The organism is Agrobacterium sp. LR_9, from assembly GCF_041954855.1.
Taxonomy (GTDB): Bacteria; Pseudomonadota; Alphaproteobacteria; order Rhizobiales; family Rhizobiaceae; genus Agrobacterium; species Agrobacterium leguminum.
The window spans coordinates 277,020-322,475 of the sequence record NZ_JAVAYA010000004.1; the positions used below are offsets into that span (position 1 = coordinate 277,020).

The 45,456-nt window shown below is 60.7% G+C and carries 39 protein-coding genes (1 of these 39 cut by a window edge); 17 read left to right on the forward strand and 22 right to left on the reverse strand.

Annotated elements, in window-relative coordinates; all coding sequences use genetic code 11:
* The 3 genes from glcF to RAC79_RS07745 form a co-directional block, all read right to left on the reverse strand.
* On the reverse strand, window positions 1-1,231 hold the 5' portion of the coding sequence (glcF, locus tag RAC79_RS07735) for a glycolate oxidase subunit GlcF (protein WP_174038828.1). It extends 71 nt beyond the left edge of the window; 1,231 of the gene's 1,302 nt are visible here — the first part of the coding sequence; it begins with the start codon at window positions 1,229-1,231; its stop codon lies beyond the left edge, outside the window.
* A gap of 3 nt (window positions 1,232-1,234) precedes the next feature.
* On the reverse strand, window positions 1,235-2,449 hold the full coding sequence (locus RAC79_RS07740; RefSeq protein WP_374996960.1) for an FAD-binding protein: 1,215 nt from the start codon (window positions 2,447-2,449) through the stop codon (window positions 1,235-1,237).
* A 241-nt stretch (window positions 2,450-2,690) separates the two neighbouring features.
* Window positions 2,691-4,124, reverse strand: coding sequence for an FAD-linked oxidase C-terminal domain-containing protein (locus RAC79_RS07745; protein WP_174038825.1), 1,434 nt, complete (start codon window positions 4,122-4,124; stop codon window positions 2,691-2,693).
* A 110-nt stretch (window positions 4,125-4,234) separates the two neighbouring features.
* On the opposite strand from RAC79_RS07745, the gene RAC79_RS07750 reads away from it, so the two are divergent.
* On the forward strand, window positions 4,235-5,134 hold the full coding sequence (locus RAC79_RS07750; protein WP_020812657.1) for a LysR family transcriptional regulator: 900 nt from the start codon (window positions 4,235-4,237) through the stop codon (window positions 5,132-5,134).
* A gap of 13 nt (window positions 5,135-5,147) precedes the next feature.
* Here the strand turns inward: RAC79_RS07750 and RAC79_RS07755 are convergent, their stop codons facing one another.
* Window positions 5,148-6,422 (reverse strand): DUF3422 family protein, encoded by a 1,275-nt coding sequence (locus tag RAC79_RS07755; protein WP_174038823.1) that lies wholly within the window; start codon window positions 6,420-6,422, stop codon window positions 5,148-5,150.
* 296 nt (window positions 6,423-6,718) lie between these two features.
* Here RAC79_RS07755 and RAC79_RS07760 point away from each other — a divergent pair, with 296 nt between their 5' ends.
* From RAC79_RS07760 to RAC79_RS07790, 7 genes are all read left to right on the forward strand, one after another.
* Window positions 6,719-7,492, forward strand: coding sequence for a FadR/GntR family transcriptional regulator (locus RAC79_RS07760; RefSeq protein ID WP_174038822.1), 774 nt, complete (start codon window positions 6,719-6,721; stop codon window positions 7,490-7,492).
* Between the two features lie 103 nt (window positions 7,493-7,595).
* Window positions 7,596-8,942 (forward strand): glycosyltransferase family 1 protein, encoded by a 1,347-nt coding sequence (locus RAC79_RS07765; RefSeq protein ID WP_161987672.1) that lies wholly within the window; start codon window positions 7,596-7,598, stop codon window positions 8,940-8,942.
* Window positions 8,939-9,685 (forward strand): HAD family hydrolase, encoded by a 747-nt coding sequence (locus tag RAC79_RS07770; RefSeq protein ID WP_174038821.1) that lies wholly within the window; start codon window positions 8,939-8,941, stop codon window positions 9,683-9,685. The genes RAC79_RS07765 and RAC79_RS07770 overlap by 4 nt, the downstream gene beginning before the upstream one ends.
* A 299-nt stretch (window positions 9,686-9,984) precedes the next feature.
* Entirely contained in the window at window positions 9,985-10,425 is a 441-nt protein-coding gene (locus tag RAC79_RS07775) for an NUDIX hydrolase (protein ID WP_065654391.1), read from the forward strand.
* Between the two features lie 162 nt (window positions 10,426-10,587).
* Complete coding sequence (locus tag RAC79_RS07780; protein ID WP_065654392.1) at window positions 10,588-12,093, forward strand: inorganic phosphate transporter; 1,506 nt, start codon at window positions 10,588-10,590, stop codon at window positions 12,091-12,093.
* A gap of 17 nt (window positions 12,094-12,110) precedes the next feature.
* Entirely contained in the window at window positions 12,111-12,848 is a 738-nt protein-coding gene (locus RAC79_RS07785; RefSeq protein WP_065654393.1) for a 16S rRNA (uracil(1498)-N(3))-methyltransferase, read from the forward strand.
* A gap of 118 nt (window positions 12,849-12,966) precedes the next feature.
* Window positions 12,967-14,340: a glutamate--cysteine ligase gene (locus RAC79_RS07790; RefSeq protein ID WP_004432797.1), complete on the forward strand. Its 1,374-nt coding sequence runs from the start codon at window positions 12,967-12,969 to the stop codon at window positions 14,338-14,340.
* Between the two features lie 223 nt (window positions 14,341-14,563).
* On the opposite strand, the gene RAC79_RS07795 is transcribed toward RAC79_RS07790, so the two are convergent.
* Complete coding sequence (locus tag RAC79_RS07795; RefSeq protein WP_125144775.1) at window positions 14,564-14,857, reverse strand: DUF1127 domain-containing protein; 294 nt, start codon at window positions 14,855-14,857, stop codon at window positions 14,564-14,566.
* Between the two features lie 203 nt (window positions 14,858-15,060).
* On the opposite strand from RAC79_RS07795, the gene RAC79_RS07800 reads away from it, so the two are divergent.
* The gene (locus tag RAC79_RS07800; RefSeq protein WP_004432791.1) at window positions 15,061-16,011 is read left to right on the forward strand and encodes a LysR substrate-binding domain-containing protein; all 951 of its coding nucleotides are present in this window, start codon (window positions 15,061-15,063) and stop codon (window positions 16,009-16,011) included.
* A 108-nt stretch (window positions 16,012-16,119) separates the two neighbouring features.
* On the opposite strand, the gene RAC79_RS07805 is transcribed toward RAC79_RS07800, so the two are convergent.
* Window positions 16,120-18,558 carry a DUF1217 domain-containing protein gene (locus tag RAC79_RS07805; protein WP_065654395.1) on the reverse strand — a complete coding sequence of 813 codons (2,439 nt, stop codon included), beginning with the start codon at window positions 18,556-18,558 and terminating at the stop codon, window positions 16,120-16,122.
* 366 nt (window positions 18,559-18,924) lie between these two features.
* Here RAC79_RS07805 and RAC79_RS07810 point away from each other — a divergent pair, with 366 nt between their 5' ends.
* On the forward strand, window positions 18,925-19,491 hold the full coding sequence (locus tag RAC79_RS07810) for a DUF6101 family protein (protein ID WP_080855983.1): 567 nt from the start codon (window positions 18,925-18,927) through the stop codon (window positions 19,489-19,491).
* Between the two features lie 77 nt (window positions 19,492-19,568).
* Here the strand turns inward: RAC79_RS07810 and ubiA are convergent, their stop codons facing one another.
* The 4 genes from ubiA to RAC79_RS07830 form a co-directional block, all read right to left on the reverse strand.
* On the reverse strand, window positions 19,569-20,522 hold the full coding sequence (gene ubiA / locus RAC79_RS07815) for a 4-hydroxybenzoate octaprenyltransferase (RefSeq protein ID WP_059760697.1): 954 nt from the start codon (window positions 20,520-20,522) through the stop codon (window positions 19,569-19,571).
* Window positions 20,523-20,643: 121 nt separating this feature from the next.
* Complete coding sequence (locus RAC79_RS07820; protein WP_174038820.1) at window positions 20,644-21,444, reverse strand: MipA/OmpV family protein; 801 nt, start codon at window positions 21,442-21,444, stop codon at window positions 20,644-20,646.
* Between the two features lie 284 nt (window positions 21,445-21,728).
* Window positions 21,729-22,985 carry a cyclopropane-fatty-acyl-phospholipid synthase family protein gene (locus RAC79_RS07825; protein WP_174038819.1) on the reverse strand — a complete coding sequence of 419 codons (1,257 nt, stop codon included), beginning with the start codon at window positions 22,983-22,985 and terminating at the stop codon, window positions 21,729-21,731.
* A gap of 168 nt (window positions 22,986-23,153) precedes the next feature.
* Window positions 23,154-25,472, reverse strand: a complete 2,319-nt coding sequence (locus RAC79_RS07830; protein ID WP_174038818.1) for a Tex family protein — start codon at window positions 25,470-25,472, stop codon at window positions 23,154-23,156.
* 213 nt (window positions 25,473-25,685) lie between these two features.
* On the opposite strand from RAC79_RS07830, the gene purD reads away from it, so the two are divergent.
* From purD to RAC79_RS07845, 3 genes are all read left to right on the forward strand, one after another.
* A complete protein-coding gene (purD, locus tag RAC79_RS07835; protein ID WP_374996961.1) occupies window positions 25,686-26,957 on the forward strand; it encodes a phosphoribosylamine--glycine ligase in 1,272 nt (423 codons plus the stop codon).
* A gap of 156 nt (window positions 26,958-27,113) precedes the next feature.
* Complete coding sequence (locus RAC79_RS07840; RefSeq protein WP_174038816.1) at window positions 27,114-27,623, forward strand: plant virulence effector HPE1-like domain-containing protein; 510 nt, start codon at window positions 27,114-27,116, stop codon at window positions 27,621-27,623.
* Window positions 27,624-27,949: 326 nt separating this feature from the next.
* A complete protein-coding gene (locus tag RAC79_RS07845; RefSeq protein ID WP_174038815.1) occupies window positions 27,950-29,773 on the forward strand; it encodes a methyl-accepting chemotaxis protein in 1,824 nt (607 codons plus the stop codon).
* 115 nt (window positions 29,774-29,888) lie between these two features.
* On the opposite strand, the gene RAC79_RS07850 is transcribed toward RAC79_RS07845, so the two are convergent.
* The 12 genes from RAC79_RS07850 to RAC79_RS07905 form a co-directional block, all read right to left on the reverse strand.
* Window positions 29,889-30,380 (reverse strand): DUF523 domain-containing protein, encoded by a 492-nt coding sequence (locus RAC79_RS07850; protein WP_174038814.1) that lies wholly within the window; start codon window positions 30,378-30,380, stop codon window positions 29,889-29,891.
* A 228-nt stretch (window positions 30,381-30,608) separates the two neighbouring features.
* Entirely contained in the window at window positions 30,609-32,762 is a 2,154-nt protein-coding gene (gene glyS, locus RAC79_RS07855) for a glycine--tRNA ligase subunit beta (protein WP_174038813.1), read from the reverse strand.
* 100 nt (window positions 32,763-32,862) lie between these two features.
* Entirely contained in the window at window positions 32,863-34,800 is a 1,938-nt protein-coding gene (locus RAC79_RS07860; RefSeq protein WP_174043951.1) for a DUF2207 domain-containing protein, read from the reverse strand.
* Window positions 34,801-34,821: 21 nt separating this feature from the next.
* Window positions 34,822-36,099, reverse strand: a complete 1,278-nt coding sequence (gene aroA / locus RAC79_RS07865; protein ID WP_374996962.1) for a 3-phosphoshikimate 1-carboxyvinyltransferase — start codon at window positions 36,097-36,099, stop codon at window positions 34,822-34,824.
* An 87-nt stretch (window positions 36,100-36,186) separates the two neighbouring features.
* The gene (locus RAC79_RS07870) at window positions 36,187-36,738 is read right to left on the reverse strand and encodes a LemA family protein (protein WP_065654406.1); all 552 of its coding nucleotides are present in this window, start codon (window positions 36,736-36,738) and stop codon (window positions 36,187-36,189) included.
* Between the two features lie 78 nt (window positions 36,739-36,816).
* Complete coding sequence (locus RAC79_RS07875) at window positions 36,817-37,749, reverse strand: glycine--tRNA ligase subunit alpha (RefSeq protein WP_006699475.1); 933 nt, start codon at window positions 37,747-37,749, stop codon at window positions 36,817-36,819.
* Window positions 37,750-37,859: 110 nt separating this feature from the next.
* Window positions 37,860-38,276, reverse strand: a complete 417-nt coding sequence (locus tag RAC79_RS07880) for a PIN domain-containing protein (RefSeq protein ID WP_065654407.1) — start codon at window positions 38,274-38,276, stop codon at window positions 37,860-37,862.
* Complete coding sequence (locus RAC79_RS07885; RefSeq protein WP_065654408.1) at window positions 38,273-38,503, reverse strand: AbrB/MazE/SpoVT family DNA-binding domain-containing protein; 231 nt, start codon at window positions 38,501-38,503, stop codon at window positions 38,273-38,275. The genes RAC79_RS07880 and RAC79_RS07885 overlap by 4 nt, the downstream gene beginning before the upstream one ends.
* Window positions 38,504-38,555: 52 nt before the next feature.
* Entirely contained in the window at window positions 38,556-38,750 is a 195-nt protein-coding gene (locus RAC79_RS07890; RefSeq protein WP_142844010.1) for an NfeD family protein, read from the reverse strand.
* Window positions 38,751-38,770: 20 nt separating this feature from the next.
* The gene (locus RAC79_RS07895) at window positions 38,771-39,637 is read right to left on the reverse strand and encodes a S49 family peptidase (protein ID WP_161987679.1); all 867 of its coding nucleotides are present in this window, start codon (window positions 39,635-39,637) and stop codon (window positions 38,771-38,773) included.
* 91 nt (window positions 39,638-39,728) lie between these two features.
* Entirely contained in the window at window positions 39,729-40,529 is an 801-nt protein-coding gene (locus tag RAC79_RS07900; RefSeq protein WP_065654410.1) for a tRNA1(Val) (adenine(37)-N6)-methyltransferase, read from the reverse strand.
* Window positions 40,530-40,535: 6 nt separating this feature from the next.
* A complete protein-coding gene (locus RAC79_RS07905) occupies window positions 40,536-40,766 on the reverse strand; it encodes a DUF2007 domain-containing protein (RefSeq protein ID WP_003503261.1) in 231 nt (76 codons plus the stop codon).
* Window positions 40,767-40,877: 111 nt separating this feature from the next.
* Between RAC79_RS07905 and RAC79_RS07910 the strand changes: the two genes are divergently transcribed.
* The 4 genes from RAC79_RS07910 to moaB form a co-directional block, all read left to right on the forward strand.
* Window positions 40,878-41,894, forward strand: a complete 1,017-nt coding sequence (locus tag RAC79_RS07910) for a polyprenyl synthetase family protein (protein WP_080856960.1) — start codon at window positions 40,878-40,880, stop codon at window positions 41,892-41,894.
* Window positions 41,895-42,035: 141 nt separating this feature from the next.
* Window positions 42,036-43,931, forward strand: coding sequence for a tetratricopeptide repeat protein (locus RAC79_RS07915; RefSeq protein ID WP_374996963.1), 1,896 nt, complete (start codon window positions 42,036-42,038; stop codon window positions 43,929-43,931).
* A 6-nt stretch (window positions 43,932-43,937) separates the two neighbouring features.
* Window positions 43,938-44,822: a 4-(cytidine 5'-diphospho)-2-C-methyl-D-erythritol kinase gene (locus RAC79_RS07920; RefSeq protein WP_374996964.1), complete on the forward strand. Its 885-nt coding sequence runs from the start codon at window positions 43,938-43,940 to the stop codon at window positions 44,820-44,822.
* Between the two features lie 108 nt (window positions 44,823-44,930).
* Window positions 44,931-45,456, forward strand: a 526-nt coding sequence (gene moaB / locus RAC79_RS07925; protein ID WP_374996965.1) for a molybdenum cofactor biosynthesis protein B, incomplete at its 3' end; no start/stop codon positions are given.

A 45,456-nucleotide genomic window follows, 5' to 3' on the forward strand; every position in this document is an offset into this window, starting at 1 on the left:
GCATATCCGTGCCGGTTCCGATCTGCGTGATGCAGCCTATATTGCCAGTGGCGATGACATCCGCCCGGGTGGCCTCGATATTCTTCACCTTGCGCGCCTTGAGCCTGGCGGAAATCTCCGGCTGCAGGATGTTGTAGGTTCCCGCCGAGCCGCAGCAGAGATGCCCTTCCGCCGGATCGCGCACGGTAAAACCCGCCGCCTTCAGGAGTTGTTTCGGCGCAAGCGTGATCTTCTGGCCATGCTGCATGGAGCAAGCGGAATGATAGGCGACCGTCAGACCCTGGCTTTGCCCTTGCGGCAGATCGAGGGTGGCGAGATACTCGGTGATGTCCTTCGCCAAAGCCGAGACCCGCGCGGCTTTTTCGGCGTAAGCCGGATCGAGCCGCAGCATATGGCCGTAATCCTTGATGGTGGTGCCGCAGCCGGAAGCGGTGATGATGATGGCGTCGAGACCGCCGCTCTCCATCTCACGCGTCCAGACATCGATATTGCGCCTTGCCGAGGCGAGCGCCTCTTCCTCGCGGCCCATATGATGCACCAGCGAACCGCAGCAGCCCTCCCCCTTCGGCACCACGACCTCGATGCCGAGCCGCGCCAGAAGGCGCAGCGTCGCCTCGTTGATACCGGGATCGAGCACCGGCTGGGCGCAACCGGTGAGGATGGCGACGCGTCCACGCTTCTCGCCTTCGGCCGGCCGCTCTCCCGGACGGGTTGACGCGGAGGCCGCAGGCACGGCGGCGGGGGCGAGAGCGAGCATGGATTGCAGCGGCTTCAGCGCCGGAACTTTGGCAAGCAGACCGGAGAAAGGCCGCGCCAGCCGGGCCAGATGCAGGGCCAGCCGGAAACGGGCGGGATGGGGCAGGACGGCAACCAGAAGATTGCGGATCAGCCGATCCATAAAGGGCCGCTTGTATGTCTGTTCGATATGGGCGCGGGCATGATCGACCAGATGCATGTAATCCACGCCGGAAGGACAGGTGGTGGTGCAGGCAAGGCAGGAGAGGCAGCGGTCGATATGGGTGACGACCTCGCGGTCTGCCGGGCGGCTGTTTTCCAGCATGTCCTTGATGAGGTAGATGCGGCCCCGCGGGCTGTCCAGCTCGTTGCCGAGCGTGACATAGGTGGGACAGGTGGCGGTGCAGAAGCCGCAATGCACACATTTGCGCAGGATTTTTTCGGATTCCGCCACATGCGGATCGGCCAGTTGTTCGGGCGTGAAGGATGTTTGCATGGTTCAGACGGCCCTTTCCATCGTTACGGCCATCTTGCCGGGATTGAAGATGCCCGCCGGATCGAGCTTCTCCCTGATACGCGCAGAAAGCAGCGCTTCCGCCGCCGGTCGCGGTTCGAAGGCAGCGACCGTGGCGCGCACCGCATCGCTCGCCCTCACCAACGTCGCGTGGCCGCCGCCGAGCGCCCGGATCGCGCCGCGCAGCAAATCCGCCTCGGGGTCCGCCTCCATCTGCATCCAGACAAGGCCGCCCTGCCAGTCGTAAAAGGCGTCGATGCCCGCTTCCATGCGCAGCGCCGCGACAAGCTGATGACCAACCGAAGGCGCGACCGATACTTTCCACAAGGGCTTTCCCGCCTGTCCGACATAGGGCGCGACATCGCGCACCTGACGCCACAAAAGCCTGCTCTCCTCGCCCTCCAGCAGCGCCCACGGCCCGACCCGGTCCATGACGGAAAGGAGTTTGGCCGTGCGCGCCTCCACCGAGGCGGAGAGCCCTTCCAGCCGCAGGATAGTCGCCGGGCCGTCCGGCAATCCGCCATCGATGAAACGGGAACGAACGCTTTCCGGCAGATGCGCCGCGCCGGAAACCTCGACGCTCATCGCCATCGCCGCCGCCATGATGCGCGTCGCCGCTTCATCGTCGAGCCCGGAAACGACCACGGTTTTTTCCGCAGGCGGTTTCGGCAGCACGCGGAAGGTGACTTCGGTGAGGAAACCGAGTGTACCGAACGATCCGGCCAGGAACTTCGACAGATCGAGCCCGGTGACATTCTTCATCACCCGGCCCCCGGCCTTGATGACCTCACCGCTGCCGTTGACGAAACGGATGCCGAGCAGGCTGTCGCGGGCCGCACCGGCCACATAACGGCGGGGGCCGGAAACATTGGCGGCGAAGACGCCGCCGATGGTCGGTTCACCTTCGGTGCCCATGATCGGGCGGTGATCCATCGGCTCGAAGGCCATCATCTGGCGGTTTTCTGCAAGGGCGGCTTTGACGGTTGCGAGCGGGGTTCCGGCCTTGACGGTCATGACCATTTCGGCGGGCAGGTAGGAGACGATGCCGTTCATCGCGCGGGAAGAGAGTGCTTCATCTGCTACGACAGCATTGCCGAAACCGGAGCGGGTGTTGCCGCCGATGATTTTCAGCGCGGCTTTTCGGGTTGCGTGGTCGCGGATGATGTCGGCGACCTGGATTTCTGCGTAGGGGGTCAGCATGGGGTGGCGGGCTCCGGGCATGGGGTGGCGAGGTTTGCGCGAGGGATACCCCCCTCTGCCCTGCCGGGCATCTCCCCCTCAAGGGGGGAGATCGGCAAGAGGCTGGCACATCGTTTCAATTGCACCGTTCGAGAATTGAGCGGGAGGTCGCCGCTTGTCGATCTCCCCCCTTGAGGGGGAGATGCCCGGCAGGGCAGAGGGGGGTAAGCCACACCCACCATCGTCACAAAACTCACACCCATCATCCCCTCCCCTCCAGCGGAAACACCTTGGAAGGGTTCATCAGCCAGCCCTCATCGAAAGCCGCACGCACCGCCATCTGCTGGGCAAGATCGGCCTCATCATACTGGTGGCGCATCAAATCCCGTTTTTCGATGCCCACACCATGTTCGCCGGTCAGACAGCCGCCGGCATCGACGCAGAGTTTCAATATTTCATTGCCTGCCTCTTCCGCGCGGGCCGCATCTTCCGGATCGTTGGCGTTGAACAGGATGAGCGGGTGCATATTGCCATCGCCGGCATGGAAGACATTGGCGACGCGCAGGCCGAGGCGGTCGGTGATTTCGCTCGTCTTTTTCAGCACGTAGGAAAGCTGGGAGAGCGGCACGGTGCCATCCATGCAGATATAATCCGCGATGCGGCCGGTTGCGCCGAAGGCGGATTTGCGGCCTTTCCAGATCGCCGCCGCTTCCATGGCCGACTGACATTCCTTCACCGTCTTCACGCCATGTTTTCGGGCAATCGCCACGATGTCGGCCAGCATTGCGTCCATTTCCGCCTCGGAGCCTTCGACCTCGACAATCAGAAGCGCGCCGACATCCAGCGGATAGCCCGCTTTGGCGAAAGCCTCGCAAATTTCGATGGCCGGCTTGTCCATGAATTCGATGGCGACCGGGATGATGCCCGCGCCGATAATATCGGCCACGCAGGAGCCGGCTTCCTCCGACGTCTCGAAGCCGAACAGCACCGGTCGCGCGCCTTCCGGCCTGGCGATCAACCGCACCGTCGCTTCCGTCACGATACCGAGCTGGCCTTCCGAGCCGCAGACGAGGGCGAGCAGATCGTAGCCGGCGGCATCGAGGTGCTTGCCGCCCAGTTCCAGCACTGTGCCATCCACCAGCACCATTTTCACGCCGAGCAGATTATTGGTGGTAACGCCGTATTTCAGGCAATGTGCGCCGCCGGAATTCATGCCGATATTGCCGCCGATGGTGCAGGCAAGCTGCGAGCTGGGGTCCGGCGCATAAAAGAAACCTTCAGCACCTGCCGCATCGGAAATGGAAAGATTGGTGACGCCCGCCTGCACCCGCGCCGTACGGTTATAAAAATCCAGTTCGAGGATCGAGGCCATCTTCGAAAGGCCGATCACCACCGCATCCTCCTGCGGAATCGCGCCGCCGGAGAGCGAGGTGCCGGCCCCGCGTGGCACGACCGGAATGCCGTAACGGTGGCAATATTTCATCACCGCCGCCACATCTTCCGTCGTTTTCGGCAACGCCACGGCCAGCGGCAGGCGGCGATAGGAGACGAAGGCGTCGGTTTCGAAAGGCACAAGTTCGCGCGGCTCGTGCACAAGACAGTCCGCCGGCAAAATATCCTTGAGGTCCGCTATGATGCGGTCGCGGCCTGCGACGACTTTCGCGCGCGGCTCCAGAAACTTGATCGGCTGCGTCACCGCCCCTCCTCCATGCCATTTCGCCAACTGGTATTCTTTCTTTACCACTTTGAAACGACGCAATCAAATGTTATGGATTTTTTCCATTCTGGAAACAATCGAGGGCGACTATGACGAATCTGGGCGACCTGGAAGTCTTCGCAAGCGTTGCCGCCTCGGGCAGCATGTCGCTGGCCGCAAGGGAGCTTGGTTATTCGCCAGCCGTCATTTCCAAACGCATCAAGCGGCTGGAAGAAAAGCTCGGCGCGCGGCTTTTCCAGCGCACCACACGGCAAATCTCGCTGACCGAAGCGGGACAGGGCTTTTACGAGCGGGTGCTTGCCGTGCTGGAAGGGCTGGAGGAGGCCGAGGATTTCGTCTCCGGCCGCGCCAATACGGTCAACGGCACGCTGAAGGTCTCCGCGCCGACTTCCTTCGGGCGCATGCATATCGCGCCGCATCTGAAAGGTTTCATGGAGCGGCATCCTGATCTTTCGGTCAATCTGGTGCTGAGCGACGAATTCATCGACATCATCGAGGGTGGTTACGATCTGGCCATCCGTATCGCCGATCTCAATTCCTCCAGCCTCGTGGCCCGCAGGCTGGCGCCAGTGCGCCGCGTGCTTTGCGCTTCGGCGGAATACGTTGCTGCCCATGGTATGCCCGCGACAATCGAGGATCTGAAAAAGCACCGCTGCCTGCCGGCCCATAATAACGATGTCTGGCGGCTGGAAGGACCGGGCGGCGCGATGAGCATTCGCCCGGAGGGGATGCTCATCACCAATTCCAGCGAAGTGATCCGCGAGGCGGTGATATCAGGGCTCGGCATTGCGTTGCGCTCCACCTGGGATATCGGCCATGAATTGCGCAGCGGCAAGCTGGTGCAGGTTCTGCCGGGTTATGAGGGATCGCGAAACGTCACGCTCTCGGCGGTTTATCCGAGCCGGCAGTTCCTGCCTGCGAAGGTTCGGCTGTTCATCGATTATCTCGCCGGGCTTTATGGGCCTTCACCCTATTGGGAGCAGGGTTGAGGGACATTACCCCTCAGTGCCCGCCCTCGGCATGGGAGCGGCGGATGCGGCGCACCACCCACCAGACGCCGAGAACCGCGAAGGGAACGGAGATGCCGGTGACGACGGCGGGGTCGAGCGGTAGCACATCGTGGCTGATCGCCTTGGTGAGATAACCGATCAGACCGACGACATAATAGGAGATGGCGGCGACCGAGAGGCCTTCGACCGTCTGCTGCAGGCGAAGCTGCATGGCGGCGCGCTTGTTCATGGTGTTGAGCAACACCGTATTCTGCCGCTCCAGTTCCACATCGATCCAGCTTCGGACGAGCGCCGTGGCGCGATAGAGCTTGCGCGACAGGTTGGCCTGCCGCTCCTCCACCGACTGGCAGGTGCGCATGGCTGGCGCCATGCGCCGTTCCAGAAAGCTGCCCATGGTCTCGTGGCCCTGCACCGGGGTTTCCGCAAGCGCACGGATACGTTCGCGCACGATGCCGTCATAGGCGCGGCTGGCGCCGAAACGATAGAGGCTGAGCGCGGCATTGGCTTCCAGTTCGGCCGCAAGCCGGGTCATTTCCGCCAGCAGCGCGTCCGCCTCGTCGCGCGCCCCGTTTTTCATGCGCTGGGTGATACCCGTCAGGCCATCTTCGATACGGCGGATTTCCGGCGAGAGCGTCTGCGCCATCGGTAGGCCGAGCATGGCAAGGGTGCGATAGGTCTCGATATCCAACAGCCGCTGCACCAGCGCGCCGCGGCTGTAATCGCTCAAGCCCCGGTCGATCACCAATATCTGTGTCAGCCCGTCGCGATCCTGCCGGAAATCGGTGAGGATCGCCGCCTGACCGTCGCGCACGTCGCTGTGACAGAGGCTGGTCGGCTCGAAGATCGTCTCCGCCTCAGACGCCACGCCATTTTCCGGGCGGATTTCCAGCCGCACGCCCGAGATCAGCGAGCCGGGCGGCGAAAAGCCGTCGCCGAAGGGATCGCCGGCAATCTCGCCGCCGAATTTTTCCGGCGCAGGGCCATCCCAGAACCAGGTCGAAAATTCGGTATGCCGCTCCCAGCGCAAGGTCCCCTGCCCCCAGGGCATGGCATGGTGGCGGGCATCGCGCTCCGGTGGCGCAACACCGCGGCTGCGCGACATTTCCGCGATGACCGAGTGATGCACGGCCGAACCACCATCCATCATGAAGGCAAGCTGGACGATGATGCGCGAGGGTGCGAGAAGCACCGTCGGTCGCGCATGAACCTCCCCGAGCGCCAGCGATCTTTCCGGCGCGCTTGCGAAAGCAAATCTACCCGTGGCCATTGCGATATCGTCCCCGCCTGTTGCGCCGGTTTTATTAAAATATTGATCGCGATGAAAACATCGCAATCGAAGCCGCTGTCATTGTTTTGATCCACCTGGCGGAAAAATCCGCCATCGTCACCCTTGCCCTGCCGCTGCTTTAACAAAAGCCAATTCGAAAAGGCAGATGCCGTGTTGCCGCAGGCATGGCACGGACGAGGCGTGTAACTGGATAGAATATTTGACCAGTGCGATGCTTCGCTGATAATTTGCCTCCCATCGAAATACGGGTCGGGATTTCGCCGGAGACTTCTGCGATGGACGAAACGCTTTTTGCGCGCATCGAGCACAGCCGCACATCGCAGGAGGTGATCTTACGTTTCGAGGAACTGATCCTCGACGGCATATTGCGCGATGGCGACAGGCTGCCCGGCGAGCGCGAACTGGCGCAACGCCTCGATGTCTCGCGGCCTATCCTGCGGGAAGCGCTGAAGGAGCTTGAGACCCGTGGCCTTCTTACCAGCCGGCATGGCGGCGGCACCTATGTCGCCGATATTGTCGGCCCGGTCTTTTCCGATCCCTTGAGCGCGCTGATTACCCGCCACAGCCGGGCGACGCGCGATTTCCTCGAATATCGCCGCTATATCGAAGGCATGACCGCCGAACTTGCCGCACAGCGCGCGACCGAGCCGGACAGGCGCAACCTTGCCGCCATCGTCGAGAAAATGCGCGAGGCGCATGAGGCGGGCCGTTTCGAAGAGGAGCTTGCGGGCGATGTGGAATTTCACAACGCCATTGGCGAGGCGGCGCATAATATCGTGCTGATGCACACGTTACGCTCCTGCTATCGGCTTCTGAGCGACGATATCTTCTACAATCGCCATCTCATCTTCACTGTCGCGGGCGCCCATGACGAGGTGCTTAGACAGCATATCGCCATCCACGATGCGATTGCCGCCGGCGATCCGGCCGCGGCAAGGGCGGCGGCGGAGGCCCATATCGACTTCATCGTGGAGACGACAAACAAGGCCCACCAGGCGCGGGAATGGGACCGGATTTCGCGCCTGAGGCAGCAGCAGCGCAGCCCCTGAAAACGCCATCCGGCGAAATGCGGCATCTCTTTTATTCAGGTTTTGATGGAACCTTTTGTGCTCTTTGGTCTTTTTATCGGGTTAATTGGAAAAATTTACCAAGATGGGACCCATGACGACCACGAGCGAAACTGAACGCTATCCGCGGATAGCTCTCATATCGACGCATGGCTATGTCGCCGCGCACCCGCCGCTGGGCGCTGCGGACACCGGTGGACAGGTGGTTTATGTGCTTGAGCTTGCACGCAAACTCGGCCAGCTCGGTTATACTGTCGATCTTTACACCCGCCGCTTCGAAGACCAGCCGGAATTCGATGAGGTTGACGAGCGCGTCCGCGTGGTGCGCATTCCCTGCGGCGGGCGGGATTTCATTCCCAAGGAATATCTGCACCGCCACCTGATGGAATGGTGCGAAAATGCGCTGCGTTTCATCAAGAAAAACGACCTGAATTATTCGTTCATCAACAGCCATTATTGGGATGCGGGCGTCGCCGGGCAGCGGCTTTCCGAAGCGCTGAAAATCCCGCATCTGCACACGCCGCATTCGCTCGGCATCTGGAAAAAGCGCCAGATGGAGACCGACTATCCGGAAAAGGCCGATACGTTCGAACTGGAATTCAACTTCAGGGAACGTATCCAGCACGAGCTGATCATCTACCGCAGCTGCGATATGGTGATCGCCACGACGCCGGTGCAACTCGACGTTCTGATCGAGGATTACGGTCTGAAGCGCAAGCACATCCACATGATCCCGCCGGGTTATGACGACAACCGTTTCTTCCCTGTTTCCGATGCGACGCGGCAGATGATCCGGCAGCGTTTCGGTTTCGAGGGCAAGACGGTGCTGGCGCTTGGACGCCTTGCGACCAACAAGGGTTATGACCTGCTGATCGACGGTTTTTCCGTGCTTGCCGAGCGCGAACCGGAAGCCCGGCTGCATCTGGCGGTCGGCGGCGAGAATATGGACGAGCAGGAAACCACGATCCTCAACCAGTTGAAGGAGCGGGTGAAAGCGCTCGGCTTAGAGGATAAGGTGGCGTTTTCCGGTTATGTCGCGGATGAAGATCTGCCGGACATCTATCGCGCCGCCGATCTTTTCGTGCTTTCCAGCCGTTACGAACCTTTCGGCATGACGGCTATCGAAGCGATGGCGAGCGGCACACCCACCGTCGTTACCATTCATGGCGGGTTGTTCCGGGCCGTCAGTTACGGCCGCCATGCGCTGTTTGCCGATCCTTTCGACAAGGAAGACCTCGGCATCACCATGATGAAGCCGTTCAAGCATGAGCGACTTTACGGGCGGCTTTCCCGCATGGGGGCTCACAAGGCGCGCAGCCTGTTCACATGGACCGGCATTGCCCAGCAGCTTCTCGCCCTTGTGGAAGGCAGGACCATGATGCCGGTTCTGGAAGAAGCCGATTGGGCCGAACCATGGAACGACGGCGATTGAAACCGCTTCGCCTTTTTTCCACCGATCTCGACGGAACCGTCGTCGGCGATAACGACGCCACGCGCCGGTTCCGCGATTTCTGGCATTCGTTGCCGGAGGGTCAACGTCCCCTTCTGGTTTTCAATAGTGGCAGGCTGATCGACGACCAGCTTGCGCTTCTCGAAGAGGTGCCGCTGCCGCAGCCCGACTACGTCATTGGCGGGGTCGGCACCATGCTGCACGCGAAAGAGCGAGGCGAGTTGGCAAACGCCTATACACAGTCTCTCGGCACCGGTTTCGACCCCCAGAAGATTGCCGAGGTCATGGCCGGAATTCCCGGTGTGACGATGCAGGAAGAGCGTTACCAGCACGGCTTGAAATCGAGCTGGTTCCTGCATGACGCCGATGACGCCGCGCTCGAAGAGATTGAGGCCGCGCTTGTGGCGGCCGATATCGATGCCCGTATCGTCTATTCCAGCGACCGCGACCTCGACGTCTTGCCGAAAGCCGCCGATAAGGGTGCCGCGCTGACATGGCTATGTGGACAACTACAGATCGGCCTCGACGAATCAGTGGTTGCAGGCGATACTGGCAATGATAGGGCGATGTTTGAGCTAAAGAATATTCGCGGCGTGATCGTGGGCAATGCCCTGCCGGAGCTCGTCTCGCTGACATATCATGATACGCGCTTCTTTCACTCGGCTGCGAAGGAGGCGGACGGTGTGGTCGAAGGCCTCCGGCACTGGGGATTAACCCCGGACTAAAAACAGCCCCGGCTACAATTCATAGCGGCTTTGCAATCCGTATGCTTGAAGGCGGGCGGAGAGGGTATTACCGCATCGGCTGTCCGGCCGGGGAACCACCCGGTCGCAGCTTTGTTCGCATATCTACCATGCCCACCTTTGCCCGCAGGCTTCATCAGCGTGAAGACAGTAGTGGGTTATGGGTGAAAGGGGATTGGCGGAACTTACGGCACATCTATATTAGCAATTGTCACTACCCAGCAAAAAAGGATCAATCCGGATTGAAGATTTTGAATCGATTGGCGACAGATGTTGGCTTGATGTTGCGCAGACCGCCGCGACAGCAATATGCGGCGCTGTGCTATCGATTGTCCAAGAAGAATCCGGAGCCGGAAGTGTTGCTGCTGACCAGCCGGGATACGGGACGCTGGGTCATTCCCAAGGGCTGGCCCATGGCCAACAAGAAGGCCCATGCGGTGGCCGAGCAGGAAGCCTATGAGGAAGCCGGTGTCAAAGGCACGGTGGAAAAGGCGCCCTTCGGTTATTACGAATATGAGAAAAAGCTGAACAGCGGCGTCAACGTACCGTGCAGGGTTCAGGTGCATCTGCTCGAAGTTTCGGAGATGCAGGAAAGCTTTCCCGAAAAGCAATCCAGACGGCTGGAATGGGTCAGTCCCCAGGAAGCGGGAAAACGCGTCAACGAGCCGGAATTGAAAGCACTGATGCACGCTTTCGACAAACGGATGACGCATTCGAAATAGCGCGCCCGCCCCGAACGTGGCAATGTGCAGTTTGTTTTTCCAACATGGCTTTTATCGTCTTTCCTTTTGGAAAGATGTGCGAGATGTAACAGTCTTTCTGTAAAATTGCCTTCAACCTGCGACACTGCCGGACGAAAGGGAATGCTGGCAAACGAGGTCTGAATGGCAATCAAGCCGCCATCGAATATGAAACCGACGCTCGACAAGGATCTCGACAAGATTACCCGTGTCGAAGAGGCGACGCTGCATGTCACGCAGCAGCTTGCCGGCCTTGGCGCGGGGTTCATGTTCGTTGTCCTGGCGGCCATCTTCGCCGGCGTCTTCGTCACCGGCACCGCGGGTTCGGTCATCATCATCGCCGCCGTCGCCATCGGCGCCTATATGGCTATCAATATCGGCGCGAATGACGTCACGAACAATGTCGGCCCGGCGGTTGGGGCCAAAGCCATGCCGCTTGCCGCCGCCCTCATCATCGCCGCCATCTGCGAGATCGCCGGCGCACTGATCACCGGCGGCAATGTGGTCGAGACCATCTCCAGCGGCATCATCAATATCGAGACAATTCCCGACAGGACCGCCTTTTCATGGGCAATGCTGTCGGCGCTTCTCGCCGCCGGCCTTCTCGTCAATATCTCGACATGGACCAAGGCGCCGATTTCCACCACCCATACGGTGGTGGGCGGGGTTGCGGGCGCGGGAATGGCCGCCTATGGGGCGAAGGCGGTCGACTGGATTTCGCTCGGCAGCATTGCCTTCGCATGGGTTCTGGCACCCTTTATCAGCGCCATCATCGCCGTCGCCATCCTTGCTTTCATCAAGGAATTCATCATTTACCGCGAGGACAAGCTCACCTCCGCCCGACTGTGGGTTCCGGTTCTCATCGGTTTGATGGCGGGCGTCTTTATGGCCTATCTCATCTGGGTCGGATTGCGGCAGCTCATGCATGTGTCGCTTGGCCATGCCAGCCTCACAGGGCTGGTGACCGGGCTCGTGGTCTGGCGGCTCTGCGTGCCGATCATCCGCAAACAATCGGAAGGATTGGAAAACCGCAACCAGTCGCTTCGAATCCTGTTCCAGTGGCCGCTGGTTCTCGCCGCCGGCCTTATGTCTTTCGCCCATGGGGCGAACGACGTTTCGAATGCCATCGGGCCCGTTGTTGCCATCGTGCGGGCCCTGCATGACGAGGCGGTGAGCACATCCGCCCGCGCACCGATGTGGGTAATGCTGGTCGGTGCCTTCGGGCTTTCCTGCGGTATTCTTCTTTATGGCCCGCGCCTCATCCGTCTCGTCGGCGAGCAGATCACCAAGCTCAATCCGATGCGCGCCTTCTGCGTTTCCGTGGCCACGGCGCTCACCGTGCTCGTTGCCTCACGCTTCGGCCTGCCGGTCAGCACCACCCACACGGCAATCGGCGCGGTGTTTGGAGTGGGTTTCTTCCGCGAATGGTACACGCAATCGTCGCGGCGACGGCAGGAGCTCGTTCAGGCTGGTGACGGCAGGCCCCGCCGGTCCGAAAGATATGCCGACAATCCTTCCGAGATACGCCGCCGTTATCTCGTCCGCCGCTCCCACTTCATGACGATCATCGCCGCCTGGCTGGTCACCGTTCCTTCCAGTGCAGCGCTTGCGGCGCTGCTTTACTGGCTCATGTCGTCCCTCTTTCTCTGAACCAGAAACAGAATCCCATGCGCGCCAATTTCCGGATGCAACGCCTGTATATCGAAGCCAGCCTTGTCGAAGGCGTCGCGCAGGAGGCGACGGGGGAACAGTTCAACTATCTCGCCAATGTGCTGCGCATGACCGACGGTGCGGAAATCCTGCTGTTCAACGGTCGCGATGGCGAATGGAAAGCGAAACTTGCCTTTCCGAGCCGCAAGAAGATCGTGCTCGTCCCCCTCGAGCAGACACGGCCCCAGCCGAACGCCCCGGACCTGCATTATCTTTTCGCGCCGCTGAAAGTCGGGCGCATGGATTATCTGGTGCAGAAGGCGGTGGAGATGGGCGCCGGCCTGTTGCAGCCAGTGATGACGCAGCATGTTCAGGGCAAAATCCATAACACCGAAAAACTGCGCGCCAACGCCATCGAAGCCGCCGAGCAGTGCGGCATACTGTCCCTGCCCGAGGTGGCCGAGCCGGTGAAACTGAAGGACATGCTCGAGAGCTGGCCCCACGACCGGCGCATCATCTATTGCGACGAAGGCGATGCGGGGCAAAATCCGCTGCCGATCCTGCAAGCCGTCACGGAGCGCAAACTTGCCCTGCTGGTCGGCCCGGAAGGCGGATTTTCCGAGGAAGAAAGGGAGCTTCTGCGCGGCCTTGCCTTCGTTACCCCCATTCCGCTGGGGCCGCGTATCCTGAGGGCCGATACGGCCGCCGTCGCTGCGCTCGCGGTCATTCAGGCGGCGATCGGCGACTGGAATTGAATGGCCCCATTGCGCTTCATGCATCTTTAAAAGAAATTCATTTGCCTCCGGATACGATCCGGCCCTATCTGCCAATCATATGCCTCGCCGCAACAGAGACGTCATAACAAGGTAAGCCATGGCACGCGACACGACCGACCAGACCCCCCTCTCCTCCGTCACGGAGCTTACAGATTATCTGGCGGGCGGTTGCAAAGCTGAAGCCGACTTCCGCATCGGCACCGAACATGAAAAATTCGCGTTTTTCCGCGAGGATAACAGTCCCGTTCCCTATTTCGGCGAAGCCAGCATTTCAGCACTTTTGAAGGGCATGCAGGAAAAGCTCGGCTGGGAGCCGATCATGGACGGCGGAAACATCATCGGCCTTGGCGAGCAGCACGGCATGGGCGCCATTTCCATCGAGCCGGGCGGCCAGTTCGAGCTGTCGGGCGCGCCGCTCGAAAACCTGCACCAGACCTGCAAGGAATCCAACCAGCATCTGGCGACGCTGCGCGAAGTGGCCGAGCCGATGGGCATCCGTTTCCTCGGCATCGGCGGCAGCCCGCTGTGGAGCTATGACGAAACGCCGCGCATGCCGAAATCGCGTTATGCGATCATGACGCGCTATATGCCGAAGGTCGGGACCAAGGGTCTCGACATGATGTACCGCACCTGCACCATTCAGGTTAACCTCGATTTCTCCTCCGAAGCGGACATGCGCCGGAAGATGCGCGTTTCCATGAAGCTGCAATCGCTGGCAACAGCGCTCTTCGCCTCCTCGCCCTTCACCGAAGGCAAGCCGAACGGTCTTCTTTCCTGGCGCGGCGATATCTGGCGCGACACCGACAATCGCCGCTCGGGCGTGCTGCCCTTCACCTTCAGCGATGACTTCGGCTTCAAGGACTATGTGGAATGGGCGCTCGACGTGCCGATGTATTTCATCGTGCGCGACGGCAAATATCATGATTGCACCCATGTCACTTTCCGCCAGTTCATGAACGGTGCGCTGAAGGGTGAAATCGCCGACTGGCAGCCGACCATGGGTGACTGGACGAACCATCTTTCCACCCTGTTCCCGGATGTGCGCCTGAAGCGCTTTCTGGAAATGCGCGGTGCGGATGGCGGCCCGTGGAGACGCATCTGCGCCCTTCCCGCTTTCTGGGTCGGCCTTCTCTACGATGACGAGGCGTTGACCGCTGCCGATGCGCTGACCGCCGGCTGGAGCTTCGATGAGGTCATCGCCCTTCGCGATGCCGTTCCGGCCAAGGGTCTTTCCGCCGAGATCGCCGGCAAGCCGCTTCTCGGTCTCGCCCGCGAGGTGCTGGATATTTCCCGCACCGGCCTTAAAAACCGCAAGCGCCTGAACGGCGAAGGCCAGGACGAAACCGTGTTCCTGTCGTCGCTGGATGAAGTTCTTGCCAAGAAGACCACGCTCGCCGAAGACCTGCTTGCGCTTTACAACGGTCGCTGGGGCGGCTCCGTGCTGCCGGTGTTCGAAGAATATCAGTATTGAGGCAGTGCCGCTAAAATTGCGCCGCCATTAAAAAAGCCCGGCGCGGCCGAGGGGCCTGACACCGGGCAAAGGCAGGGCTATTGGCAAATCACCCTGCGGGGAAAACTTTTCCGTTCGAAAGCAATTCCGGCGGCTGGAGGTCTGCCGGAATTGCCCGAACATTCTGGAACGTTTTGGCGCATTTCCGGACGGAAAACCGGGGCCCGCTTTTCCTGGAAATGCTTTAAACGGTCTTGAACCGGGTCACCGCGCGGTTGCGTGCGGCGCGGGTCAGATGGGCGGTCGGATCCTCGAGCAGGCCGGTATTCAGCGCATCCCTCACATCCGAGCGCGCCAGACCGATATCGGCCAGAAGGCGGTCATCGAGTTCCGTGAGACCATTGGCCACGATACGATTGTAGATGCGCTGCAAGAACGTTTTGACGCGGAAAGCAAAGAGGCCGGCGACACGACGAAGCATATCGTTCTGCCTGGAGGTTGCGAGTTCCAGTTCCATTCTCCGTTCTGCCGTGCGCATGACACTTATCCTTTCGTAACGGCACGATGCGGCACCGCCCCCGGCGCACCACGCGCGAGAAGCTGCCTCGGGTTGGGGGCCTGACGTTTCGCCGGCCCGGGGTTGATATTGATTTGCTGGGTGTCAAAATGTTGCAAGACTATTGATCAGTCCAACGAATGTTTCTAATGTGAGGCATCAATCATTCTGATGGATGACCATCCATGTCCGCACCTCTCGACATAGACCAGCTGCATACCTTCATCGCCATCGTCGATACGGGCAGCTTCACCAAGGCCGCAGACCGCGTTTTCAAGACGCAATCCGCCGTTTCCATGCAGATGCGACGGCTGGAAGAACGCATCGGCAAGCAGCTTTTCGCCAAGGACGGGCGTGGCAACCGCCTGACAGCGGAGGGCGAGAAGCTGATGAATTACGCACGCCGCATCATCCGCCTCAATAACGAGGCAATCGCCGCCTTCGACGACAACCGGCTGGAAGGCATGCTGCGCATCGGCACGCCCGATGACTATGCCGACCGCTACATGCCGGAGATTATCGGGCGCTTCGCCAAGACCCATCCCAATGTCGAGCTTTATATCGTCTGCGAACCTTCGGTCAGCCTTGCCGAAAAAATGGCGCGGGGCGAGCTTGATATCGCGCTCGTCACCCATAATCCGCGGGCGCGCTCCTCGGATGTGGTGCGCACCGAGCCGCTCTGCTGGGTCGCTTCCGCCAACCATCCGCTGAAGGACGATGCACCCGTGCCGCTCGCCGTCGGGCGGCGCGATTGCCATTGGCGCCAGCTTGCCTGTTCGGCGCTCGATGCCGATGGGCGTGACTATCAGGTCCTGTTCACGAGCTGGTCTTCCACCGTCGTCGCCGCCGCCGTGCTGGCGGGCATGGCCGTCTCGGTGCTGCCGGAATCGGCGCTGCGCACCGGCATGAAGGTTCTGACCGCCGCGGACGGCTTCCCGCCCCTGCCGCCGGTGCAGATCGGCCTGATGAAACGGCCCGGCCTCTCCCCTTCGCTGGTGAACGCCATCACCGACCACATCACTGCCTGCCTCGACAATATCTCGCCGATGAGCGTTGCCGACGAAATGGACAGCGATGTGAAGACCTACCCCAAGATGCCGCGCCTGCGCGCCGGGCACATGCTGCCGGGGTGGTAAGAGGATAGTACAAATCCCGGGGGATGACGCCGCCTATGCGTGAGGCTTCGTCATCAGCCTCAAGCCGGCTAAAGCCGCTCCTCCCGTCGCTCGTCCGCGCTTTCTCTGTTACCGCGCCCGCAGCGTGGCAACCGCCAGCAGCGTATCGGCGCTGATGCCCACCGAACCGCTGCCGTTGAAGAGCGTCATGATCGGATCGGTGGTGTTCTGCTGATTGTCGTACATGATGGTGAAACGGGCGACCAGCTTCTTGACCTTTTCCGGATCCTGAAAATCCTCGATGTCGAAATATTTCTTCATCATCGTCACCTGCGTATCGACCTCGGCATTGGCGAGCTCGTCCGGAATCCCGAAAGTGGTATTGATGAAGCTCTGGAGCGCCGTGTCGGCGAGGATCGAGTAATAGGACGTCGTTCCGGCCGCCATGCGCTGGAAATAGAGCGCCAGGCGCACGCCGGCATTTTCTTCGCCCGCCTGCGTTTCCAGCGTCTGGGTGAGGTAGTTGTCCAGCGTCTCGTAAAGGCCGCGCCGCGTCTGGATCAGGCTGCGGTCCTCGTGAAGAAGCGTACCGTCGGTATTGAAGTTGAAGGCGGTGACGAGGCGGCGGAAGACCGGATCCATCTCCTTGTTGACGTAGCTGTCCTTGTCATCGAGCTTCGAGGTGAAGGCCTTTTCGAGCTGTTCCTTCGTCACGCTTTCGGGATCGATGCCGAGCGATTCCATCGCGAATTTCGTCAGGCGATCATCGCTCAGGAATTCCTTGAGCGTCTTGATCTTCTGCATCTCGGCCGTGAAATATTCCGATTCCTTCTTCGCCGTTTCCTTGTCCTTTTCCGTGCCGAAAGCCGATTTTTTCTTGATGTAGTCGGCCGACATGGTCTGCATCTCGATTTCCGACTGCGCCAGAACCGGTGTTCCGACGCTGCCATCGGAGGCGAAGTTGAACAGCTCCGCCAGCTTGACATAACGTTCGTCTTTCAGCGTGTAGACGAAGCTCTTTTTATCCTGCAGATCACTGGTGAGGACCTTGCGAATATCGGCGGAATTCACCTTGGCCGGATCGAGGCCGACGGCTTTCAGCGCATAGGTATAGACCGCGCTGCTGTCGATGAAATCCTTGACGGAAGTGACGCTGGCTATATCGCTCTTGAACAGCTTCAGCGCCTTCTCGTCGGCGGCGTCATCCTTGTCGTTATAATAGGTCATATAACCGCTGGTGGTGGTCGCGGTCTGTGCCGTCGTCTGTGGTGTCGTGCCGGCTGCCAGCGTTCCGTCGGTCTGGAAATTGAAGGCATTCCTCAAGGCGATATAACGCTTGTCGTTCTTGCCGACGGTCGCGATGTAGTTGCTCGGATCGCTCAGATCGCTGGTCAGGATATTCTGGATCGTTGCCGTGACGACTGTGAGGTCGTTCAGGTCGAAGGCGGTCCTGATATAGTTGAGAAGCCGGGTATCCGAGGTCAGTTCGGTTACCGTCTTGATCGAACCGATCTTCGATTCGAAATAATCGCGGTTCAGCGTGGCGACGGTCGGCGTCACGCGCGGGGCGCTGCCGATATAGGCATCCGTCAGGGCCTTGAGATTGTCCGCCGTCTGCGCCTGACCGGCGGTGACCGTGCCGTCGTTCTTGAACTCGAAGGCGGTGGCGAGCTGCGCCATCTTGTTATATTGCGTGACGGTGCTGGTGAGCGTCGTCTGCTCGGCCTTGATGGCGGCGAGCTTCGCTTCCCACTCATCCTGCGGCGGCAACACCGCCTCGAGCTGGGTCAGCTGGTCCTGGCGCGTCACCTTTTCCGCCTCCAGCGCCGTGCGCTCCTCGGCCGTCAAACCGGTGCCGGCGAGTTCGGTGTCGATTGCGGTAATCCGCGCGGTGACCTGCGCGTGCAGCTCGATATTGCCCTTCATCGTCAGTTTTTCGACCGCGTCATTATAGGCCGCGCCGTATTTCTGGTTGATATAGCTGTCGGGATCGTTGATGTCGCTCGTCATCAATCCCTTGATATGGGCATAGGAATAGGTCTTCTCATCGATGCCGAAGACCTGAAAGATATAGGCGCGGGTGCGGTCGTTGCGCAGCAGCTGGTCGACATTGGTTACCGTGCCGACGATCGCCTTGTAATAACGGGTCTCTTCCGCAAGGCTGTCATCGAGATCGGTTATTGACGTATCGTAAAGCCCGATCATCTTGTCGAGCTGCGCTTCCGTCTGAACGGTCTTCGTCGATGTGGTGAAGTTGAAGGCTGCGGCGAATTCCCGATACCGCTCATCGGTGAGCTTGTTGGCGAAGCTGTTCTGGTCGTTCAGATCGCTTTCCAGCACCTTTTTCATGAAGGCCTTGGCATAGGTCATCTCGCCGAGACCAAAGGCATCCATGGCATAGGAATAGAGCTGGTAATTGTCGAGGAACTCGTCGACGCTTTTCACATTGCCGATGTTTTCCTTGTAATATGTCGTCTGCCGCTCGATGAGCCCCTGCTGCGACACGCGCGACAGGCTTGCCTTCATATCGCGGTTGATGAGGTCGTAGCTGAGATAAGTCGATACCATCCGAATGCCCCCTGGAGACCCGCGCGTCGCTTCAGACGCCGAATGCTCCGGTTTTCAATCCACCCATCGCGCCTCCATCGGGACGCACGGCAAGCCTTTGCCTGACTATGCGGGAGACGCCTTGCCCGGAGCTTGAAAGAGCACAATTTCGGCCGGGATAAAAACCGCATTGTCCCGATCTCTTTTACCTAAGCGAAACCATGCCACAGTGTGTTTTGCTAACCATTTGGGAATGCAAAGTTTTCTTAACCGCGATTTTTAAGCAGTCTCGAACAGGCGGCGGATATTCTCCCGACATCAGAGGACGAAAAGTCCCGATGAGAAGACCGGAAACCGGCTCTCAGGTAAAACAAGGGTAGAATAAACATGACCAAGACCGTTCTGAAGCCCGACTGGGCCGTCGCCACTCTCAGACTCGACCCGGCACGTTTTCCGCAACAGGTCACTTATGGAAAAGGCAATGGCGCGAGCGATGTCGCCGTCACCCTCGATGAACGGGGCGCCGTTCTGAGAAAGGTTCTGTCCTCTTCCGGCCTGCCTCTGTCCTTCGCTTTGCCAGCCCGCGCCTTCAAGGGCGTTGCCGCCCGCGCCATCGACCATGGCGACGGACAGGTAACGGTGACGCTGGAGCTGCACCATGACGATCCGGATCTCTGCGTTCCGCTTCTCGTCGCCCACGATCTCTGCGATATCGCCGCCGACTGGCGCAGCTGGTCCGAGGCCTACCGTATTCCCATGCTGATGGTGGAAGCCGATGGCGTCGCCCGTCCGCTGGAAGAACATCTCGGCAAGGTGCGCACCCAGAATACCCGCCCGCGCCGCCGCCATTCCTATTTCGCGGACCGCCGTCCCCGCTTCCTCGTTCGCCGCTCCACCGGTTCGCTGGGCATGAGCATGAAGATCGAGGGCAAGGAAATCATCGCCCGCAGCTGATAATCTTCAGCCAGACAAATCAAAAAGCCCGGCGCGGATGACGCGGCCGGGCTTTTTCATTTCGTGTTTTCACAGGCTTACGCCAGCAGGAGCGGCAGGATGAGGCCTGCGAAAATCAGCACGCCGACGCGGTTGTTGGATTTGAACAGCACGAGGCACTGATCGACGTCATCGATATTAAGCACCCAGACCTGCCGGAACAGCATGATGGCCGCAGCGGCAAGGCCGCTATAGGCAATGACGTTAACACCCGCGATCCAGAACGACAGGAACATCATGACAAGGGCTGTGCCATAAAGGAAAACCAGCCAGCGATGTGTGTTCTCTCCAAACAGCAGGGCGGTTGAACCGATGCCCACGGCGGTGTCGTCTTCCTTGTCCTGATGGGCGTAGATTGTATCATAACCGATCGTCCAGGCGATGGAGCCGACATAAAGCAGGACAGCCGGCCAGGCGATCGATCCGAACTGTCCCGCCCAGCCCATCGGCGCACCCCAGGAAAAGGCAAGGCCGAGGAAAAATTGCGGCCAGTTGGTGAAGCGCTTGGCGAAGGGATAAATCGCCACGAAGATCAGCGAGAATATGCCGGTGGCGATTGCGAAACTGTTGAACTGCAGGAGCACGACAAGCCCTGCAAGCGCCTGCAGGACGATGAAGAGCTTGGCCTGCGACCGGCTCACGCGGCCGGAAGGAAGCGGCCGCGAACGGGTGCGCGCCACGGCCATGTCGATCTTGTGGTCAGCCAGGTCATTATAGGTGCAACCCGCGCCGCGCATCGCCACCGATCCGATGAAGAACAGCACCAGATGCCAGATCAGCGTCGCCCAGGAAAAGCCGCCGCTCGCCATCGCGACATTTGCCGCAAGGGCTGCGGACCAGAAACATGGCCACATCAGCAATTGCCAGCCGATGGGGCGATCCCACCGGGCCAGTTGCGCATAGGGCCAGAGGGGCCTCGGCAAAATCCGATAGACCCAATTATTGGATGGCGCGTCGGAGACGCGATCTGACAAATCGCTGTGGTGAACCATGGGATGGTTCTACAGCATCGGCAGGAAAATCGGAATGGATTTCAGCACCCGGCCGCACACGCGGAAAAGCCCCGCAGCGGTTTCGCCACGGGGCTTTGCAGGACGATATCTCGGCTATTTATCAGGGCAGCGAGAAATTGAACTTGTAGCTCGCCTGAACGCCGATGATGAACTGGTTCTTCGAGCCGCGCTCGCGCACCAGCGAACTGTCGGCGGCGTCACCGGTCAGGCGGCGATATTCCGCAAACGAGCCGACTTCGGCGTTTTCGGTGACTTTCCAGGTGATGGCAGCGCCGATGCCGGCGGAATGCAGGCCGCCGCCCGGGCTATAGGGCGATGGCGCGCCGGCAGCCGTCTGCGCGGCGCTTACGCCGTAATAACGCTCATTGTATTTGCTGCTCACCCATGTCGCGCGCGGACCGGCAGAAATCTGGATGCCGGGGGCGATATCGGTGAAGGCATCGACGGCAACATCTCCGACCACGCCGCTATGGCTGCGAATGCCCTGACGGACTTCGCCGCGAACGCGCAGCCAGTCGGTCGGATAGGCCTCAGCGAAACCGCCAAGCTCGCCGCCGCGCTTGATGCGGGTCATGCCCTTCAGATCGGACGAGTCGCCCTCGTCACGCGGGGATACCAGCTTTCCGGCAAGACCCATGCTGATCGGGCCATTGTCCAGAAGCGAAATCGAGGCGCTGTCGTTACGCGAGGTGAAACGCGCGCCCTGGCCCTGGCGGCCGAGCGAAATGATGGGCGAAAAGCCGAATTCATTCTTGTTGTCGCCCTGATATTTCGGTGCGGTAAAACCCGCGCCGCCGAGCTTCAGATACCAGTCGCCGGAAAACCAGCCTTCCGCATGGGCATTGCCCACGGCAAAAAGCGACAGGACACAGGCAGCGAATGCCGCTGATGGCTTGAACATGAAAGAACCCCAGAAACGCAATACAGACAGGTGCCCGTAGAATTAGAGGGATTGTCTTTCCATTCCATTAACCAGCGCGGGTTGAAATTCGACTCCTGCGGAGGGTGGCGACAAGGCCCCAAAACCTCACCTCCGTCATGCTCGGGCCTGTCCCGAGCATCTGCAACCGACGGACTTTAAACAACGTGGATAGATCCTCGGGACAAGCCCGAGGATGACGCCGAGATTGCGGAGACGTTTGTCAACAATCACCACAATTCGGTCGCCCGTTACCCACGCCCTCGTCAGAACGTCACCTTCTCCAGCGGCGCGCGCGTCTTCTCGAATTCCAGCAGCTTCGCCTCGTTCCGCGCAATGTAGTCGCGACTATGCGGCACGGCATCGCGATCCTTGGCGATCTGGATCTGGAAAATGTGAAAATTTTCATGGGTAAAGGCCATTTCCGACCCCGCCAGATAAAATTCCCACATGCGGAAGAAGCGTTCGTCATAAAGCGCTACCGCTTCTGCCCTGCGCGCCACGAAACGCTCGCGCCAGTGGCGAAGCGTATGGGCGTAATGCATGGGCAGGATTTCGATATCCTTCACCAGCAGCCGCGATTTTTCGATGGCCGGCAGCACCTCGGCAAGCGAGGGAATATACCCGCCGGGGAAAATATATTTTTCGATGAAGGGGTTGGTCGCCAGCGCCGGATAGGGCTGGCCGATGGAATGCAGCACCATCACGCCCTTATCGTCCAGCACCTCCGCCACCTTGTCGAAATAATCGCGATAATGGGTCGGCCCGACATGTTCGAACATGCCGACGGAGACGATGCGATCGTATTTTTTCGAAGCCGGCAGGTAGCGATAGTCCTGCAATTCGAAACGGACATTTGCCGCAAGGCCCCGTTTGGCGGCACGGTCGCGGGAAACGCGTAGCTGTTCTTCGCTGAGCGTAATGCCGGTCACATCCGCACCGGCGCTTTCGGCAATATACATCGCCATGCCGCCCCAGCCGGAGCCGATTTCCAACACGCTCTGGCCCGGCTCGGTCATCAGCTTGGCGGCTATGTGCCGTTTTTTCGCGACCTGCGCTTCATAGAGACTGATGCCGGGCGGATTGAAATAGGCGCAGGAATATTGCCAGTCCTCATCGAGGAAGAGATCGAACAGCTTGGCGCTCAGATCGTAATGATGAGCGACGTTGCTCTTGTTGTGATTGACCGGCAGGTGCATCTTGATGCGGGCGGCGATGATGCGGGCCATGCCGCGCCAAATCATGCCGAAGGAGAGCGCCTCACTCAGCGTATTGCCCTTCACCAGTGCAAGGAAATCGTAGATGTCGCCTTCCGCGACCTTCGCCCGGCCTTCCATATACATTTCAGCCAGCTTCAGCGCCGGATCGGCGGCGATCTCCTGCATGGCGGCTTCGTCGGTGAAGTTCAGAACCACCTTTTTTCCCGCGCCGTTGCCGAATGTACGGCTGCCGCCCGGGCTGTTGACGGTGAGATCACCGGTCTTGATTATCTTTTCGAGAAGAACATGCAGAGACGACGCCATGGCACCCCCAATTGCTAAGTCTCACTTATCAATTTCGCTGACCGTATTCCTTTCGGCACAAGTTTCAAGATAGTCTTATTTCAAAAAAATTGAACGATTTCATCAAGCAAAAAGCCCCGCCGGGGTGTGCGGCGAGGCTTTTTGGTAAAAAATCATTTCAACCGCAGGTCAGCGTCGCTTCATGGCTTCAGCCAGGGCGGCGGCAAGCGCACCACCGGTTTGCGACCCCTCGTTGCGCTCTTTCGGCTTGGATGTCGCGTGCCGCATGGCGCTGGCATTGCCCTTTTCGCGCATCGGCTGCTGCGCTGCCTCGCCGCCATCCTTGCGCATGGTGAGACCGATGCGCTTGCGCTTCACATCCACTTCCACGACTCGCACCTTGACCACATCGCCCGCCTTGACGACCTCATGCGGGTCCTTCACGAAACGGTCGGCCAGCTGCGAGACATGTACCAGCCCGTCCTGATGCACGCCGATATCCACGAAAGCGCCGAAGGCGGCGACATTGGTGACGGTGCCTTCCAGAAGCATGCCCGGTTTCAGATCGGTGATCTCGTCCACACCCTCGGCGAAGGTCGCGGTCTTGAAGCTCGGGCGCGGGTCGCGGCCGGGCTTTTCCAGTTCGGCGATGATGTCTTTTACCGTCGGCAGGCCGAATTGCTCGTCGATGAACTTCTTCGGATCGAGCGCCTTCAACGCGGCGCTGTCGCCCATCAGCGAGCGCAGATCGCGGCCGCAGGCGGCGACGATCTTTTTCGCCACGCCATAGGCTTCCGGGTGAACAGAGGAAGCATCCAGCGGCTCCTTGCCGTTCGGGATGCGCAGGAAGCCGGCGCATTGCTCGAAGGTGCGCTGGCCGAGACGCGGCACCTTCAGCAGTTCCTTACGGCTGGCGAAGGGGCCGGTCTGGTCCCGATGGGCGACGATGGCATCGGCAATCGAGCTGCCAAGACCAGACACCCGCGCCAGAAGCGGCGACGAGGCCGTGTTGAGATCAACACCAACGGCATTCACGGCGTCTTCCACGACAGCATCGAGCGAGCGGCTGAGGCGGCCCTGATCGACATCGTGCTGGTACTGGCCGACCCCGATGGATTTCGGCTCGATCTTCACCAGTTCCGCCAGCGGATCCTGAAGTCGGCGGGCGATGGAGACGGCGCCGCGCAGCGAAACATCGAGATTGGGAAATTCGGCCGCCGCCCGTTCCGAAGCGGAATAGACCGAAGCGCCCGCCTCCGAGACGATGACCTTGGTGGGCTTCGCGCCCGAAGCGGGCATCTGCGCCAGAAGATCGGCGACCAGCTTTTCCGTCTCGCGGCTGCCGGTACCATTGCCGATGGCGATCAGTTCGACATTGTGCTTGCGGATGAGGACAGCAAGTTCCGCCTGCGTGCCGCGCACGTCGTTCTTCGGCGGGAAGGGATAAACCGTCGTGGTGTCCAGAAGCTTGCCGGTGCCATCCACCACTGCCACCTTGACGCCGGTGCGGATGCCCGGATCGAGCCCCATGGTGGCGCGGGAGCCGGCGGGGGCTGCCAGCAGCAGATCCTTGAGATTGCGGGCGAAAACATGGATCGCCTCTTCTTCCGCGCGCTCGCGCAATTCGCGCATCAGATCGAGCGAGAGCGACATGGAAAGCTTCACCCGCCAGGTCCAGCCAGCCACTTCCATCAGCCATTGATCGGCGGGGCCGGCATTGCGGATATCGAAGGCGGCGGCGATGGTACGCTGTGCGGGTTTGACCGGTGAGGGATCGTCCGCATCGACATCGATTGTCAGCGTCAGCACTTCCTCGTTCCAGCCGCGCAGCATGGCCAGCGCCCGGTGGCCCGGCACCGTCGCCCAGCGCTCGAAATGATCGAAATAGTCGGAGAATTTCTCACCCGCCGCCTGCTTGCCATCCACGACTTTGGCGCGGAAGGTGGCGTTCTGGCGCATGTAATCGCGCAGGCGGCCGAGCAGATCGGCATTTTCCGTCATGGTTTCCGCCACGATGTCGCGCGCGCCCTCCAGTGCCGCCTTCACATCGGCCACCTCACCCCGAACATATGCTTCCGCCAGTTTCGCCGGATCGGCGGCGCGGTTATCCCAGATGGCTTCTGCGAGCGGGCCAAGACCGCGTTCGCGGGCGATTTCGGCACGGGTGCGGCGCTTCGGCTTATAGGGCAGATAGAGGTCTTCCAGCTCCGCCTTGGTGCCTGCCTGCATGATCTTGACCATCAGTTCATCGGTCATCTTGCCCTGACCGGTGATGGAATCGACGATGGAGGCGCGGCGCGCATTAAGTTCGCGCAGATAGACGAGACGTTCCGAAAGCGTGCGAAGCTGGGTGTCGTCCAGCCCTCCCGTCACTTCCTTGCGGTAACGGGCGATAAAGGGAACGGTCGCACCCTCGTCCAGCAGCGCCACCGCCGCCTTGACCTGATCGGGGCGGGCGTTGATTTCGGTGGCGATGAGCGAGGCGAGGCGGGCATTGTCTGCGGTCATAGGGGACTCTTGGGGGTTCTCTGCTTTCACGTCTGGAGCGGCGAACATAATGTCTGATTGTGGCGTGACAACAAGAGGCGGCAACGATTCCACAGGAAAGGCGGCCTTCAAGGGAAAGACGGGCATTTGCGGCGCTTTCTCCTTGACCTTTCGCCCCCCTGCCCTTAACGCCCCTGACACAAGGTTACTGGCGAATTTGCAGGGATATTGACCATGAAAGTTCTGTTGATCGGTTCCGGCGGACGCGAACATGCGCTGGCGTGGAAAATCGCCCAGTCTCCCCTGCTCGATGAGCTTTATGCCGCTCCCGGCAATCCCAGCATTGCCGACCATGCGACACTGGTGGCGCTTGATGTGGAAGACCATGCGGCCGTCATCGCCTTTGCCAAGGAAAAGGCAATCGACTTCGTCGTCGTCGGTCCGGAAGCGCCGCTGGTTGCGGGTCTTGCGGATGACCTGCGCGCCGCCGGCATCGCCACCTTCGGCCCCTCGAAAGCCGCCGCCCAGCTGGAAGGCTCCAAGGGTTTCACCAAGGATCTCTGCGCGCGCTACGATATTCCGACCGGCGCCTACCAGCGTTTCAAATCCGCAGAGCCGGCCAAGGATTATGTTCGGGCACAGGGCGTTCCCATCGTCATCAAGGCGGACGGTCTTGCCGCCGGCAAGGGCGTGACCGTGGCCATGACGGAAGCGGAGGCGCTTGCCGCGATTGACGATTGTTTCGACGGCGCTTTCGGTGCGGCCGGTGCCGAAGTGGTGGTGGAGGCCTTTCTCGATGGCGAAGAAGCAAGCTTCTTCTGCCTTTCGGATGGAAAGACCGCGCTGGCGCTCGCCACCGCGCAGGATCACAAGCGCGTCGGCGATGGCGATACCGGCCCGAATACCGGCGGCATGGGTGCCTATTCCCCTGCCCCCGTCATGACACCGGCCATGGTGGAGCGCACCATGAAGGAGATCATCGAGCCGACGATCTCGGGCATGGCCAAGGATGGCAATCCCTTCTCCGGCGTGTTCTTCGCCGGCCTGATGATTACCGCCAAGGGCCCGGAACTGATCGAATACAATGTCCGCTTCGGCGATCCCGAATGCCAGGTGCTGATGATGCGCCTGAAAAGCGATCTGCTGCCGATCCTCTACGCCACCGCCACCGGCACGCTGGACAAGGTTGAGGCGGAATGGCGCGACGACGCGGCGCTGACCGTCGTTCTTGCCTCCAAGGGTTATCCCGGCGCTTATGACAAGAACACGCCGATCGCCCATATTCCCGAGGCGAGCGAAGAGGCAAAGGTGTTCCATGCCGGAACCGCGCTGAAGGACGGCGGGCTGGTGGCGACGGGCGGACGCGTGCTGAACGTCACCGCCCTTGGAAAGACCGTCACGGAAGCGCAGGCTCGCGCCTATGCGTTGGCCGACAAGGTGGAGTGGGAAAACGGCTTCTGCCGCCGCGATATCGGCTGGCAGGCCGTCGCCCGCGAAAAGGCCTGATCCTTAAGGCAACGGGATTGAGCGCGAATATTTCGTTCAATTTTTACCAAGTTTGCTGACCCGATGGAAACGAAACATCGGTAATACTTGCCGGAACATTGAATGGCGCATTGCGTCTCGATCACGAGGCCGCGCCGTCATTTCGGGGGTTTTTCGATGCGTCGTCTTTTTCTGACAGCGATTGTCGCGCTGACCGGCGGGTCGGCGATGGCGTCTTCCATCGAATATATAAACGGCGTGCATGTGGCCAACGGCAGCTTCATTCGTCGCGATTGCGCGGGCTGCAAGCCCATGAAGGGCAAAGCCGTGGCGCAGGGTTACGCCGTTCCCTCCATTGAGCCGGGCACGCAGCACACGGAAATGCGCGAAGTCGACGGCAAGCGCACCCTGCTGCGCACCGAAGCCTGGCTTGGCGGCGCGCCCGTTACCTTCGTCAGCACCAATCCGGCATGGATGGCGGAAACCCCGAGCACGGCCATCGCGACCTATGACAACGCAGAACCCGTGGCACATCCCGCTGAGACGGTTTCGACATCGGCCGGTATCGACGTGACGACGACCACGGCAGCCGTCAAGGAAATTTCCACCGAAAACGCAGCCGAACCGGCCAGCGCCTCGGTGATCGCCGCCCCCCAGTTCCCGGATTTCCAATTGCGCGGCAATTGACCGGCCGATGACGTCTTTCATGACGAAGGTCAAATAATCGCGTCATCGCTGCATTCCCGAAATGGCGCCGCAACCATGCGGGGAATATTGCTTTTTCTCCCGCATATTCTACCTGTCGGGCCTGATAAAGCTTTCGCTAATTAAATATTTATTCAAATTTTTAGCCGCTAAGTGCGTCTATAGTGCGATGCAGCACAGAATGAGGCCACGGCGCGGACACGCGCTTTTGGGCCCTTTTATCGCGCATCATGCGCCTCTCCCTTCTCCGAAACATCGGTACCGCGCGGCGTTTTCAGGCGCGCGATCCCAAACGCTTGTGAGCGCCCATGAAGAACCTTTCCATTTCCCGTCAGTTGATCGTTCTCGTGGTGGCCCTGATGGCCGCCTTCGCCGTGGCGACGTTTTACCAGCTGAAATCCGCCACTGACGCGATCTATGAGGAACGCTACGGCATGCTGCGGACGCAGGTGCAATCGGCAATCTCTATCCTGCAATCCTTCCACGACAAGGAAAAGGCCGGAACGCTTTCGCGCGACGAGGCCATGAAACAGGCTTACGCCACCGTCAGCGCCATGCGCTTCACGCCGGACGGCTATCTGTTTGGTTACGATTACGACGTGACGATGAAGTTCCATCCCGATGCCAAGCGCGTCGGCGAAAGCTTCAAGGGCAAGCCGGACAGCAAGGGTTTCGCCTATCGTGACGAGCTGGTGCGGCTTGGCCGCAATGGCGGCGGCCAGACGGATTTTTACGGTCCGAAGCCCGGCATGGAAGGCAATGACTACGCCAAGAGCTCCTATGCCCTTGCCTTTGAGCCCTGGCAGGTGGTGGTCGTGACGGGCGTTTACATCGATGATCTGAACGCGCAGGTTCGCGGCGATGTGATGAAGGCGCTGTCGATCGGCGCGCTGATCTTCGTGCTGGCGCTTGCCGCAGCCTTCTACGTCATCCGTGGCATTTCAAAGCCGCTCGGCGACATCCACCGTGCGCTCGGTGAAGTGGCCAATGAAAACGTCTCGCTCGCCATTCCCCATACCGGCCTGACCAACGAGGTGGGCATGATGGCGAAGGCCACCGCCTCGCTTCAGGACAAGGTGCGCGAGCGCCATGCCATGCAGCGCCGTGAGGAAGAACAGCAGCGGCAGCTCAATGCGGAGCGCCAGAGCAATCTCGACATGCAGCGTGACGAGGCGGAATTGCAGGCGCGTGTCGTCACCACCATCGGCGAGGCGCTGGAAAAGCTGGCGGGCGGCGATCTGACCGTACGTTGCGGCGATCTCGGCAACCGCTACGCGGCGCTGCGCGACAATTTCAACGAGGCCCTGATCCATCTCGACGCCGCCATGGCCAAGGTGAATTCCAAGAGCATCGACATCGGCGGCTCCAAGGAAGAAATCCGCAAGGCCTCCAATGAGCTTTCGCAGCGCACCGAACGGCAGGCTGCCAATCTGGAAGAGACCTCCGCAGCGCTCGACGAACTGACGGTTGCGGTGCGCCAGACGGCGGAAGGGGCGGCCGACGCCGCCAAGCGCGTCACCACCGTCAGCTCCGAAGCCATCCGCAGCGACCGGGTGGTGGAAGAGGCGATCACCGCGATGAGCGGTATCGAACAGTCTTCCGACCAGATTTCCAACATCATCGGCGTAATCGACGACATCGCCTTCCAGACCAACCTTCTGGCGCTGAATGCCGGTGTGGAAGCGGCACGTGCCGGTGAGGCCGGCAAGGGCTTTGCCGTGGTGGCGCAGGAAGTGCGCGAACTGGCGCAGAAATCCGCCGCCGCCGCCAAGGAGATCAAGGACCAGATCGCCCGCTCTTCCGCCCAGGTGGAAAACGGCGTGCGCCTCGTCGGCGAGGCCGGTGATGCGCTGAAACGCATCTCGGATCAGATCAAATCGGCAAACGAGATCGTCAGCAAAATCGCCCATTCGGCCGCCGAACAGGATACGACGCTGCGCTCGATCTCCTCGTCGCTCAACCAGCTGGATGTCGCCACCCAGCACAATGCGGCGATGGCGGAAGAAACCACGGCTTCGGCCGAGGCGCTGGCCGTCGACACCGAGGAACTGCTGAACCTCATCCGCGGCTTCCGCGTCTCCTCCGGCCACCAGCTTCATGGCATGGCAGAGCAGATGCGCATGGCGGGGTGATACGCCCCAGGACCATCGATGAACAACGGCGCCGGGGGAAACTCCGGCGTTTTCTTTTCAAGCATTCCAGGAAAAGTTGAACCCGGTTTTGCGTCCGGAAATGCTCCAAAACACTCTAACGGGTCAGCGCATCCAGCCGGTCGATATCGGCAGGTGAAAATACGGCAATACCGGCTTTTTCGAGCAGCGCCGCCGTAACCCCATTGCCCGCATGTTTGACGCCGGAAAACGAACCGTCATAGATTGCTACGGACCCACAGGACGGGCTGCCATCGATCAGAAGCGCATATGTGCAGCCATTGGCCCTGGCGAAGGCCAGCGCCCTTTCAGCACCTGCGATAAATTGCGCCGTGACATCGCCACCGGTCACTTCCAGCACGCGGGCGCGGCCCTCCAGCACATCGACACCGGAGGCACCATTTTCGATTTCCGCCGGCGGGCGCGGCACAGGCATGCCGCCCGCCATCTCCGGACAGATCGTGACCAGCCTGCCCTCGCTTCGCCAGCGGTCTATCGCCGGGTGGGCGAAGGGTTTGCCTCTGCCGTCATAGCGGACCGGTTGGCCGAGGAGGCAGGCGCTGATGAGGATTTTGGGGGTGTGGGTCAATGGGGTCATCCTGCAAGGTCGCGGGCGCAGCTTACCCCCTTCTGCCCTGCCGGGCATCTCCCCCTCAAGGGGGGAGATCGGCAAGGGGCATGCTCACCGCTCTTCCCTAGACGTTCAATGTGGCTGAGAGGTTGCCACGGGTCGATCTCCCCCCTTGAGGGGGAGATGTCCGGCAGGACAGAGGGGGTGAACCAAGAACGCTGACATACCTGGCTACCCCGAAACCCCTCACCCCGTAATCTTCGAGAAATCCGCAACCGTTCCGGTCGCTTCGCGAATAGCCTTCAACAGCGCCAGACGGTTGGCACGGATGGCCGCATCCTCGTCATTAACGAGCACATCCTCAAAGAACTTATCGACCGGCGCGCGAAGTGTGGAGAGCGCCTGCATGGCGGAGCGGAAATCCTCGCCCGCAACGGCCTTCGCAGCGTCGGCAGAAGCCGTCCTGATCGCCGCATAAAGCGCCTTTTCGGCATCGAGCTTCAACAGCTCTTCCGAAACGCCATCGGCCACCACGGTGCCCTTCTTTTCCTCTGCCGCCAGAAGCTGGGTGGCGCGCTTGGCGCCTGCCAGAAGGTTGCGGCCATCCTCGCCGGTGATGAAGGCGGTGAGCGCCTCGACACGGCGGGCGATCATCAGCAGATCGTCGGATTCCGGCGTCAAAACGGCGTCGATCAAATCGTAACGCGCGCCGAGGTCGCGGAGATAGACCTTCAGGCGATCATGGAAGAAGGAGAGAAGGTCCGGGTCCTTCGCAACGCTTAGCAGCGGAAGCCGCACGTTTTTCTCAAGCAGAATACGCACCACGCCCAGCGCCGCACGTCGCAGCGCAAAGGGATCCTTGGAGCCGGTCGGCTTCTCGTCGATGGCCCAGAAACCAACGAGTGTATCGAGCTTGTCGGCGAGAGCGACCGTGATCGCCACCTTGTCGGCCGGCAGGCGGTCCGAGGGGCCCTGCGGCTTGTAGTGGTCCTCGATGGCAGCGGCCACACTTTCGTTTTCACCCTGCAGCGTCGCATATTTGCGGCCCATAAGGCCCTGAAGCTCGGGGAATTCGCCGACGGCTTCGGTGCGCAGGTCGGCTTTCGCCAGAACAACAGCGCGGTCCACCAGATCGGAATCGGCGCCGACGACGGGGGCCAGCGCCTTCGCCAGTTCGCGAATACGCGCCACGCGCTCACCCTGCGTACCGAGCTTGGCATGGAAGGTGACGTTCAGCGCATCGAGCTTGGCCATGCGCTGGTCGAGCGGCTTCTTGAGATCGAGGCCAAATTTCGCAGCCGAATCTTTCAGCGTTTCCAGATCGGGCAGATCGCCCTGGTCGCGGCTCCAGAAGTGGCGGGCATCCGACAGGCGGGCGCGAACCACCTTGCCATTGCCATGGATGATTTCCTTGCCGCCATCGCTTGCCTCGATATTCGAGATCAGGATGAAGCGGTTGGAAAGACCCTCTTCCGCACCCTGATTGCGGGTGACGAAACACTTCTGGTTGGTCTTGATGGTGAGGCGGATGATTTCCGCCGGGATCTGCAGGTAATCTTCCTCGAAGGTGCCCATCAGAACCTGCGGCCATTCGACGAGGCCGGAGACTTCTTCCAGCAGGCCTTCATCTTCCACCAGTTCCAGACCGTTCGCGAAGGCCAGGTCCTTGGCATCGTGCAGGATGATATCCTTGCGGCGTTCGGCATCGAGAATGACCTTCGCCTTTTCAAGACTCGAGACATAATCCTCGAAACGGCGCACGGTGATCGGGCCGGGTGCATGGAAACGATGGCCATAGGTGACGTTGCCGGCGACGATGCCGTCGATGGCGAAAGGAATGACCTGCGTTTCGTCATGTTCGGGGCCGAACAGGCAGACGATGGATTGCAGCGGGCGCACCCAGCGCAGGCTTTCCGAACCCTTGCCTTCGATACCGGCATAGCTCGAACCCTTCGGCATGGAGGCGGGGCCGGAGCGCATGGATTTCGGCCAGGGGAAGGAGCGGATGATGCCAGGCATCACTTCCGCGATGATCTCTTCCGCCGGGCGGCCGGGCTTGTTGATGATGGCGATGTAGAAATCGCCCTTCTTCGGATCGGAAACGACCTGCGCTTCCGAGATGTCGTTGAGGCCGGCGCCGCGCAGAAAGCCCTCGATGGCCTTTTCATTGGCATCGGTGCGCGGGCCCTTCTTTTCCTCGCGCACATCGGCGGAGCGGGCGTTGAGGCCGCGAATATCCAGCGTCAGGCGGCGCGGCGTCCAATATTCGCGCGCACCCTCATAGGTCAGCCCTCTCTCCACCAAGGCATCGGTGACGAGTTTCTTCAGATCGCCCGCCGCCTTGCGCTGCATGCGGGCGGGGATTTCCTCGGAGCGGAGTTCAAGCAGAAGATCGGGCATGGGATCAGGACTTTATCTGTTGTCGGACGTTTGCGGTCGGCTTAGCAAGCAACGCGGCAAAAGTCACCAAGGCATTCGGTTAAATTACCGCCGGCGGGCGTTACCAGCCGCCGCCGCCGCCACCACCGCCGCCGGAGCCTGAAAAACCGCCGCCGCCACCGCCCGAAAAGCTGGAGCCGGAGGAGCTGACGGGCTGGGGAATGGTGGAGGCGATGGTATTGGCCATGGAGGTGGAAAAGCCGCCGATCCTGTCGCCAAAGGTTCCGTAATTGCTGCCCGCATACCAGCCGGGCGCATAACTTGCAGCAGCGGCACCGGCAGCGGCCGTTGCGAGCCAGGCCTCGAAGGTGCGGCTCCACGGTTTTTCGACGCCGAGCGCCACGGCATAGGGCAGCAACGTCTCGAAATGCTGCGGCGACATGGCGGGCGCACCAGCCATGTTCATCCGGTCTTTTTCCGCCAGCGTCAGATAGGTTCGGAGGCCCTCAATGCCATCCATCAGCTTGCGGCCGAGCGGCGTCGGCGCGCCCATCAGGAACAGGAACAGCGCGTTGGTGAGCACGATGCCGCCGATGGCCGCCAGCGCCAGCGACTTGGTGTCATGCGTCACATCCAGCAGGATTTGCGTGGCGATGCCGCCAATGGCCGAAAAGGCCACGAAACCGGCAAAAGCCAGCATGACGATACCGCCGATCCGCTTGCGCAGCGGTGCGCCGCGCGAGAACTGGCGGCCGATACCGATCGACAGGATGCTGAAGAAGAAGGCGAAAAAGCCGAAGACCAGCACGGCGGCAATGGCGCTTTCATCCAGATCGCCGAACACCAGCGTTGCCACGATGAGGGCGATGCTGAGGAAGATGCCGAACACGGTGTAACCGGCATTGCTGCGGTAATATTTGCCGCGATGTTCTTTCTCTATCGCCGCGCGGAACTGTTTTCCGACCTTTTCAACTTCCGTCCCATGGGCCTTGTCGATGGTCAAAGTCTCGCCCGGACTGCCGATGGAGGCAAGCAGCGTCTTCTGGCCGGTCGGCAGGTTGTCGGCCGTCGCCTTTTGCGTGCGGCGGATGACGATGGCGTTCTTCAAATCCTCCAGAACGACATAACCCTTCACCGCCAGATCAAGAGCCGAGGCAGAGAGCGCCGTCCAGCCGGCACCTGAAAACCCGCGATTATCGACATAGTTGACCAGAGCCGGCGAGAGCCCCTCCGGTGCATCCCAGCGCGGCACGACCACGCCCTTCGCCGGATCGCGGCCGACGGCGAACCAGGCGCGCAGGTAATAAAGCAGCACGGCGAAAAGCCCGCCGCCCGAAAGCAGGATGGCGAGATTATCCCGCAGCCACCAGCCCGCCTCCTGTGAGGTGTCTGGTGCGGCAATCGCGCCCTTGGGCAGCTTGACGGCGACCGTCATGCCCTCGCCAACCGTAAACGGGCGGGTGGAGGCGAAGAACACCTCGTTACCTTCGCTCAAGATGCGCGCATCCTTGCCCTTCGCGCCAAGCGGACCGGTAAAGACGGCCGTATCTGTCGCCCTGACGCCCTGCGGCAGCGTGATGGTGGCGGAAATCTCGCCCATGGGGAATTGCCAGCCATTGCCGGTGACGTTCCAGGTCAACTCATCATAATCGCTGAAATAGCGGATTTGCCGGGCGGTGGTATAGGTAATTTGGAAGATGTGCTCGCCGGTCGGCAGAAAACGGTCGGCGCTGCCGGTATAGATGCGGATGCCGCCATCGATATTCTCGGTGCGCCAGTTTTCCGGCGCGCCATCGCGCTCCACCGAAACGACGTTGAAATCCACCTTGGTGCGACGGTTATTCGCATCCAGCGCATAAAGCGGGAAATCGCGAAAGATGCCGCGTTTGATGTTCTGCCCTTCAGCGCGGGCGGTGATGGTTTCCGTCACCGTCAGCTTGCCATCCGCCGCCAGTTCGATGACGGAATGGTAGGAGCGGATGAATTCCTCCGCGAAGGCCGGGAAAGCCGCGCCCAGGAAGACGAACAGCGCGAGAAGTCTTGCGGCGATGGTCTTCACGGGCGGTCCCTCCTCAATGGCTCAGTGCTGCGGCTCGGCAGCGCTTTCCTTTTCGGTATAGTTGACGCCGAGCGAAGCAAGCGCCTTCCAGTAACCGGGATAGGTCTTGCCGACGCAGGCCGGATTCTGGATGGCAATACCGCCGACTTTCAGCGCCGCCAGCGCAAAGCTCATGGCGATGCGGTGGTCGGCAAAAGTATCGATGGAGGCCTTGACCGTCTGGCCTGCAAGGGCCGGATCGGCATGCACGATCAGGTCGTCGCCCTCTTCATGCGCAAGACCGTTACGGATTTCGTTGAGGCCGAGCGAGACGGCGCGGATACGGTCGCATTCCTTGACGCGCAGATTGGCGATGCCGACGAAACGCACCGGCGTCTCGTTGAAGGCGGCCAGAACCGCGATGGTCGGAATGGCGTCCTGCATCTGCGAGCCGTCGATTTCGGCGGGCAGGTGCGGAAACTTGGCCATGACATCATAGGCCTTGGCGTCCGGCTGGGTGAACTTATCGGCCGGCGTGCCGATATCGATCGCGCCGCCGGTCAGCAGTTCCGCACCCCAGAGATAGGTGGCGGCGGAGGCATCCGGCTCGATGTGGAAATCGGTCGCCGTGTAACCCGTCGGGTGCACGCGCCAGATGGCGTTGCTGACGCGCTCAATCTTCGCACCGAAAGCCTCCATGGCCGATGTGGTGAGATCGATATAACCCTTGGCGCCGATTTCCTCGCCCTGGAGGATGATATCGACAGGCTTGTCGCCGCAGGCGGCCGCCATCAGAAGCGCCGACACATATTGGCTGGAGAGGTTGGCATCGATGGTGACGCTGCCCTTCGGGAAACCCGTGCCCTTGCCGCAGACGGTGACGGGCGGGCAGCCGGTCGGCGCTTCCGCCTCGACACCGAGGGAGCGCAGGGCCTCCACCAGCGGCATGATCGGGCGTTTGCGCATATGCTCGTCGCCATCGATGATGACGGCGCCATCCACAAGTGCGGCAGCAGCGGTGAGGAAGCGTGTGGCGGTGCCGGCATTGCCGAGGAAAAGCGGCTTTTCCGGCTGCTGCAACACGCCAGTACCCTCCACGACGAAGGTGGTGGCGTCTGGCTCGGTGACCTTGACGCCCATCTCGCGCAGAGCTTCGGCCATATAAAGCGTGTCGTCGCTTTTCAGTGCGCCGGTCAGGCGGCTTTTGCCCTTGGCTAGACCGGCCAGGAGAAGCGCACGGTTGGTGATGGACTTGGAGCCGGGCGGCTCGACCTTGCCGGAAAGCGGGTGGTCGGGCGGGGTGATGGTCAGTTCGATCATGATTGTCGTCTTGTCAAAGAATGCAGCGAAGAGCCGGATTATCGGAATTTGAACGGGAGGTCTTAAGCCGCCGAGGGAACAGTGCGCTTAGAATTTCACAGTCGGCACGGCGCGGTCGGCCGGGTTGTCGATCTCGAAATACGGCGCCTTGGCAAAACCGAACTGGCCTGCGACCAGATTGGACGGGAAGCTCTCCACCTTGACGTTGAGGTCGCGGGCGGCGCCATTGTAATAACGGCGCGACATCTGGATTTCGCTTTCGATGGTTTCCAGCGAACGCTGCAATTCCAGAAAATTCGTATTGGCCTTGAGATCGGGATAGGCTTCGGCAAGCGCAAAGAGCTTGCCGAGCGCCTGCGACAGCAGCCCTTCCGCCTGCGCACGACCCTCGACATCGCCCGCCGGCACGGCCTGCGCCCGGTTGCGCATGGCAATCACCTCCTCGAAGGTGCTCTTTTCATGCGCCGCGTAACCCTTCACTGTCTCGATGAGATTGGGAATGAGATCAGCGCGGCGCTTCAGCTGCACGTCGATGCCCGACCACGCCTCTTCCTTCATCTGCCGCGCCTTGACCAGCCCGTTATAGATGAAGACGACATAGAGCGCGATTGCCGCGATGACTGCCAGCGTGATGAACATTCCCGACCCCTCCTCAAGAGGCGCGGACACCGTAGTGGCGTCCGCACGTTAGACTGTTGCCCCGCCTTACATAAACGTTCAGGCGGCCCTGTTCCAGTTCAGCCCGCCCGCATCCGTCAGCAGGAAGGCTTCGCCGCAGGCTTTCGCCAGCGTGCGCACGCGCAGGATATAGCTCTGGCGTTCCGTGACCGAAATTACGCCGCGTGCATCCAGAAGGTTGAAGACGTGGCTGGCCTTGATGCACTGGTCATAGGCCGGGAAAACGCATTTGTGCAGGCGCTGGTTGTCGTTGTCACCGGGCGCGCCGGCGGCGAGAAGCGCCTGGCATTCCTTTTCGGCGTCGATGAAATGGCGATGCAGCATGGCGGTGTCGGCAAATTCGAAGTTATGTCGGGAATATTCCTGCTCGGCCTGCAGGAAGACGTCACCATAGGAAATCTTCTCTTCGCCCTCGCGGCCGTTGAAGTTCAGGTCATAGACATTATCGACGCCCTGGACATACATGGCCAGACGCTCCAGACCATAGGTCAGCTCGCCCGCAACCGGCGAGCATTCGATGCCGCAGACCTGCTGGAAGTAAGTGAACTGCGATACTTCCATGCCGTCGCACCAGCACTCCCAGCCAAGGCCCCAGGCGCCGAGCGTCGGGCTTTCCCAGTCGTCTTCGACGAAGCGCACATCGTGCAGCAGAGGGTCGAGGCCGATGGCCTTCAGCGAACCCAGATAGAGTTCCTGCAGGTTCGAGGGGTTTGGTTTCAGGATCACCTGATACTGGTAATAATGCTGCAGACGATTGGGGTTCTCGCCGTAACGCCCATCGGACGGGCGGCGCGAGGGCTGCACGTAAGCGGCCTTCCATGGCTTTGGCCCGAGTGCCCGCAACGTCGTAGCCGGATGAAACGTACCCGCGCCCACTTCCATATCGTAGGGTTGCAGCACCGCGCAGCCCTTGTCGGCCCAGTAATTGTGCAGCGTCAGGATCAGCGCCTGAAAGGAACGCTTCGGGTTCATATGGTCGGGGACATCGGTCATTTCAGTCATCGCGGCGTTAGGAGGACAAGTAAGCATTGACTTACTTCGGATGCGGACTGGTGCCACGGCATGGCGTGAGGGTCAAGGTTTTATGCGTGGAGACGGGCGGTGAACGGGTTGACGATCTTCATTCGCCCTTCGACGGTGAGGCCATCCTGCATGTCTTCGGAGAGGAAAACATTGCTTTCCGCCTTCAGCGCTGCCGCCAGCATCAAGGCGTCGTAAAAAGCAACATTGTATCTCTGCACAAGATCAAGCGCGTCCATGTGCAGACCAACGTCCAGCGGCACAATCTGCGCCGCCGCCGTTCTGAAATCTTCCAAAGCGGAACGTATACCGCTCCATTCCATTCGCAATTTTTTACGCGCGACAACCGAAAACTCGTTAAGTGCCTGGACGCTGATAACGAATGGCTGCGATATTATCGTATTGGCCACCTCGGAGCGCGGGTCGGAGGTCGAAGCATAGACCAGAATATTGGTGTCAACGAAGGGCGCCTTGCTCAACGCTCATTAGCCTCGTCACGATCAAATTTATAGTCCGGCGGCAATGTCCATCGCAGGGAACGAATTTTTTCAAGCGCCTGTCGCCGCTCTTCGTCAGTCGTCGCGTTGACAACCGCATCGGTTGCAGCAACGACATCCACCTCGTCGCCTTCCTTGATATGCAAGGCTTCCGCGACATCCGCCGGGATGCGGACCGCAAGACTATCGCCCCATTTCGTGACACGCATGACAGCCTCCTTACTCGAAAGCGACTATAGCAAATTCTGCGTTACAGGAAAATTACGCCTCATCCTCGCGCTTCACGCGGTATTCGCCGGTTTCCGGGTCCTTGATCAGCGTGCCGATGGCGCCGGTCTCGCGTTGCTTCTCGCGCTGTTTCGATTTTGCCGAGAGCTTTTCCGCATCGCGGACGAAGCGGCGGTAAAGGATGACGGATCCCACCACCAGAAGAATAATTGTAATGAGCTGCGCCATAAGGCTTTATTCCTGAGACATCATAGACCGAAACGCGACCACAATGCCTTTTCTTCGGCAACCTCCGCAAGCCCTGATACCGCACCGGCGGCCAGCCTTTCGGCATTCACGTCCAGAGCAGCATTGACGCCCGGCACCTTTTTGCCGAACAGAGTGCGACCGCCACTGACGAGCTGCAGCTTGACCTTGGTGCCGTAACGGCGGCGAAGAACCTCACGCATGTCGCCCAGCCCGTCGATCAGGCCGAGGTCGAGGCCGCGCATGCCGGTCCAGAACAGGCCCGAGAAGATCGCCTCGTCGCCCTTCAGTTTCGAGCCGCGACGCATCTTGACCATATCAATGAAAACATTGTGGATTTCGACCTGAAGCGACTTCAGGTAATCGATATCGCCTTCCTTTTCCGGCTGGAAGGGATCGAGGATGACCTTGTTCTCGCCGGCCGTATAGACACGGCGCTCCACGCCGATCTTCTTCAGCATTTCCGGGAAACCGAAACCGCCGGAAACGACGCCGATCGAACCGACGATGGAGGTGGGATCGGCGATGATCTCGTCGCCGGCAAGCGCGATCATGTATCCGCCGGAGGCTGCAACGTCCTCCACGAAGATCAGGACCTTCTTTTCCTTTTCCTCGGCGAGCTGGCGGATGCGGTTATAGATCATCCGCGCCTGCACCGGCGAACCGCCGGGCGAGTTGAGCGAAATGGCGACAGCCGGGGCATCCTTGACGGCGAAGGCCTTTTCCAGAAGCGGCGCATAGGAGGCGAGATTGAGGGCGGGGCGGAACTGGTTGCCGCCGGCCATGATCGCACCGTGCATGCGCACCACCGGGATGACGAGCTCTTTTTTACGAAAGCGTTTCGGCACCAGATACTTCAGAAAACCCACTACTCAATCCTCGCAGCATTTATCCGTTCGTCAGGGATGTATGTATCGCCCCGGAAAACACAATGGTTTGCGGCCGGCGGAACGGCGATATTTATGACGCCGGCCGGATTGCCCTTACATTACGCGAATAGGCGGCGCGGCCATTGTTCAGGTCATCGACGAATGGGGTGAAGGCATGGCTGCCGGTCTCATGCATGATGAGCGGCGCACGGAAGGACAGCCGCGCCCGTGAACCTTTGATGGCGGTGACGAGCATGCGCACCGCATCCTCGCCAGGGCGCGGATGAATGAGGGTGATTTCGAGGCCGCCGAAACGGCTGCCGCAGGCGGCGATGATCTCCGCCACCGATTGCGGCCTTGAAATCAGGGAAAGCTGACCACCCGGCACCATGATCGCGCCTGCGGTCCTGATCCAGTCTTCGAACAGGCCATCGGTCATGGCATGCGCTTCGGCCTTCAGGGCATCCGGCGTGCGGCGGTCGCCCGCATCGTTATAGGGCGGGTTCATGATGACGTGATGGAAATGCTCGTCGGGCAACCCCGCTTCGGCGCGTGCTTTCGCCCGCAGCGTCACATCGGCTTCGCGCACGCTGACGCGCGCAGAAAAGGCAGCATTCTCAGGCAGTTCGAGGCTGCGTCGGGCAAATTGCGCCATTTCCGGCGAGCGTTCGTACAGCGTCACCTCGGCCTTTTCGAGCCGCGTCGCAACCGCCATGCCGGCGGCACCTGCGCCCGCGCCGAGATCGGCTATCCGGCAGGCACGCTCATCCGCCACCAATGACGCCAGAAGCATGGCGTCCATGCCGGCCCGGTGTCCCCTGCCCTTCGGCTGGATGACGTGAAACCGGCCCCGGTGAAAGGCGTCGATCGTTTCGGAAATGCCGTCGCCCACCGCCGTTCAAGCCTCTTCGTTGCGCAACTCGTCGCCGAGCCCGGCATCGATGAGAATGCGGCGGGCCTGATCGGCCCGATCTTCCTCCACCAGAAACCTTCGCGGCAAAAGACCGAGCGATCCTTCCAGAATGCTCATCGCCTGGTCGGCGATGAGGCAATGGATGCCGGCATCCTTCATCAGGCTTTCGGCGAAGGAGAGCAGCACGGCATCGTTGGTACGGATCAGTTCACGCATGGATAGACCTTAAATTCCCATCTTTTTGAATGGCTAGCGGCAATTCGCCCCTTGCCGCGCAAGGCGTCAGTTTTTATTGTCGAATTCAAATTCGAACTGGAGTCCTGTCCCTTGGGCGTCGTCATACCGCTTGAAGAAAGCAAAAACAAACTCGCATCCGTCAAGCCGCTTGTCGACCTGACCCGCCCCGATATGGAACGGGTGAACCAGCTTATCCTTTCCAAGGCCGGTTCCGATGTCCAGATGATACCCGAGGTGGCCAACCACCTCATCTCTTCCGGCGGCAAGCGCCTGCGGCCGATGCTGACGCTCGCCTCGGCCTCGATGTTCGGTTACGAGGGCGACAACCACATCAAGCTCGCCACCAGCGTCGAATTCATGCACACGGCAACGCTTCTGCATGACGATGTGGTGGATGAAAGCGATCTGCGCCGCGGCAAATCCACCGCCCGCACCATCTGGGGCAACCAGGCGAGCGTTCTCGTCGGCGACTTCCTGCTCGGCCAGGCCTTCCGCATGATGGTGGATGTCGGCTCGCTCGATGCGCTCGACGTGCTGTCCACCGCCGCCTCGGTGATCGCCGAGGGCGAGGTGCTGCAGCTTTCTGTCGCCAAGAACATGGAAACGACGGAAGACGATTATCTGCAGGTGATTCGCGCCAAGACGGCCGCCCTTTTCGCGGCGGCGGCGGAAGTCGGCCCCATCGTCGCCAAGACCGACAAGGCGACCCGCAGCGCGCTGAAATCCTACGGCATGAATCTCGGCCTCGCCTTCCAGCTCGTTGACGACGTGCTGGACTACGGTGGAAAATCCGCCGATCTCGGCAAGAATACCGGCGACGATTTCCGCGAAGGCAAGATCACCCTGCCGGTCATCCTCTCCTATCGTCGCGGCACGCAGGATGAGCGCGCCTTCTGGCGCAAGGCCATCGAGAAGGGTGAAAGCAGCGACGAGAACCTTGAAAAGGCGCTGGGCCTGATCACCAAATACAACGGTCTTGGCGATACGATCGGCCGCGCCACGCACTACGGCACCATCGCCCGCGATGCGCTCGCACCGCTGCCGCAGAGCCCCTGGAAAGATGCGCTTCTGGAAGTGATCGACTTCTGCATCGAGCGTCTGAACTGACGCTAGAGGCCGGGCGAAAGGCGGATGGAAAAGACCATCCGCCCAATGTTCCGGGCCAGCTTCTCCGCAAGGCGTGATTGTGGCCGGGGCCATAATTTCTTGCGGGGCTGCTTCAAAAAAGCCATTCTATCGTGACCAACAATGGAAACTGATTTTTCCGTGCTTCTGCACAAAGGCAAAGGTTCCCTCATGCGGCGTAAACCAGCACTCCGTCTTCTCTGCAGCGCGGCTCTTGCCGCTGCTCTCGCAATCGGCGCGGGTGCAAGCCCCGGCTTTGCGGAGACGAAGGCGACACCGGAAGACAAGGCCGTCACGTTCGATCCCGGCAAGGTGAACACCTTCTCCGGCGCCTTCCTCGCCGGGCGCAATGCCGATGTCGATCAGGATTATCCCACCGCGATTTCGCTTTACAATAAGGCGCTGGAATTCGATCCGGCCAATACGGAAATCCGTCAGCGGCTGATGATCGCCGAACTTCTGAGCGGCAATTTCGAGGCCGGCGCCAAGATCGCCGATTCGATGAAGGACGACACCTCGGTGGAACGCGTGACGACCATCGTGCGCGGTCTCGACGCCATCAAGGATAAAGAATTCGCCAAGGCCGAGAAGATCCTGAAATATACCGGCCCGAACGATCTCGACCGCATGGTCAACACGCTTTTGACCGCCTGGGCGCGCGCCGGTTCCGGCAAGCCGAAGGAAGCGCTGGCGCTGGTCAACAATATGAAGGGCCCGGGCTGGATTTCGATCTTCCAGAAATACAATGCGGCGGCCATCGCCCTTGTTTCCGGCAACAATGAAGCCGCCCGCAAAAGCTTGAACGAAGCGGTGACGGACCGCGAAGGCGGGGCAACCGCCTCCGATACCTATATGCGCGCTGTGATGGCGCTTGCCCGGCTGGAGGCTTCCGCCGGCAACAAGCAAAAGGCGCTGGATGCGATTGCAGTCGGAGACACGTTCGCACCGAATTACGCGCCGCTAAAGGCGCTTCGCCAGTCCATCGAAAACGGTGAAAAGCCGGAACAGCAGATCACAAATGCGGTTGAAGGTGCCGCCAGCGTCATGTTCTCCATCGCCGGCGCGCTGAACCGCGAAGGCGCCGAAGAGATCGTGACGCTTTATCTGCAGACGTCGCGCGCGCTCGATCCGAAGAGCCCGGATACGCTCATCCTTCTCGGCGGCCTTTCCGAAGCGCTGAAACAGCCTGACCGCGCCATTGCCTTCTACCGCGAGGTGCCGAAGGATTCGCCGATGTATCGCATTTCCGAGCTGCAGCTCGGACTGACGCTTGCGCAGACCGGCAAGGTGGATGAGGCGCGCAAGCACCTCAAATCCCTGCTCGAATCCGATCCGAAGGACATTCGTTCCTATCTCGCCTACGGCAGCGTGCTTTCGGACGCCAAGGACTACAAGGCGATGGCCGAGAACTACGACAAGGCCATCGAGGTCATCGGCTCCGTGCCGCAGAAATCCGACTGGTCCGTTTTCTTCCAGCGCGGCATCGCCTATGAGCGACTGAAGGAATGGGGCAAGGCCGAACCGAATTTCAAGCGGGCGCTGGAGCTGAACCCGGAACAGCCGCAGGTTCTGAACTATCTGGGCTATTCCTGGGTGGACAAGGGCATCAATCTCGATGAAGGCATGAAGATGATCAGCCGCGCCGTCGAGCTTCGGCCGAATGACGGCTACATCGTCGACTCGCTCGGCTGGGCGCATTATCGCCTCGGAGCTTTCGATGAGGCCGTGACCGAGCTGGAGCGGGCAATCGAACTGAAAGCCGGCGATCCGACCATCAACGACCATCTGGGTGACGCCTACTGGCGGGTCGGCCGCAAGATCGAGGCGGTCTATCAGTGGAACCGCGCATTGATCGGCGACAGCGACGACGTGGACAAGGCCAAGGTGAAGGAAAAGATCGCCAACGGCCTGCCGCCGGTGGAAAAGGACGCCGAAAATACCGCCAAGAAGGAAGTCGCGCCGGTGCCGCCGGCTCCTCCGGCGCCGGCACCGGCTGCCACTCCGGACAAGAAATCCTGACGCCGCATGCGCGGGCATGACGTTTCCGGGGCCACCGAGACCATCGAGGCGGCCCCGGCCAAGATCAATCTGGCGCTGCATGTGACCGGCCAGCGAGCGGATGGGTATCACCTGCTCGAAACGCTGGTGACCTTTACCGAAGCCGGCGACACGATCCATATTCGCGACGCCGATGCCGACAGTTTCTCCATCTCAGGCCCTTTCGGCGATCTTTTGCGCGCGGGCGATGGCGGCGATAACCTCGTCACCCGCGCTAAGGACCTGTTGCGCGATGCGCTTGCATCGACAGGTCAGCCAGCCCCCCCGGTTGCCATTCATCTTGAAAAGAACCTGCCGGTGGCTTCCGGTATCGGCGGCGGCTCTGCGGATGCGGCGGCGACGCTTCGGGGCCTTTTGCGGCACTGGCGTGCCGGGATCGTACCGGATGCGCTTGCATCCATGGCGCTGACGCTCGGGGCGGATGTGCCGATGTGCCTTGAGAGCCGATCCCTGATCGCGCGCGGCATCGGCGAGGACATCGAACCGGTCACCGATCTGCCAGAACTGGTGATGGTTCTCGCCAATCCGCTGAAGGCGGTCTCGACGCCGGAGATTTTCCGGCGATTGCAGACCAAGACCAATGCGCCCCTGCCCGCCTCTGCGACAATCGGCTGGATGGATTTTCTCGCCCAAAGCCGTAACGATCTGCAACCGTCGGCGCAGGCGCTTCTGCCGGAAATCGGGGAAATCATTGGGTTGCTGTCGCAGGAAGGTGCTGCGCTTGTGCGCATGTCCGGCTCGGGGGCAACCTGTTTCGGGATTTTTCATTCCCTTGAAGCGGCCAGTAAAGCGGAAACATCGCTTCGGAAGAAACGCCCCGGCTGGTATTTTCAGGCGACGCGGACCATTTGAAGATTAGAGCGGCGGGCCCGCCGCTCCCAGTTTTGTTCGAGCATCGGATTTTCCGAAAACCGCAATACACTTTTCGGTCCGATGCTCCCGGCATTCGAGGATAAGGCCATGGCAGGCGAAAGACCCTTCATTCCCCTTGGCATTGCGGTTTTGACCGTTTCGGACAGCCGCACGCTGGAGAACGACAAATCCGGCGATACGCTTGTCGCAAGGCTGGAGGAAGCGGGCCACAGGCTCGCGGCCCGCGCCATCGTGCCTGATGACAAAGCAGCGATTGCCGGTACCGTGCGCGACTGGACGCTCGCTGAAGGCGTGGATGTGGTCATCACCACCGGCGGCACCGGTTTTACCGGCCGCGATGTGACGCCCGAAGCGCTGGAGCCTCTGTTCGAAAAGCGAATGGATGGGTTTTCCGCCCTCTTCCACCGCATCTCCTATGACAAGATCGGCACCGCCACCATCCAGTCACGCGCGACCGGCGGCGTGGCGAACGCGACCTTCATCTTCGTGCTGCCCGGCTCGCCGGGTGCGTGCAAGGATGCGTGGGACGGTATTCTGAAAGCCCAGCTCGATTATCGCCACCTGCCCTGCAATTTCGTGGAGATTATGCCGAGGCTCGACGAGCATTTGAAGC

Excerpts from the sequence above, each read along its gene's own strand:
- RAC79_RS07740 (WP_374996960.1), bottom strand. The coding sequence starts at position 2,449 with ATGCTGACCCCCTACGCAGAAATCCAGGTCGCCGACATCATCCGCGAC.
- RAC79_RS07750 (WP_020812657.1), top strand. The coding sequence starts at position 4,235 with ATGACGAATCTGGGCGACCTGGAAGTCTTCGCAAGCGTTGCCGCCTCG.
- RAC79_RS07755 (WP_174038823.1), bottom strand. The coding sequence starts at position 6,422 with ATGGCCACGGGTAGATTTGCTTTCGCAAGCGCGCCGGAAAGATCGCTG.
- RAC79_RS07760 (WP_174038822.1), top strand. The coding sequence starts at position 6,719 with ATGGACGAAACGCTTTTTGCGCGCATCGAGCACAGCCGCACATCGCAG.
- RAC79_RS07765 (WP_161987672.1), top strand. The coding sequence starts at position 7,596 with ATGGGACCCATGACGACCACGAGCGAAACTGAACGCTATCCGCGGATA.
- RAC79_RS07775 (WP_065654391.1), top strand. The coding sequence starts at position 9,985 with ATGTTGCGCAGACCGCCGCGACAGCAATATGCGGCGCTGTGCTATCGA.
- RAC79_RS07780 (WP_065654392.1), top strand. The coding sequence starts at position 10,588 with ATGGCAATCAAGCCGCCATCGAATATGAAACCGACGCTCGACAAGGAT.
- RAC79_RS07785 (WP_065654393.1), top strand. The coding sequence starts at position 12,111 with ATGCGCGCCAATTTCCGGATGCAACGCCTGTATATCGAAGCCAGCCTT.
- RAC79_RS07790 (WP_004432797.1), top strand. The coding sequence starts at position 12,967 with ATGGCACGCGACACGACCGACCAGACCCCCCTCTCCTCCGTCACGGAG.
- RAC79_RS07795 (WP_125144775.1), bottom strand. The coding sequence starts at position 14,857 with ATGCGCACGGCAGAACGGAGAATGGAACTGGAACTCGCAACCTCCAGG.
- RAC79_RS07800 (WP_004432791.1), top strand. The coding sequence starts at position 15,061 with ATGTCCGCACCTCTCGACATAGACCAGCTGCATACCTTCATCGCCATC.
- RAC79_RS07805 (WP_065654395.1), bottom strand. The coding sequence starts at position 18,558 with ATGGTATCGACTTATCTCAGCTACGACCTCATCAACCGCGATATGAAG.
- RAC79_RS07810 (WP_080855983.1), top strand. The coding sequence starts at position 18,925 with ATGACCAAGACCGTTCTGAAGCCCGACTGGGCCGTCGCCACTCTCAGA.
- ubiA (WP_059760697.1), bottom strand. The coding sequence starts at position 20,522 with ATGGTTCACCACAGCGATTTGTCAGATCGCGTCTCCGACGCGCCATCC.
- RAC79_RS07820 (WP_174038820.1), bottom strand. The coding sequence starts at position 21,444 with ATGTTCAAGCCATCAGCGGCATTCGCTGCCTGTGTCCTGTCGCTTTTT.
- RAC79_RS07825 (WP_174038819.1), bottom strand. The coding sequence starts at position 22,985 with ATGGCGTCGTCTCTGCATGTTCTTCTCGAAAAGATAATCAAGACCGGT.
- RAC79_RS07830 (WP_174038818.1), bottom strand. The coding sequence starts at position 25,472 with ATGACCGCAGACAATGCCCGCCTCGCCTCGCTCATCGCCACCGAAATC.
- purD (WP_374996961.1), top strand. The coding sequence starts at position 25,686 with ATGAAAGTTCTGTTGATCGGTTCCGGCGGACGCGAACATGCGCTGGCG.
- RAC79_RS07840 (WP_174038816.1), top strand. The coding sequence starts at position 27,114 with ATGCGTCGTCTTTTTCTGACAGCGATTGTCGCGCTGACCGGCGGGTCG.
- RAC79_RS07845 (WP_174038815.1), top strand. The coding sequence starts at position 27,950 with ATGAAGAACCTTTCCATTTCCCGTCAGTTGATCGTTCTCGTGGTGGCC.
- glyS (WP_174038813.1), bottom strand. The coding sequence starts at position 32,762 with ATGCCCGATCTTCTGCTTGAACTCCGCTCCGAGGAAATCCCCGCCCGC.
- aroA (WP_374996962.1), bottom strand. The coding sequence starts at position 36,099 with ATGATCGAACTGACCATCACCCCGCCCGACCACCCGCTTTCCGGCAAG.
- RAC79_RS07870 (WP_065654406.1), bottom strand. The coding sequence starts at position 36,738 with ATGTTCATCACGCTGGCAGTCATCGCGGCAATCGCGCTCTATGTCGTC.
- RAC79_RS07875 (WP_006699475.1), bottom strand. The coding sequence starts at position 37,749 with ATGAACCCGAAGCGTTCCTTTCAGGCGCTGATCCTGACGCTGCACAAT.
- RAC79_RS07885 (WP_065654408.1), bottom strand. The coding sequence starts at position 38,503 with ATGCGTGTCACGAAATGGGGCGATAGTCTTGCGGTCCGCATCCCGGCG.
- RAC79_RS07890 (WP_142844010.1), bottom strand. The coding sequence starts at position 38,750 with ATGGCGCAGCTCATTACAATTATTCTTCTGGTGGTGGGATCCGTCATC.
- RAC79_RS07905 (WP_003503261.1), bottom strand. The coding sequence starts at position 40,766 with ATGCGTGAACTGATCCGTACCAACGATGCCGTGCTGCTCTCCTTCGCC.
- RAC79_RS07915 (WP_374996963.1), top strand. The coding sequence starts at position 42,036 with ATGGAAACTGATTTTTCCGTGCTTCTGCACAAAGGCAAAGGTTCCCTC.
- RAC79_RS07920 (WP_374996964.1), top strand. The coding sequence starts at position 43,938 with ATGCGCGGGCATGACGTTTCCGGGGCCACCGAGACCATCGAGGCGGCC.